This window comes from Thermoplasma volcanium GSS1 (assembly GCF_000011185.1).
GTDB classification, from domain to species: domain Archaea; phylum Thermoplasmatota; class Thermoplasmata; order Thermoplasmatales; family Thermoplasmataceae; genus Thermoplasma; species Thermoplasma volcanium.
In genome coordinates, this window is record NC_002689.2 from 689,761 (window position 1) to 747,048 (window position 57,288).

Here is a 57,288-nt window from a genome sequence, read left to right on the forward strand (position 1 = left end):
AATTAAGTATTGCTATTTGTATGGTAGAAAACAATTTTCCAGAGGATTTCAAATTTGGTTGGTCACAGTCAGGTTTTCAATCGGAGATGGGCTATGATAACGCAATGGACGATAAAAGTGACTGGTATGTCTGGGTTCATGATAAAGAAAACATCCAATCAGGGCTTGTAAGCGGAGACATGCCCGAAAATGGTCCGGGTTACTGGAATAACTATAAATCATTCCATGAAGCTGCACAGAATATGGGATTAAAAATGGCAAGAATCGGAGTTGAATGGTCAAGATTATTCCCGGAACCTTTCCCGGAAAAAATAATGGCAGATGCAAAAAATAATTCCTTAGAAATAAACAATAACATTCTTTCAGAACTTGATAAATATGTCAATAAAGATGCACTCAACCATTACATTGAGATATTTAATGATATCAAAAATAGAAATATAGATTTAATAATTAATATGTACCACTGGCCACTTCCTGTATGGCTAAGCGATCCTGTATCTGTTAGAAAAGGAATAAAAACAGAAAGATCAGGCTGGCTGAATGACAGGATAGTTCAATTGTTTGCTTTATTCTCCTCGTATATAGTATATAAAATGGAAGATCTGGCAGTTGCATTTTCAACCATGAATGAACCTAATGTTGTTTATGGAAATGGTTTTATAAATATCAAATCAGGTTTTCCGCCTTCCTATCTCAGTTCAGAATTTGCATCTAAAGTTAAGAACAATATATTAAAAGCACATTCTCTTGCATACGATTCTATGAAAAAAATTACGGATAAACCTGTGGGAATAATTTATGCAAACACATATTTTACGCCTTTGGATCCGGAAAAAGATAATGATGCTATTGCTAAAGCAGACAGTGATGCGAAATGGTCATTTTTTGATCCATTAATAAAAGGAGATAAATCACTTGGAATTAATGGCAATAAACTAGATTGGATCGGAATTAATTATTATACAAGGACAATGTTAAGGAAAGACGGAGATGGCTATATTTCATTAAAAGGCTATGGTCATTCAGGTTCTCCTAATACTGTAACAAACGATAAAAGACCAACAAGTGATATAGGATGGGAATTCTATCCGGAGGGATTGGAATATGTAATTATGAATTACTGGAACAGGTATAAATTGCCTATGTACGTAACAGAAAATGGCATAGCCGATAATGGGGATTATCAGAGGCCTTATTATTTAGTTTCACACATTGCAAGTGTACTGAGGGCAATAAATAAAGGAGCCAATGTAAAGGGTTATTTGCACTGGTCCTTAGTTGATAATTATGAATGGGCATTGGGATTTAGCCCGAAATTTGGTTTAATAGGATACGATGAAAATAAAAAACTATACTGGAGGCCAAGTGCTCTTGTTTATAAGGAAATAGCAACAAAAAATTGCATATCCCCAGAATTAAAGCACCTCGATTCAATACCGCCTATAAATGGTTTAAGAAAATAAATTGTATAAATTTTGGTTCGTCCCACTTTCATGCGGGTAATTTTATTTAGTGATTAGATATTTTATTTCATGGATGAGTGCCAGCTATACTCTGTTCTGCTTGAACTGAAATTGCCATGGAAAGTGGGGAGAGTTTCTCTTGATTCCATGAAAAAGACTGTGGAGATATACATAACACATGAGAAGAGTTCAAAGCTTCTCTGCCCCATGTGCAGGAAGGAGTGCATGGTCTATGATCACCTCAGGGAGAGGGTGTGGAGGGATCTTGACAGCATTGAATTCATGAGCTTTGTTCATGCCAATCCCCAATCGCCCAAGGATATCCTGCCAGGAACATGGCGCCATAGAAGCCGTATTGCCATGGGCAGAGAAGACATCAAGGCTCACAGCGAGATTTGAAACACGATCCATAAGAATGCTACAGAACATGGACACATTCAACTTCACCGAGATCATGAAACTGTCCTAGAAACAGGCATGGAACATACTTGAACATGCTGTTAAAAGAGGAAGGGAGAGAAATAAGGGACATCCTTCCGTTATAGGCATAGATGAGAAATCTTACAGGAAAGGGCACAAATACATCATACTTGTCTATTACGTGAATAGAAACGATGTTGAGTATATAGCGTATGACAGGAAGAAGGAATCCTTGGATGAATATTACAGGACTCTTACAGGAGAAGACCTTTCAAACATAACAGCGGTATCAATAGACATGTGGGATCCGTTCATGTCATCCACAATGGAATATGTTCCGGATGCACAATCAAAGATAGTGTTTGATCTATTCCATGTAATGAAGCATGTGAATGAATCGGTTGATACAACAAGAAAACAGGTGAATAAGGAACTGCAGAAAAGTGGAATGACCGATCTGTAGGGAACGAGATACATATGGATCTATGCACATGAAAATCTCCCGGATTAATACAGGGAAAAGTACAATGAACTGAAGAGATCCAATCTGCAGACGGAAAGGCATACTCCATGAAGGAGAATATCAGGGGCCTCTGGAATGCCCCTTCCATTGAAAGTGCAAGAAAATACTGGGATAGCTGGTATAACTGGATCATACATTCCTCGGTGTATGCCATGAAGGATGTTGCAGGATGATGAAGGTTCATATCAGAAACATTCTGAACTACTTCAACCATAAGATTACAAATGCAAGGGCCGAGGGTATCAATTCAAATATAGCGCTCATACAGAAAATGGCCTATGGATACAGGAATAGGGGGAATCTCAGAACGGCAATATACTTCAGATGCGGATTTAGAGCTTTACCCGTGAACCCACCTGAAAGTCCGATGAGCCTAAATTTTTAAAAACAAAAATGAATTTAAAATCATACCAGTTTCCAGTATTTAACCATTATGCATGACTATGTCATATTTATTCTATGATTTAATTTATAATCATGTTCAGGCATGTCAATAAAATCCTTAAAAAAACACTGCAATAAAATATCAAGGGAATCAAAGGTTGAAGGAATAGGCCTAGAAAGCTATTCCAGGAAATTTAACCTATCTACACACCTATCCATATTAGCTACAGGAATAATTAACTAGAGTTTTGCGTTAATTTTATTCTCTCACTAACAAATAATTCTTTCAGCCATAAAGGTTATGAATATGTCAAACATTTGTCAGCCATATGGATATACCCATATATTCCAGTCCTGACATTCTCAGTGAACTGACAGATCCCTTCCGATCATGTTTTGGTGAGATAAGGCAGTTCAGGCACTTTGAGGATCTTATCTCATCCTTCCAAACATCTCAAAGGAGGAGTGTGGCACACCTGAACTCCACCATCATTGCTCATGTGAACCAGTCAAGCATGAACAGATTCCTCTCTTCAAATATTGACACTGGCCTGATGTTCATGAAAATGCAGAAAGCATAAATTCAGTTGAAGATGATGGAATACTTGCAATAGACGACACCATTGCCGAGAAATCGGGAAAGAACATTGAGGCTGCACGATTAATATTTGATCATTCCACCGGAAGGACTGTCTGGGGCATACAGTTCGCAACATGCGTCCTTTCGGGCAGATATGGCATATATCCCATATCTGCTGAGGTATACAGGAGAAAGGAGAGTCTTGACGATGGGAACGAATACCGCTCAAAGATTGATATACAGAAAGGAGTCATTGAGAAATGCCTCATTCTAGAGCAAGGGCAACAGGAAGATCAAGATTAAGGGGAGATGGACCACCCTTGATTCCCTGTCCCTGCCATACAGTAAGTCTCAGACCATAAAACTATCATGGAATACATACTCTGTCTGGGAGGTTAAGGGAAAGATAAAGGGCATGGGAGAGGTGAAGGTAATCATATCAGAAGGCATCAATGGTAAACGATACTATGCAACAAACAGATCGGAATGGAACATGAAGCGAATCATGGAAACATAACTCAGGCGTAGCGATATCGAGGTTATGCACAGGGATATTAAGCGGGACGGGTTAGGTCACATCTTCCTGAGGAAGCTATGCAAGACAGAGATGCACCTCAATCTAACGTCAACAGGAATGGTGATCCTCGAAATTGGCGCCATAATGTCAATGCGAAAATATCTCTACGCACATAAAAGGATGGGGAAACGGGAGAGATGGATCTGCTTCGAACTCCTTGAATCACTCATTTACGGGTTCAGTAAGTATGGTGATCGATTCGTTATGGCTGTGAAACAATCCATGCTGAACCCGTATAAATCAGCAAGGAATGTCCTGAAATTCAGAGATAAATTAAATCATGGAGTTGCTATATAATTAACGCAAAACTTTAGTTTAAATAAATAGTTTAAGGTAAATAGGGTGAATAATGGAAACAGCTAAGGATTTTTACAGGAAAGGTTTCAGATTAGGGGTTAATTTTTGGCCCAGGCTTGCGAACATTAAGATGTGGAAAGAATGGAACGAACAAGAAATATTAGATGATCTTAAGGAAGCAAAAAATATTGGCTGCGATTTCCTTAGGGTGTTTATTCTTGACGAGGATTTTGTCAATGCCTATGGTGAGATAAACGTAAAGTCCATGGCATATATGACCAGATTTCTTGATATGTGTTCATCTTTGCATCTAAAGGTATTCATAACCTTCATTGTTGGGCATATGAGCGGGAGGAACTGGGTTATACCATGGGCACCTGACAACAATATCTATGAAAGTAAGGCCATAATGAATTTCAGCAAATTCGTGGAACATTTTGTTAACGAATATAAAACACATCCTGCAATTGAAGGATGGCTCATGAGCAACGAAATAACTCTTGTAAAGAGACCATCATCTCCAGAACAGGCAATGGTTCTAGAATCTGTATTTTATGGGATTGTGAAGAATCTTGATCCGGATCACACAGTTTCCTCAGGAGATGTCCTATCATTTTTGCAACAACCGCCAAATATCAGGAATCACTCAGATTATGCCGGTCTTCATCTGTATTTTTACGATAACGATCTGCTAAGGCAAAGATATTCATATGGAAGCCTTCTTAATATTTTCTCAAATGATGGCTCGGTTCCTGTATTTCTTGAGGAATTTGGGTTCAGTACTAATCAGGGGACAGAAAAATCACAGGGCGAATTTATATATTCCACCCTATGGACGGCACTTGCTAATGAATCAATGGGCGGTCTGGTATGGTGCTTTTCTGACTTTATAGGAGAGGAAGATCCACCTTATGACTGGAGACCTCTGGAGATTAATTTTGGTCTTATACGGGCTGATGGAACAAGAAAATACTCTGCAGAAAAGTTTCTCCAGTTTTCTATAGAGTTGAAAGAGTTAGAAAACATGATGTTCTTCCAAAGTTTCCAGAGAATTTACCATGAAATATCTGTTATAGTACCATTTTATGCCTATGCGGATTATACGTCAGTTTCAGAAGCCTATAGTGATTATCTATTTAACAGAATCCCTAACCCAATTCTGACATCACTCCTTTTGTGCAAGATGGCAAGTCTGCAGCCAACAGTTTTCTACGAAAATGATCTGGAAGACCATATTAATGGAAAGAAATTACTCATAATTCCATCCGTTCCAACTATGAGGGCAACCACATGGAACAGACTATTAAAAGCCTCCGTTGACAGTGATATTCATATTATGGCATCAACGTTCAGGGGATCCGAGGGGTCAGTACCTCTAACATCATTCCATGATTCCTTCACACATATATGGGAAAAATTATTTGGAGTAAAAACCATAACAGAACTAGGTTCTAAAGGCATCCCATACAGTGGTAACATTGAGATTATATTTACCAAAGAGTTTGGCCCATTCAAAAAAGGGCAGCACATTAATATGCAGGCGTTCTCAAATACGTATTACTGTTATAGCATTGAAGCGACTAAAGCTCAGATTATAGCAGTTGATAAGGATAATAGGCCTGTTTTCACTTATAATGAGGAAACTAGAGCGTATCTGTTTTCAATACCGTTTGAACTTGTTCTAACTGTAGATGATACAGGTAAGTACTCAAAACCCTTCATGGATATATACAGAGAAATAGCAAGACGGTCAGGAATAAAATCACTCTCAACTTCGACGCATCCTGCAATTGAAGTTGCAGACTTTTCAAATGGAACAAAAAATATATGCATAACCATAAACCATTCTACAGATACAGTTCAAAGCACAATCAAATGTTATGGGATTAATCCTATGATGAAAATGGGTAACGCAAAGTATGTGAAGAATTGCAGAGAAGGGATCGTTATAATTTACCCCCCTGGCGGAGTAGCTTTGATAGAATCATCCCTATGAGAGCAAAAACCTCATTAAGGATTGAGTTTCACAACCATTGTTTAAATTACATACCAGTTTCCAATATATAAATATTATGCATGACCGTGTTATATTTATTTTATGATTTAATTTTTAACAATGAAAAAGCATTTTAATAAAATCATTAAAAATAAAATTCTTAAAAAACACTGCAATAAAATATCAGAGGAATCTAAAATAGAGGGAATAGGAATGAACACATATTCTAAAAAGTTTAATTTATCAAACCATTTATTGATATTAGTTACAGGAATAATAAATAAAAAAGACCTTACAGATACAGCATATAGGAATAATATAAGCAAATCACAGTTATCAAAGCTTAATAACAACAGATCACACAATATATTTGAGAATATGTTTTACAGTATTTTAAATGCATTCATAAAAGCACACAAATATGATGTATACAAAGATATTATTGATAAATTATTCAATATTATAACAATAGATTCTACATTTATTGAAACTTTAATTAAAGGTTCAGGAATAGACCAGAGAGAGAAAAGAAAAAATGGAATAAAACTCCATATTTCAGCTTTAACAAATATTAAATTGCCATTAAAATCAATAATAACACTTGCTAATATACACGATACAAAAATATTTGACGCTCTTTTAAATAATATAAAAGAATATATTTTGACAATACAATATTAACATTTGATTTAGGATATAATGATTTAAACAGATTTAAAAAATTAAAAGAGAATAATATTAATTTTGTTTCAAGAATGAAGAAAAATGCTTCATATAAAATAATAAAAGAAGAAACATCCAATTCTAAAATTATTGAATTTAACAATGGATTAATTCTAAGGTTAGTTACATTGGATATTGATAACAAGAAAAGGGAATTGGTGCGTACAATTTATTATTTGGACAGTTATCAATTGGAATACATAGAAATAGAGAAATATAAATTAGAATATAATGGGTGATATGATGGAGAAATTTACAGCAGATGAAAAGGCAGCAATAGCAATGGAATCATTTACAGCAATCAATATAGCAGGGCTATGCAGAAGGCATGGAGTATCTGTATCAAACTTCTATAAATGGAGGGATAAGTTTATAGAATCAGGAAAACAGGGATTCTACGGTTCTGGAGTAAACAATGGTTATGAGAAGGAGAATGAAAACTGAAGAGATTAGTAGAAGACCAGGCTTTGGTTATAGATGAATTAAAAAAATTACAGAGGGAGGAAATAATGGAAACAGTAAATAACCTTAGGGATAAACTGCCTGTGTCAAGTTTTCTAAAATAACAGGCAGAGATCATACATCTACTATAACAGGAAAAGTACAGTAAGGCATAGGAAATCAAGGATACTTGAAAATATAATAAATAAGGTACTGGAAACATCAGGAAAAAGGGCATCATACGGGCACAGGAGAATATGGGCTGTATTAAGGAATGAAGGAGCCAAAATAAACATAAAAACAGTACGGAGAATAATAAAATCAAGGAATTTTGCAGCTCCCATATGCAAAGCATAAGAACAGGACAAATAAGAGAAACCTGACAAAACCCTCAGACATAAACCAGCTATGGGAAACTGATATCCATTATGTTAGAACATATAATTGAATATACTACTTAATGGCTGTAAACGATTGCTTCTCTAAAAGATGGCTATCATATAATTTCTCAAGGAAATGCACAGCCAGGGACTGTGTAAAGCCAGTGGAAGATGCAATGCCATAGGGTACACTAATTTTAACTTAAACAATCTGGTACTTAGGACAGACAATAGCCCACAGTATATAGCTAAAGGCTTTAAACATACTGCAAGGCTATTGAATATACCACATGAGTACATAGTGAAACAGACACCTGACGACAATGGGGATATAGAATCATTCCACAATTCATTGAAAACTGATTATATACGGCTAAATGACCTAGAAAGCTATGAAGATGCTAAGGAATTAATAGAATACGCATCCAATGAATACAATCCAGTTTCCAGTACTTAACCTTTCTCTGGCAGTGTTATATTTATTCTTTGATGCAATCAATAGTTCATGATCAATATTCTTGAAAAGATACGGAAGGAGCAGTGTGAAAATGTATCTGACATTACGGATGATCTGTATTCAAAGAAGTTAGATCTTCTAAAACATGCAGCTCTTCTTGTAGAGTCACTCATCTCTCCAAGGATCTGACAGACATATCCATAGATAGCCATGTGAGCACAGCTATCGAAGCTCGATACAGGGAGACTTTACCAGGTCTTCGTTGAGATATTCTACGATCTCGTGTACGCATACATAATGGCACACAATTACCGTATATACAGGAGATTCCTGACATGTATATTCACTGGATATACTCGCAGAGATGGAACATCGATATCTTTTTCCGGACCATGAAAACGTACCTGAAGATCGATCACCTCATATCCCGGAAGATAAATAGTATTATGGTGCAGATCTTCACCGCCATGATTGCGTATATTGTCCTGATGATCCAGGACATGATTTCTTGCAGTATGAGCATCCCGAAAATGATAAGTCTGCCCCTGAGGATCAACGAAGCAGGCAAAGCTTCCGTCAAGGCATAGCCGGAATTGAACTGCTTGATCCTCCCCTGAGGGGAAGACACTTACTCCCTAATTTAAAGAGCATATCATGATCCATTCTCCTGAGAATAAAATTTTCCGTGTTTTCTCAAGGAGGCTTGACCTCCATAAAATGGATCTGATCGATACCGGAAAGAGAATGCCATGCCTACGTCGCAAGTATTGAAGAAATTCCTGCAATATTCTGCATGTTATGGTTTAAATATAGGAAACAGATAAGGCATTAGCGATGTAGATGGGTGCAGAGGAATATTATTACAATAAGTTTTTGGAATGGCAATCTAAGGGCAACGGTGACTATAGAGTGTATCTTAGGAGAGTTCGCCAGCCTGGCCTCGCAGTCGAGTTCCGTCAAGATCCAAATTTTCGGACAGAAATTTGTAGTTACTTGAAGGCTTATGCTCAAGGCCAAGAAAAAGACACAATAATGTCAGTGATCAAAGGAATCACTAATCCAGATGCGGATATCTTGGAAATTATAATTGGAGCAACCTTAGATGCTTGTTATCCCAATTCCAATATTGGGAATGCTTTGGTCGGACTAGCAATAGCGGGTTTAATTGGTGCTGCACTAATAGCTTTACTAAGTAATAGAAAGTGAATTAAATGGTTGATCCTGGCTCATTTCTTAATCTGGTTATTGCAACATTTAAGGCTTTTCCAGAGTATCTAAAGCTAATAGTTAACCCAATAAAAAATAAAAAATGCCACGATATAATCATGAAACATACTAATATGATCTCAGACCTTATCTCAATTATTGGTCAAACCACGAGCGACAAGTACGAAATGTATTATAACCTCGTACTGACGCTGGAACAGACAGTTGCAATACTATCTAAAAATTGTTACTAAATTTGTAATTTTAGTGATGTTATTAAACACTGGATTTTAATAACATATGTGCCCCTAAATTCTATGATTTAAATGACACTTGCTTTCGCTTATCTTCGAGCCAGCACACAGGAGTAGGTCAGACAGGGCTCAAATGTGCGACAAAGGGAAGCAATAAGGCAGTATGTCGAGCCCAGAGGCTATGAACTTGAATTCTTTGAAGACAAGGCCAAATCCGGTAAAAATACGCAGAGGCCAGAATTCGAAAGGATGCTGAAATCCCTTGAAGGTAGGCCAAAAGTAGTCATAGTATCCAAGGTAGACAGGTTTGCCCGCTCCTTATCAGACCTTCTGAGAATCCTTGAATTCTTGGGCCATAATGGCACAGGATTCATCAGCATCAATGACCCAGGCATTGATACCACGACTCCCAACGGAAGGCTCCTGCTGCAAATTCTGGGCGCTTTCGAAGAATTTGAGAGAAACATGATCAATTCCTTCACTAAAGCAGGAAGGGAGAAAGCGATGAATAAAGGAGTCAAATTCGGAAGACCTGCCCTGAAGACTAGGAACGGAAGCTTCATAGACAAGAGAAAGGTCATGGAATTGAAAGGCAAAGGACTGTCAGCCAGAGCCATAGCGAAGTCCATGGAATGCTCAATAACACCGATACTAAAAATCCTGAAAGAAGACCACTAGCTTTTGAGTGAAAGAGAGAGAGCCGCCGAACGCGTCCGTGCTTTTCTTATATACATTATAACTGATATGATGAACATAACATACCAGAAAAATGGAATTTTACTTATTTTTCTGTGACATTGTTCATGCAAAATGCTTCACTCGTTTTCTGACACTCTCTCTGGAATGCAAAATTACCATTTTACAACACTGCAATATTCGGCTCGTTCGGAAGTCTTAAGAATTTTGCGTGTCCAACAAACTGGGAGCAAAGGGTAATGCAATGTCAATGAAAGACCCCGTATCGTTTGTGGAGGCAAAGGTAAAGGAAAGGGCCAAGGGACCAGCAACATAAAGAATGCGTTGCTTTTTGACATGGACTTCAAACCAAATCGTATTCTCATAAGAAAGGAACTTGACAAGGTTACCAACGATCTTGCAGAGTATGTGAACCTGCATCTTCCCAGGCACATAATCATATACGGTTCAAAGGGATCAGGCAAGACACTCAGCGCACTGATCATGGTTGAGGCCCTGAAAGAAAGCCTTCCTTACTAACTAGTACATCTTAAACCCGTATCAATAATTATAATAAACATAGTTATTTAAAGGTTCTCCTTAAAAAATGTGAAAACACCCAAAAAGAGGAAATTTTTGATAATAAACCTCTAAAATACTAATTCCACATTAAATCTTGCGTGAATCGCTTTTCTGCCCTTAGTATTTAAAAGCACCTATTGATCCACATGCACGATTCACATGCGCACCCCATGACTCGCCTACCCCCGTACACTATGCAATACCCCCACACATTATCAGCACACGAGAAAGTGCCTATTGTAGAAAATGCCATGCCCCATGTGCCCTACTACTACCCCCACTACCCCGTATACTCACATGTACCGGCATGACGAACGCGCACCATGTCGTGTTTTCCGATGTCCTTACGATGATCGCGCACACGATCATACGCACGCATGACCGCATGTGCACACTCATAGGCACATTTCAAATGATAGGCATGTTCCAATGATCGCATTAACGATCACACCTACCCCACCGGACCTACATACCTGCCTCGTCCTCGTACAATGAACGTATTAGGCAATGGGCAAGATGACCGTCCAATGCGAGATAGTTCTTAAACCACCTACCGCAATAGGCACATTTTTGCATGGTCGTACATTGCATTTAGGTAAAGTCCCTATTCCGCTCGTACCAATAATCGTCTTTTGTTAGAATTTCATGGTCAAGGTCACGCAAGTTTAAATACCCCAATATGAACCATGTTGAATCACCCCCAAAGAGATTGTCCATTCCGTTTGAATTATTTCTTTCAGGTATAAATGATAACTCACATAGTAGGTTAGTTACCGCAACTTATGCCTATCATGTCGCACATGTTAATTAACTCGCGGGGGGCGAGGCCTGTTTTCGGGAATATCAATAAGCTGCTTGGCAGGGGCTCTATCGACCTCTGGAAAAATGGCAAACAAGCAGGGTCTCAGCCTGGCGATCCATACGAAGACCGCATTTTCACCTACCTTGGCCCGAACACATAACAGAAGGATGAACACATCCAGGCAAGAAAACTTATCTGGATGAGGCACACCCTAGAAAAGATTCCATCCAGTCAAAGGGTCATATCCAGAATGCGCACCACCCAGAATAGGCAATATCCGTAAAAGCGGCCATTCAGCAATGAAATCGTTACGATTTTGCCTTCAGGCGAGGTGTTCAGCGCATCGGGATTCGTGAAGTTTCGTGGGTTCTTCGGATTCTTTTTTCCGTTATCATGGGAATGCCTCTGCTGCCTTCACGAGCCATGCAAATTGATGGCACAAATTAGGTTTTTATAGAAACTGAAAGGACCTACTTCATTCCCCCTTTTTGGTCTCAATCATAACGGCAGTTCTATAAAATTAATTATAAAAACTTACAGAAATAGCCTGTTTCAAACATCCTACGTTTAAATCAGGTTTCATCTAATGAGTAGCATGACATATATAATATAACATGGTTGTTTCCAATACCCGAATTCGCAAGGCCCTTTTGGAAGTAAAGTCTCTATCCACTATATAAATGAAAAGGCATCATATCCGCCCTTCTGCATATGGTCTCATTCTTAGCCTGTTCCCTCCATCAAAAGGATTATTTGGACAATGATTCGGAGATATTAGTATTAATGACCAATTACTGGAAAATACTAACCTCAAGGGTCATCGGTTCCATCACAGGCTGATGGAACCGCCGTATCCCGTCCGCTGTTTTGATCTCCCTCATTTAATCGGTCGTGCAGAGCTGAATGGGCATGGGTGGTGCTGATGGGTGCAATTGATCGACTTAACTCTGTTAGATCGTATTTTGGTTCTTTTTGCTCAATTTTACTGGGGTAATTATCTGTGTTTTTTAGACGGCTTAACCGTTTGATCTTTTGATCATCTTTTAAGTTGCCCTGTCCTCTCTTGCGTACGAATGGCACTATTTCAGCGACCTTACTGAACATCTTAACGGGGAATACCAGAACGATCTCCTCGTCCGTTATGTCGATCTCCTCGCCAAGCAGCTTGCCTAACGGCCTCCAATAATTCTTATGGTCCTTCAGGTAGAGGGCCAGCTCTGTTTCATAATATTTATAAAGATGAGAGGGAATCTTGAAATACGGCAGTTCGGGTTTTGATCCTTTCACTCTTATCATTTCTGTATAGCTCTTATCTTCAGTTTCGGAATAGTCCTCTGTCCTTTCGATCCTAAAATTTCCGAGATCCTTCAGGTTCATGGCATCACGCTCACTGTTACTATTGCACTCTTGGCAATTATCAAGAATCTGCCATTCGCCCCTTCGATTTCGAGGAAGTACTGGCCTGCAACCTTGAGCTTCCCAGCCTCTATGCGTCCGTTCAATAGGGAGATCGTCAGGACCTTCCCTTCCAGGCCTGTGTTTATCTCATCCGGAACAGAGAAGTTCCTGGGTTCCTGTTTCCTCTCTTGTTTATTTGGCTGCATTTCTAACCCTCCTTTCTATTTCGTGCAGAATTTTCCTCAAAAATACTGGAAGTTTCTGCACTATTCTTCCTTTCCGATTCTCTTTTTTCCATTTTTCTCACTCTCCTATTTCTCCAATTATTCTGTTGGAGCTGTAAAATGCGCTATTATAATGCGATAGTTTAGAATTGATTTTAGCTGTGGCAGCAGCTTCGGTATGGATAATTGGCCTTGCGATATCCTCATATTGCTGGTCTGGAGGGACGTCTCCAGGATCTCTTTGGATTGGGTAGGGTTCATGAGGGGGTTCGGGCCCGTTATTCCATGGTTTCATCTATGCGACCACCTTCTTTCCCATAGATGAGTTCTTTCGCAAGCTCTTCGAAGAACATGTCTCTGTTGACTTCGGGCATGTCGGCGGGGAAGTGCCTGGAATCCGCCAGCACTGTATCGCCCTCAGGGGTGAGGATGAGCCATACCAGCGAATCCCATAATTTCGTATCATTGTCCAGTTTCAGCGCCTTCCTGAGTTCTGGCGTCTTCTTCGCAAGAACCAGTGTTCGTGGCGGAATCATTATTAGCTCGAGGCCCTCGTTTTTCGCTGTTCCGGGCATGTAAACAATTTGCTCGAGCTTTATGATTGCGTTGTGATCCCCGGATACGACTATCCACCCGCTGAAAAAATGATCGAGTACCCGGAGGTACGTCTCTTCAGCGTCCTTGATTTCGATCAAGGAGACCACCCCTTTTCGATAGCAGCTTTTTTCTGGTCGTCATCTGCCAGTGTTCGAAATTCACGTTCACTGGCCTCACTGCTGAAATTATACGCTTTTATTTGCCGAGCCTCTGAAATCGTCATGGCGACATAGGTGCCTTCTTTTAGCCTCTCGGGCTCGGGGTTAAGCCGGGGATCGCTAGTAATAATCTTTCTAAAGGTAAATTGCTGATTTTTCGGTTTATCTGTTTTTTCGTCAGGGACACCGGAATTTACGGGGTCAGGTTGTGATTCTGAGTTTTTTGAGTAGCGGTTCAGTAGCGGTTCGCCAGAAGTGCCCGCTACCGTTTTTTGTTCGCTGTTTTCTAAGGTAGATTGCTCATGGGTAACGGACGCTTGCCTATTCCCCTCATGATCTGAAACGTTTTGTTTCCACATGTCCTCCGGATAGAAACCGCTACCGTTCCTCATGGCAGATGCTCGCATCTCTGACTGGTTTTCCTGCGGTATCGTACCGTTTTTCTGATCCGCTACCGGTGTCCACGTAATTATCAGCAGATCGCGCCAGGCTTTCACCGGGGCGCTTTTTACAATTTTTTTGTTCACAGTCAGATTCGGGTATCCCAGCGCATTGAGCTCCTTGCCGAGTGTTCCGGCGTTAATGTTTTTCGCAGGGAACCCTTTCTCGGTTGCCCATTTTACGGCGTCTTGAATGACTTCCTGTTTCGGAGTGGCCAGGTATTCCTCCATGCTGTCCTTCTCTCTCGATATGTAGCGGCGCGAATCCTTGCCCGCCTCCATAATCGTAACCCGCGCGTCCTCGATGTTTGTTAGAATTTCTCCAGCTTCATTTCTGCGGCGAAGATATGCCATGGCTGGGTTACTGCGTTCTTCCCACATCCCCTGTGCTTCCTTTAAGTCAAGTTGGCCGGTAAATTTCATTCGCTGAGCAAGGGGCGCGTAATAGTTGTCAACAACGTACGAGAAAATCGCATCAAGTTCGTCCGGGTTTTTCATTTTTTCTACTATTTGGCTGATCTTCGCTGGTGTGAGGAAATCTTCAAGACGGTTTGGAAAGTCAATAATTGCTATGATTCGGCGGTAAAAGGCTCGGAGTTCGTTTTCACGGTTAGGCAACTCGTTTACGTCCATTATCATTTTAGCGTGTGAACGCATTGTGAACGGCTGGCCGTTCTTGCGATCGACAGTAATTTTCGTGCCATCCGTTAGCCGTTTGAACCACTCGCTGGTGATTATCTCTGTGGTGCTTTCCGATATCAGGTTCGCCCACGATCAGAATAGTTCAGCGCGTTTGAATTTGTCATTTTCAAGCTCACCCAGCGTTATTTCGGATGTGTGGACGAGGAGATCCTCGATAACGCTGTGTATGATCGATTTTCCCTCTCCTCCCTGCCCGTACAGAATTACGGCCCCGTGAATGTCATAGTTACGCATGAATGTCCACGCAATCGTTTCAAAAATCTGCGTCTTCTTGAGTTCTGCGTTTGGATCCCCCTGAAACACTGTGTCCAAAAATTAGATAAATACGTTTGGGGAGGCCCCCGGGACATAGCGCCTTGGCAGATATTCGGTGTAAAAGTAGTCCGGAGTATGCGCAGTTATCGTTTTAGTCTGCAAATTGAGCAATCCAGCCTCGATGGGTATAGTGTGTGCGGGCAGTTGCCGGACCTCGTCCAGCGGCATACCGATCAATTGGGGGTCGACAACTCGGGTCAAGTTGCAGATGCTCTCGATAGCCATTCGAATCTGCGCGGGTTTAATCGCCCCAGTTTGTTCGAGCTCGCTCTTTATAAGGCCTTCAGCGTCCTTGATCCAATGCGTTCCCGCAAACATTGACGGTGTCCCCTGGCCGGCGACATATTCAGTCAATACATGCTGGTGAACCCTAAGGTAATCCGCGGCGCACAGATGGGGAATAAACTCTGGGCCCTTTTTTCCCTCTACAAACCATGAGCCCGGATTCAGCCCGTCGCCGTGCGGTGCTTCTTTGGATTCGTTCGGTTCCTTCCCTGTGTTGCCCTTGCTGGAATCATGGAATTTTGCGAAAGCGCTACTGGCCATTTCTTCGATTTCCTTTTCGGGATGGGCCTCTGGGTCGGGAAAACTATCGACAAGCTCCCGAGCGCCTTTGCTATCTCCTCTTCAGTTTTCCCCTTTCCGGCTAGCGATGCAGATAAATGCAGCATTTCTGCGTGGTGTGTCCCGCCGGTGTGAAAGAGGTCCCGCAAGTCCGGCGCGTCAGGGAGATCCCCAATAGTAGGAAGCGGTTTCTCCCATTCATATTTTGTGCCGCTGGGGTGATCACTGGGCGGTATCAAGGCGTATTTATTCGTGGTGTGAAACTCGAATATTCCAACAGCCGTTTGTTTGTTCGACTCATTCGGCAAATTTTTGGTGTTTCGGAAGTACCAATGAGCGCCTCGCACGCTCCTCACATTGGGCGGCCCGAAGCGTTCCCTTGCCCATTCGGTTGACTGCTCATCGTTGGTGATCAAAATTGCCAACTCACCGCGGGTGCCGATAGCAACGTCGCCGTTTTCCGGTATCTTGTACGGGTCTTTGCGGCCGGTCTAGTTTGCAGGTGGCGGAAATTTCTGGCGAGGCGGTAAAGGTAGGAGAAAATACCCCTTTTGCTGGAGTTCCTGGATTAAGTTTTTATTGCCAGATGTGTCACTTTCTTGGGTAATATCGGACACCTCCTGTATTACTTTCGCCTATTTTTTGTGTTTTCAGCTTTTTCTATTTTTAGCAGGCGGTCCCATGTCCCCAGTTTTGTTATTAATTCCGAGGCGTCCAAGGTGTCCGGTTCGGACAAGATTAAAGATTTGACAGGTTCGGGCATCATCATCGCAGCGGCCTTAATGCGTGCCAACGATATTTCGGTCATTGCTGACCTCCGGCTTCGAGATCTTCAAGCTTCCATCACTTGCTATTTCCACATTCACATCCATGTACTGGCTCAGTCCGTTGGCATCGCTCCATGGCTTCGGAACGGCCACGTATAGACTACTGTTTTGCCGAATTAGTTTCCTTTTATATTTTGCAACTCTCATGATAACTATAACCATAACGTAATAATAAGTTAAGGAGATTTCAAAAACGCTTACCGCTATTACTCAATAAAACCGTGTAAACCTATCTCGGAACGAAAAGCTTAAGCCTAAGCTTATGTTTACTTCATTACGGCAGAGAAGAACAAACACTCAAATTTGGACAAGCCCGGCAAGGTTAAAGGGCGAATCCTGATCGAACTGGCCCAAGCTCTGGACGACAATCCGGAGCCTATGAGCAGAGAGGAACTCAGGGAAAGAACGGGACTGTCAAGAGAGGACCTCAAATATCACTTGAAGGATTCAAGAACAGGACTTATACCGAATGGGATAGTTAAGGAAGCACAGGGAAAATTCTCAATAAGTTTCAAGAATGCGAAAAGTGTAGAGAAAGCCGTCAATTACCTCTGCACACGAAACAAGATAAGAGAATCGATAGAACAGTTTTTCGCAGAATCCTTTATGTCGGTTTTTGGCGAAGTTTATCACTGCGACATGCACGACCTGGAGCAGTTAAGCCCCGATGAATTTGAGGACTACAACCGGTTCATGGAAAAGTCAAGGGCAATAATGGACGAATGGAAAAGGCCGGATATTGACAGCAAGGCCCTTCACCTTGCCAAGAAACTATTAAGAATCAGGAGAGGCGACAAAACGCCGGGGTTCATGTTCATTTACTGGCGACTGGCATTCCACTTTTATGCGTTGGCATACTATGGGAATACGGAGAAAATGAATGCTGAAAGCCTGAGCCTTGCAGGAATGCCTGATTTTATGATGTATGATTTCGCAAACAAGATGCTTAAAGAGGATAAGAGTTTCTTCGACATTGAACTTAGGCAGGCGCTAAGGAGGGTTTTTCTTGCTGACAGTTATTGGATTTCGCCTGGTGTGAAAGTAATTCATTCTTTCGGCGCATTCAGAGACATCTCTTTTACAGAACAAGTCATGTTCCGGTATCTGCAAGTGGATTTGCAATTAAGGTCCTTACCCATAACCGAACTGGACAAAACGCAAACCGATATCTTCAAGGCGCTAAAAGGCAAAGTACCGCTTGGCTATGAAGTGATTCATGAGGACAACCGGGAGATCATAACAAGATGGACCGGGAAAACGAAATGATTTTTATTTAGTTGCAAATTCGATTAATATATTAATAAGGGGTTAGCCTCTTTAAATACTCTTTCAGGGCAGATAAATGTATTCGCTTACGAATGAAGGCGCCCCGGACGGGATTTGAACCCATGTCACAGGCTCGACAGGCCTGTATGATAGGCCACTACACTACCGGGGCAATGAAACTAAGACCTAATACCTAGGTTTTACTTAAAGATTTTTTAATTTCGTTTTCACAGCATTTGATTACGCCATTGTAACGTATACTTTTATTATAGTTGCATCATCAGGTTTTATACCTTTGTTTAACGCCAACCTCACTATAGTTTGCGCATCGAGTTCTCTTAAAATCGAATATAGGTCATACTCGTCTGACAGATTATCGCTCACACCATCCGTACATATTATGAATAAATCGCCTTTCTCCAATTTTCCCTCGAAGCTGTGAACAATAACATGATTCCATCCAAAAGCTTGTTCCAAAGCGAACCTATTACCTGTAGATGATCTCTCTGAATCGTCTATATACAATTTGTATAATTTCCCCGATCTTAGAAGTACTATCGGACTATCGCCAACATTAGCTGTTATATATTTTTCTGTGCTTATCTTGAGGACAGAAATAGTTGTACTCATCAATGGCCGACCGCTAATGATGCCTATCGATTTTATCTCTTCGCTCAACTTTATTATTTCCTCCACAAGCTGTTCTTTTGATTGTATTTCTTTGGCCATTTTTGAAAGATAATTTACAGCATACCTGCTTGCATCCTTTGAACCTTCGTAACTGCCCACGCCATCAGCCACAATAAATAGATCATCCGTTACTGAATACGAATCTTCATTCTCTAGGTGTAGATGTGGTACGGCACTGGAATCTGAAAAATATTCAACTTTTATCATCTCCATCAAATGTAAGTATATCACCAGAATATTTGAGGTATTTACCATCGAAGCTGAACCTTTTAAAAGAAAATTTCACACCATTCTTTAGAGCCTTGTAAAATTCATCTGAAAAACGTGGATCAGTTTCCGAGTTCGGCCTAAATGAAGTAGCATCACTGAATATTAGAAAAAGTACGTATGCTCCCTTCCCTTCCTGCGCCAATCTCTCTAAAAGACGAAGGTGTTCGTATCCTCGTAGAGTTGGAGCATCTGGGAAGATTGCGACTCCGTCAATGGAAAGTGTGCAGCCTTTTACCTCTATGAATATATCATTACAAGCAAAATCCAACCTCCTATCGTCTATTTTTACTTCTGGTTTACACTCCTGACTTACGAAGTGACTAGCTATTTGTGAATGAAGCCCAGAATCAATGAGTATATATTGATCTTCTCTTAGGCCAAATGTAATCCTATAACCTGTCTTTTTACCGCTTTTTCTCCGAACTAATACTTTATTTCCTGTATATATTATTTCTTTAAGCCTCCCAGGATCGTGAAGATGCGCCTCTACGATCTTATCGTTTAATTTGACATTTACGAGAAACCTGTTTACGCGTTCTACAACAGTACAAGGCAACAGATCAGTAAATTCCATAACTTTATAACCGATCGATCTTGTAAGAAAAGGCTCCACATTTTGTCATATGAAGCTAAGAAATAATCTTTGCCATCAGAAAATTTATTCAATAAATGCAATTCAATCTATATGAAGCAGAGGGCATTGCGTGAGGCTGTTGCAGCTATAGCAATAATTTTGGTCATTTCTATAGCACTTTTTATCATAAAGCCGGCTGTTGACTATTTTGTGTTTAAATATCTAAACTTTCTGCATCCATACATAGAGTATATAAACGGCGGGATCGCAGCGATATTCGTCGGCGGTGGCGGCATACTAATTCTCCGTATTATAAGAAGGAGCATAAGCCAATACTTCCTTGGAAAGTCTAATAGATCTTTGCAGAATCTAATTGAACTATTGATCTCGTTCTTCATGTATACGCTTATCATAGCAGTTATCTTAACATCACTCGGTATAAATCTGACCGGTGCCCTTGTGGGCGGTTCTGTTGGAGCTCTGATCATTGGAATTGCCCTGCAGAATATATTTTCCAATATATTCTCTGGTTTTGCAGTTACATCAGCCGGAGCGATTAAACCAGGTGAGATCGTTTCAATGGGGTCTTGGCTTTTCGGCTCACCTATAACGGGTGAAATAGTTAAAGTATCTTATCTATTTACAGACGTAAAAAATTCAAACGGAAGGATCATAAAGGTGCCAAACTCGGCCTTTCTTGGAAATACTATATTTGAAAGGCTTAGCGGAGAAAGCGATTTTTCGTACAATGTCCAAGTAACTCTACCGTCTGATGTACCGCAATCTGCCATAGAAAAACACATCAGAGAAATAAATGCTTCACAGGATATCAGCTGGTTTCTATCAGGACTAAATGGAACGACTATGACATTTAATGTAACGATAAACGTCGAAGACATTAAGGATCTCAATGGCAAAATAAATGATGTTAACAAAATGTTTAATGAAGCATACTGGAGAGCAAAGAAGGAAGCCTAATTTTCATTTTCCATTAACAAAGCCTTGATCTCGTTTGGGACAGGTGAAGGCTTACCATTGGATAAAATCACATTGATCGTTTTGCCAGTTGCATATTCTTTCCCGTCTTCATCTTCTAAACGGTATGAAAAGTCAAAACTGGTATTGCCAACCCTGGATATCCAAGTTCGAACGTAAACTACATCATAAAGCAGTATCGATTTTATGAAATCAGCCTCAGCCCTCGCAATAACGAAGTTTATTTCATCAGATTTAAATTTCCATAGAAATTTGTTTATAAAGTCTATGCGTCCAATCTCAAAATAGGTGAAGTAAATAGCGTTGTTTACATGACCGACAGTATCTAGGTCGTTATACCTTACTTGAATTTTCGTCTTGCTGTATGCAGATTCAACCATGCGGTCGTATCGTTTCGATAATTAATTTATTTTGTTGTTTTTCCCTTGCCCGTCTTCTTCTCCGCCTGTAAAGTTTGATCCTGGTTCTTAGATTCCATTTTCTCAACAGCTTTCCCTAACTCGTTTGCGATATTATCCAGCTTCTCACTTAGGCCGGCTACAACTTCTTCCGAAAGGGAATTCATCTTCTTCTCCATTTCACTATAGTACTCCTTTATAACAGAATTGTCGGACAGTAGGTCGAGTTTTTTCTCCATATTGTCTATTTTGCTTGATATCTCGTTGTGTTTATCTAAAACGTCTTTTTTAAATGACACAGAAATATATAGAATGGATCAGGATATAAATTTTTGCTTTTAATGAAAAAATATATAATATGACATATTATAATTATTCTATATTAGGTATAGGAGCATTATCTACGTTGTAAGGAGAATCTAAACCAGAGATTATGCCCCACGGGAAGAAAATTGCTGCCGATATTGCCGCGACTATTAGAGTAGAATATGTGAACGGAATAAGATTGAGGGCGCCATCGCTGCCTATGTATGACATGAGTAGTATAAATGCCATATAAAGAATGTACCAGATTGAATTTAGAAAGTGCTCCTTTATTTTGTACACAATCCCGAAAACAAGCATGGCAAGTGCAAGTATAAACATAGCATATGGTACAGAGGGCCACCCGCTCCAGAATGCTATTAGGGACGAGCTAATGAATGCTATGACAGCTATTGTGGTACCTGCAGGAAGCTTGTCCTCTTTCTTTGTAGCACCCTGCCTTCTACTTACTATCATTGCTACTGGAGTGACTGAAAACCCTAAATACCCAGCAACTACAGCATCAGTTAACAGCGCGTATATGTCTGGAACTGGAGCGGAGATGAAGGCAACAATAGCTCCGACTATAACAAAAGCAATAACAGACCAATAAGGAACTGCGTAGGTTTCACTTAGTTTTTTCATAGAGGAGGCCATAATTTTCGATCTGGCTGTTGCTAAGAGCACCCGTGCGCCGCTACCTACATATACATATCCCGTAACGAATGGCCCCAAAATTGATACTACTAGTACTATTATTAGCACCACATAATTATGGTATGAACTTGCGAGGAATACGAAGGGATTTTCAGTTATATTCGACTTGACATCTGCCCATGCTCCAGGCGCTATACTAATTGCGCTCCATTTTAGTCCGGCGATGAATGCTATGGAGAAGAGAATATAAATAAGTGATTGGCCTATTACAGTATATATTATAGTTCTGCCTAGAAATCTGTTCTCTTTCGTTTCAGTTGTTTCTTCTGCATAATCGGGTACTACACGTATACCACCAAAGGCAAACATTGCAAATGGTATAGCGAATAGGATACCGCTAAAGCCAAATGGAAGAAATCCCCCTCTGTAAATATAGAAGTTATCAAATTTGAAAAATACAAACATCATGCCGAAGGCAGCAAGTAGATATACGGCTAATTTTACGAAACCTATATAAAGCGAGTATTTTCCGAAGGCCTTGACACCAAAATAGTTTAGCGGAAGAAATAAAGCTAGTACTAGAACACCTAGGCCTGCGCCAAGCAAGGTAGGTGCACCAGATGAAGCAATGAAATGCGGATAAAGGTATTGTAAACCTTCAACGGTAGCTAGTGCTTCAATAGGTGGAATAAATATATACCATATGAGGTCAGCAAAGGCATTTAATGCATTTGTAAACCTTCCATGCGTATAGAGCGAGTACCTTGAAGGCCCGCCAGCCTCTGGATATGTTTTTGATAACTCAACGAACGTAAATGAAACAAATGTGTACATGATGGCGCCTATTATCCAACCCATGATAGCCGATGGGCCGGCAACGCCTACCATAGCAACCGGGGCGAACAGAGCGCCTGTACCGACTGCCGCTATTAAACCTATAACCAACATTTGTGGAAAAGTCAGAGCTTTTTTAAGTTTTACTTCATGTTGCTGTTCTGCCATAATATCATAGAGAGATGAGCTAAAAACTATATAAAATTTAGCAAAAACAAACATAGGTTAGAATTTGTAAATATATGAGATGTAAAAATATAACGATAGACGAATTAATACTTATGAAAAACTGATTTTTTCCCCAGGGAGTTTCACCCTAGGGGTGGAAACAGGTCCATTTCTACCTATTTTGTAGAAATGTTGTAAGTTATTGTATTGCAAACTTATATTTAAATCCTCGCATGAATCCCTCACAATTTTTTCAGAACTTCGATGTATATGGGGAAAATAATTAAACTATTTCCCATAGAAATTCGATACTAATAAATATTGGACCATTTTATTGGATCAGTAAATGGGCTTATCGGAAATGCAATTAAGGTAATCTCGAAGAAATATATAAGATAACAAGAAATACTTGGAGAATAGGTTTTTGTTCACAAATATATGACACGTATAGAAATACGTGAATAACGGACAATTACATCCCGTTAGTAGTGGATAGGTGGATCGATCAAAAATAGCTGCTGGTAGCTAAACTTAATGGTGAAGTTGCTGGAATAATGCATATGGAGAAGCTTGAAAAGGGGGTAGTAATGCCTGGAGGTCTGAGGATGAATCCCAAATTTCGTTCAAGCTGAGTAGGAATGGCCTTTATGAAAAAATTAGTAGCTATATCCCTGATGGTACCAATTTTTTAATGGCGCAGTGTATTCATAGAATAAACCGTCAATTAATCTCGTGAATAGACTTGGTTTCGTTAAAATAGATTCTTATAACTTATTCACCTTAGAATTTAACATCCATAAGGAAAAATCGAATTATGAATTGTCTGAGAAATGAGACATGTATACTGGTTCCAGAAAGTTCGCGTTGATCGATTGGAATTATATACCGACGAAGATAATCAACGAAATAAAATTGGGTTGGGCTTTAACAGTTAAGATAAAACATTAATATAATATTGTGATATGTTATGAAGCGATAAAGTTGGATTCAAGGGAGACCTCATCTGAGTGTCCTGTATGTGGTGGTAATGTAAAGCACCCAAATTGGAATATATGTATGTGTGAAAAACTGTGATCTGGACTACGATGTGGAAAGATTAGCTTCACTTTCTATTTCCCTTCGTAGTCTTGATCTGTGCGGATATCCGTTACTCGTAAGTGCTGTAACCTCTTTATCATCCATGATGGATGGATACCTGTACAGCATGAATCGACCTGAGATTCCTGGAGCAGGTTCTACTGAGATGGCATACGTTCCGAACAAATGTGGTGCGTAACATTGCAAAACTTTTTGATAACGGTAAAATTATTATACTCGAAACCGGAGCTGATCTTCATTGATCAGGAAGATGATGATGAAGCGAACGTCTTCGTAGAGGATGTAAATAATATGGCGAATATCGTTGAAAATTTAAAAGAGAAGTTGCCCAGCAGATACTTTTAGGGAGGTAGGTAAAGAGCTATGTCATAACATTGGATATATTTGAAAAGGATCTGATGAGCTAATCTCTCAGTTAAATTATATCGTTATGCTCTTCATAAGGTATAAATGATGCAATTATACAAGCTACATTAAGAATCAGATCTCCTAATTCGGAGAGAGAATAATACTTCCTTTTCCCGACAATGTTCGTATCTAATAAACCGGTATTTTCCATACAATTTATTATGTTTTCGCCTCGCCTGAAGTTCAGCATGCTCCTATTTATTATTTCTGTTTTTGTCATCGGCTTGTCAATGTTTTTCATCGTTACAATAACTTGGTACCATTCCGCAAATTTATCACGTTTTAATGAACGTGAGCGAAAGTTGTAACTTCGCCCATGTTTCATGAGAATAGTGAGGTCAACAAACGGTATAACGTCGGTATTATCGTTTCCATTTGGCTTAGATACCTTATATTTTTCTTGAACCAATTCATGATTTTCCTGAAGTACCATCCTTAACAATTAACGTAACTGTGTTTTGATATAATAATGATATGAAAAATAAATACTTACCAAATGCAAGTTATAAACTTAGATGAATGATGTAGTGCAAATTCTGGCCTTTTGCGAAGCGATAAAATACTTGCGTTATACAAGTTATATTTATTCATAAAGCGCATAAAGGAGGATTTCATGATATATTTTAGGTGATGTATGAAAAATAACATCATTAGAATTGCCTTATTAATGGCGGTAGTCGCAGCAGCACTAATAGCCTTCTCCATCGCTGGAAGCGGAGTTAGTCCACAGTCTTCTAATTTAGCAAATGTACAGGCAGAACCCTTGGCAGCCGTATCTGGTTCGTCAATAAGCAACCCTCTTAACCTTAATCAGGCCCAGTATTCAATCGTTAATGATACTTCTGCATACAGCCCGTCTGCTCAAATTAGCGTTTTCGTTTCTCTGAAGCCACAGGGCAATTTGCAGGGCTACGTTAATTCGCTGTACGAACCCGGAAGCCCCTATTATCATCAGTTCCTTACATCATCGCAGATAGGCAACAGATTTGGTCTTGACGCACAAACTTACGGTGCGTTCGTAAGTTATTTTGAAGGGTATGGCATAAGCGTCGGAACCACTTCCACAAGGCTCAGCTTATCTCTAACAGGATCAGTATATCAATTCGATCAGGCTTTTCATACTAGGATTCAAGCATTCCAATACAAGTATGTGTCGAATGGCATTTGGAACCCTCTATTCGGAAATAACAGCGCAGTTCCAGGATCTGTTAGCTATTCCACACCATTCTTTGCCAGCACCAGCGATTTGAAGATTCCGGAATCACTTGAACGTTACGTATCAGGTATCTCTGGGCTTAACGGAATGTTTGCACAGCCGGATCTGATGCTGCCATACGGTATGTCCCCATCCATGGCGTATGCAAGTGCACCATCGCAGGCTCCTATGTCTGCAACGACTTATTATCCATCTTTGAACGATATACAAAATATAACTTACGCTAACTATACCTGGACGTATCCTCAAAATGTTTACTTCGCCGTAGGCTATCAAACGGACCTTGGAAATTACCAGTTTATTTTCCCTAGCACTATGCATGTTCTTACTGGTGCTGAAAACCTTTGGAATGGATTATATGCCCTAAGAGAGAGCCCAGATCTCGGTCAGGGCATTACCGTGGCTGTCATAGAGGTTGGTTTTCCGATTCCATCGGACATGGCCCAGTTCTCTGAACAGGTGTTCGGCAACCAGTACCAGCTGCCTGACAGACTCACATACATTGGCATCGGGATACCTTCTCTTTATGCCGGCATTGTCGATGGCTTTGAATGGGGATGGACACTAGAAACTGAACTTGATATCGAATACATAGCTGCTATGGCACCGATGGCACACATAGACGTCGTCGCTGTTCCAAACCCAGAATTCTCTAGTTTTGATAACGCTTATCAGTTTATTGCGCAGTATCTTGTTAACAATGATCCAATATCTGCAATACCTTCTGGCAACACTATATTCGGGCCAACGTCAGGCGCAACCAACGTAACCATAACAAGCAACTCCTACGGTGCTCCTGAATGGGAAGCAGTTTTTTCTGGATCGCCTATGTACGTTACGGTTGAAGATGAACTTCTTGAACAATTGAACATAGTTGGAGTTACGAACTTCTTTGCCTCAGGCGACGAAGGTTCCAATGGAATGGCAGCCTCGCCATCAATGCCTTCTCAATCACCATACGCTACTTCTGTGGGTGGCGGACAGGCGACTGCTGAGGAAGATGGAATCGAATTTCCGGTTACGAATGTGATCGCTAATGGAAGCCTCTACGGCATACAGATACCGATGTATGTCGCCAGTGCGACTGGATTAGGCAGTTTCACATACTGGAGTTACGGCTACGGCTTTCAGGGTACGTTTAAAGGAATAGTAGGCGGTGGCTTCGGTGAATCCGTTATGGAACAACAGCCATGGTATGAAGCTGGGCTAGATGTGTTCGAGAGCGGTGCACTTATTGATCCAATCGTTTCAGGCCCTGCTGCTTTTAACATGACTGTATATGCGTTCGGTGCATGGAACCTATTCTATGGAGGTACGTCTTTCGCTACACCTATTACCGCTGGCGAGTGGGCGTTAATAGAGGAACAGGCTGCAATGCTTCCTTCAGCGACACCTAAGATGGGCAACATAAATTACCTTTTGTTTGAAGCGCACAACTCGTACAATGCCAATGTGCCTGGAATAAACAACCCGTTCTTTGACATGACGAACATAGGAAAAGGCTTCAACTACGGGCCAATAAACGATTATTCTTGGTATCTGTTTAATTTGAGCATAAATGAACCCAGCGACCCGATACTGCCAGGCTGGTATGCGACAATATTTAATCCAGCCGGAGATGGATGGAACTTCCTGCAAGGCCTTGGATTCATAAACGCTGGTATAATGTCTAAGGATCTAATAGGAACAGTCTCAGAACAGGGATATTCAATACTTAACCCGCAGTTCAGCGTAACGATGGTCACCGATTCGGGTTTATCACCGTTTACAACTCTGATAGCTGGTCATACTTATACCTTTAAGATAGTGTTATCTGACGGCGGAATTGCAGGAAGTGATTATAGGATAGATGCATTCAGCGGCGGGGCTATGACGCAAATAACCCCTAATGGAACCGGCTACTTTAGCTACACCCCTTCATACTCTGCGCTTAGCTTCATAGGTAACGCAACAGAATACGGATACTTCTATGTCACCGTTATGAATAGCCCATCGATCTCTCCGGCCTGGGACTTCCAACAGTTCGGAGTATCACAGCCTATTGCTTCTGGACACTTGCAGTTGATCGTAACGAATCCGGAGGGCGTTGCAGAGAATAATACAGTTGAAGTCCCAATGTTTACTACGGGTTTGACCGGATACTACAACACCTATGGGATAGGCCCTGCAGAGGTGATGCTTAATGGGCATCCGGTAGCAAGCGCCGTAGTATCTGAGATATCAGTAAACGTCAGCCAGTTCCATGAGCTGGATCCAACGATGCCCGTATCATCGTACGCACCAGGCGTAACAATAGGGCATTTCCTCACTGACGGAAGGGGAAACTTCGTGTTCTGGACTGATGCTTTACTTGCGGAGACCAACGGCACGCTCCTCACCCAGGTAGTGCAGTTGAGGGCAACGTACGACGGTCTTACCTCTAATACCGTTACCGTATACGTTGAACCACAGGCAGGTGACTTCATACCATCCTTCAGTTATTCGCCAGGATCGTACCTTTCCGGAACAGTGCAGTTCGCTGACATGAAATACGTGAACTACGTTAACGTTTCAATTGGAAATATGCCTGGCCAATACGTAAACGTAAGCTATCCTCCAATAATGTTCGATAGCTATTCTAACATGCCTGTGAGCGGCGTAGTCAACGGCTATGTCCCGTTCAATTTCACAGTGCTGCCTCCACCGGGCCAGACTATTATGCTTAACATGACTGGCGAAGGTATAAATGACCTCACGGTATCTTTTTCAATCTTTGGATTCGCATTCATATCTTATGATATACAAGTCCCAATAATATGGCACTACCAAATACCAATATCCAACGCGGGTCCGGACCCGTCATCGCACATTTCAGCATCGTCTTCGGGCCTCGTATCTGGCAATCTCACAATTTATTACTCTAGTAGCTGGTTAAGCAGCGGCTTAAGTGGTGTCATCACACTTTATGGTCCTAAAAACGCCGTGATAGCAAGTAAAGAAGGAACAGCTGGTACTCTTACAGTTAACACAGAGAAACTTGCAGACGGATACTATTATGCAATTTTCAATGTCGCTACGAGGACAGGATTAAGCTCTACGGCTTCCTATGGATTCTTTGTCTATAATGATGTAACGAATTTGCAGAACAGCATAAGTTCGGTCCAAAAGGCTATATCTTATTCTACAGGATATCCGAACACAGAATACAATGGAAACCTAAGTGCATTAAGGTCCAAAGTATATAAACTCTCGGAAGAATATAACCAGAGTGTGTCAGATCTAAATATGATAAAGGCGGAAGCAGGCTCGCTCTACGAATCTGGATCTATAAATTCGACCCTCTATAACCTCGTGGAGAAGCAGGCCTATTCATACAATAACGAACTTGACAACCTACACGGTGAAATTGCTTCAATGGCATCTCAGATCAACGCAATTGCTGGGAATCAGAAAGCTCTAAATAATGCTAAGCCATTTGTTCTGTCTATACCAATAACTGTTGCCGTGATCTTAGCTATAGTGTTCGGAGTTATAGCGGCTGTGTTTATACCTAAAAGAATGAAAAAATAATTCGTAATATTTTAAAATGAATTTATTACCAAGATTTAAATTTTTTATAAAATAATAGCGAAGAAAAGTTAATATCATACCTTCAGGCTATGTTATTTATGACCTCCAGTGTGATTGTCTCTGCAGCATCGGCAGGAATAGGAAAAGGAATAGTGGCCGTCCTATTGGGATACGGATACAATATAACTGCATTTTCCAGGGATGAAAGCAAATTAAGAGCACTGAAGGAAGAGATGAAGCTTAAGTTTGGCAGAGAAATAAATACGGTTGTAGCCGATCTATCAGTTAGGAGCGATCTTGAAAATGTCGTTTCAAATCACAGAGAAAAGTACGGGTCTATCGATAACCTGGTTGTAAACTATGGAGATCCGAAAGTATCATCCTTCATTGAGATATCCGACGAGGATTGGGATTATGCGATTTCTATGATGCTTAAATCTACAATATATCTCACCAGAGAGGCACTGCGTGACATGATAAGGACGAAACACGGCTCAATAGTGTACGTAACGTCTATGACTGTTAGGGAGCCTATTGAAGGTTTCTCCATATCCGCATCCTTACGTTCAGCTGTAATATCACTTGCGAAGACACTTACCCACGAAGTCTCACAAAACGGTATAAGAGTAAATACTATAGCACAGGGATACTTCAATACAGATAGGTTTAGAGACATTATGAAGAGGGAAATAGATTCATTATCTGGGATGAAGAGGCTTGCAGGAGAGATACCCCTCAGGAGAGTTGGCGAACCAGAGGAGATTGGGGAGCTCGTTGAGTTTCTGCTATCTTCTAGGTCATCGTATATAAATGGAGCAAATATTCCGATCGATGGGGGAATAACTAAATTCCCCCTCTAATTCTAGCGGCATCCATTTTTATTAGAATAATGGTCCTTTAAGTATTTCAACTAATTTCAAGACAATTAACTGTATACTATATTCCTGTATCATTATTTCCATAGCATAGTCAATTTTAATTCATTTGAATGAAAAAAGATTCTCTTTGTATTTTTCAAGCGGGCGGAGTTGCTCCAACAAGATAATATTAATTCGGAGAATGCATTCCCATTAATATTTTGGATAGCCTTGCAGCGAGCTGCAGCTGTTTTAATCAGAAAATTACTGTTGATCGTTTATAAAGAGCTTTTTACGTTGCTAATCAATTGATGAATTTTTTCATACACAATGTTTTATCTTAACAAATGAATATAGCAAGAAGGCCCCAGCCTTGAGGGAGGGGATGAATTTGTTGATATCTCCATAAAAGAGAGTTCGCATGATCATAACATCTTAATATAAATTGTGATTAGTGCTCTTATAATGGGGATAGATCCCCGTAATGATCAAGCGGTCTTAATCGCAAAGCACTTCGGAAGCACTAATTTCGTATGGAATTATTTTCTTGAACAAAGGGTAAGGGAATACAAGGAAAATGATAAATTCCTGACTGCGTTCGATATGATGAAATGTTTAACGGCGTTAAAAAATAAATATGCATGGCTTAGTGAAGTGAATGCACAAAGCTTACAGCAAACACTAATGAAACTATATTCGACTTTTAGATCATTTTTTAAGCACAACACGGCTTTTCCTAAGTTTAAGAGTAAAAAGGATAAACAGTATTTCATAGTACCGCAACACTTTAAATTCAAAGGGAATAGGCTCATTCTTCCGAATTTAATAAAGGCATAAAGTTCAAAGCTAAGCATAAAATACCCGAAAACATAAGACAAATAATAATAACAAAAGATGTGGAAAGATACTGCGCTTCATTGATATATGAATTAGACGAAATATTAGAAAAAGGCAATGAAATAATAGGCATTGATCTCGGCACAGAGGGTTTCGCAGCGCTGTCAAATGGCATACGCATCGAAGAGCCTATAAGCATAAAGAGAGAGGAGAAGAGAATTAAAAGGACACAAAAGAAACTCGCTAAAAAGAAAAAAGACGGTAAAAAATAGCAAGAAGCATATTGCCAAGATAGAAGAGCTATACCAAAAGCTAAGGGATACTAGGAACGACTTTACGCACAAGGTATCTACAGCGATAACCAAGTTTGCATATACCGTTGTGGTTGAAGACTTAAACATTGAGGGAATGATGCGAAACGAGCACGTAGCAAAGGGCATAACTGGCGTTTCTTGGTACGATTTTAAACAAAAGTTGAAATACAAAGCAGAGTGTGGAAATATGGAATTCATCGAGATTGGAAGGTTCGATCCCTCCTTTGAAATATGGAGTAGGTGCGGCTGGATCGATTACAACTTAAAGCTTTCGGATAGGATATTCAGATGTGAAAATTGTGGTCTTGTAATAGATAGAGATTTAAATACGGCAATAAACATTTCCAATATGGAGTTAAAGAAAGTAGGGAAGGGCATTCCCGAATTCACGCCTGTGGATATCGCAACTGCGGCCGATCCGACCATTCGGACTGGAACAGCCAGTAGCCGATCCATGAATCGGGAACCTCCTAAGCCTAAGCGATGAGAGGATGTTAGGTTCTTTAGAGGCAGCAGGATATGGAAATACTTACCTATCTAATTGGTGTTCTTCTTGGACTGTCGCTCACAGCTCCACCTGGCCCAGTAAATTCTATAATATCTGTTGAAAGTGTTAGATCAAAAATTCACGGCTCAAGCGTTGGGGCAGGCGCCATGACTGCCGACATTATTTTCTTTATCATAGTTTATAGTTTTGGAAATATAGTGCCAAAATCAGCGTTATATGCACTATATATCGTAGGATCAATTGTCATGTTCTACTTTGCTTATTCTACACTTAAGAAAAGTTCGCGCTACAAAACGAGAAGGGGCAATTACTTTGTAGGGCTGTTAGTTGGTATATCTAACCCTTTCCAGATAATTTGGTGGGTTACGGCCGGTCTCTTCGTCGTGAACCATATGTCATTGATAGGAGTTTTTGGCCTCTTCAGCGGTGTGGTTTTATGGATAACCATTTTTCCGTTCTTTGTAAACAAATATGCAAAGCGTTACGAAAAATACGTTCGTATTGCATCAAGTGTTGTTCTCATATCTTTCGGTGTATACATACTTATCGTGGGAATCAAGGTTATTTTGTAATTCATAACACTAACAAGATAAAGATTTATTCGTTCTTCATGCCATTTTATTTTACTAGACCTACTTGTGAATTTATTTATTTCGTTTCAAACTCCTAATCGTTTATAATATTACCAATATACCAATCGGTTTTATCAAACGTCTATTGACGTTTGACTTTATGCCATATTTTACGTCTCTTTTGACTACTTCACTTTATAAGACTTTAATAGTTCCCTTCGAACATGCACGAACGCTCTTTGGCTATGATAAATATATAGCTTCTTCCATATACGAATCTACTTACAGTATTTCATGATTTTTTTCCATCATTTTACTTGAGGTATCAATCTATTAAACAATCAGCAAAAAAATTAACAATATCAAACTAAGAAAAATTAAAGCCATCCATATTCATATCAACCCATGAGAGTCATAGTAGCATATGACGGCTCTCCTGGAGCCGACAAGGCTGTCGGATTCGCATTGGGCCTCAAAGATAGCATTGATAAATACTTTATTTTATACGTTTCTAGGGATATTACGGATTTAAGCGGGCAGCTTGTATATATATCGGATGAAACAGTAGAACAGCAGGAAAGGTTGGCAGATGAGATCGTCAATAAGGCAAAGTCACTGATGACCAGATCAGGTGTGGATTATGAAGTTATGAAGGTGGACTCCAATGGAGAAGACATCTCTAAGGTTATTGTAAAGATTGCGCAAGAAAAAGGAATTGATGTTATATTTACCGGTACTAGAAAATTGAGGGGCCTAGATAAATTTTTTCTTGGATCAATCAGTTCCGGCATTTTAGCTCTTTCCTCTTGCCCTGTAATAGTTGTACCACCGTGATTAAATAAAAGTATATTTATGAGATTATGAAAAATTGAAGATACCGGAGATCTATGAGATTTGATTGTTTCCTGCTACGCTTGAACAATTGGTAGAAATAAATACTTGAAGGAAACATAGTTATATTAAAGCAATGAGAAGACCCATCTAAAATGGGTATTATTTGAATTGGCCTTTCTCTTTTTCTATTCTTCCCTTCTCGGAAACGACGTATATATTACAGCCGTCATCGTTACCTTCAAATATCTTATCCGCTATGTTATTGAAGAGGCCAACATCTACAACTCCTGGGATACTTTTGATCTTTTTTTCAAGCTCATTAGTTTCCCTTATCCTTCCGAATTTCATATCAGCTATATAGTTCCCATTGTCTGTTATGAAGAGCGTCCCATCGCTGTTTTTTCTTAGATCGGTGGATGGGCATATCTTCCTGAGATTCTCTAGCGTCATCCTGTGAAGGAAAGGGACAACTTCCACTGGTAGAGGAAAGCTGCCGAAGTTTTCGTCATCTATTTTTCTACTATCAACTATAACGTACATCTCTTTGCTGTTGTATGCGACTATCTTTTCCCTCAGAAGAGCACCTCCACCGCCTTTTATGAGTGTTCCATGGAGATTAACCTGATCCGCACCATCGATTGTTAAATCTATAATCTGTTCTGGGTTTTCAGATATTTCTATACCGGCAGCTCTTGCGAGTTCTTCAGATTTCTTAGATGTACAAACACCCTTTATTTTTAAATTCTCTTCAGAAACTCTTCTACCTAGTTCCTCAATTAAATAGCGGGCCGTTGTCCCTGTGCCGATACCTATAACCATCCCTGTTTTCACATAGGATGCGGCTTCAACAGCAGCGTTTCTTTTCTGCTTCTCATAATCTGGCATATCGTAACATTGTTACTTTAAAATTAATTTATCTTTTCATCCAATAGATGGAGTCAATGTAAACAAATGTATTTCACAATTTCTACCATTTTTCCTGTCTTTGAGTCGAGTTAAGAATAAAATTTATAAGATTCGTGAGCGCTTCGGCAACACTTTGAAAAAGCTAGATTGAAAACGGTATAACTTAATATTACATTATAAGTAAGGATTTAAATGAATCTATACGTAATGCTTTAATTTTAATGTTCTAAATATGAACTAACTAGGATCAGATGTATGTTAAAAATAGAGCACTTGTAAATTACGCATGATCCTTTAATAAAAGTAAATAATAATGAAAGCTGCTGAATTTTTATTTCGAAATATATGTTAAAGAATATTTTTCAGAAGCTTAAAAATCTGACTCGTAGCTGGTTGGCATTTTCCTCTGGCCATTTCTAAGATATACATTGATACCTATGGCAACAGCTACCATGAATATTACAGCGGTTATTATTGCTATGTTAGTGGGATATGTGGGCGGAAAGAAGCTGTAGTATATACCTATGAGCAGCAGTACGAGTGATATTGCAGGCAGTACTGCATGTTTTAGGACTGAGAATTCCCTGAACTTCTTGAATGCCACTGGAAGCGATATATCAGTCATTATGTGGCCAATGAATAAGGCAACTGCCGATGCGGTGACAAGATACAGGAAACCGTTGAACGGCCCCATGGCCAATCCGGCAATTAGTGATACCAATATCCCAGTGAATGCTATGAATACAAGGGCTACGTGCGGTGTTTTGTATTTCCCATGAGTCTTTGCAAAGACTTTTGGTGCTATGCCATCCCTAGACATAGCGAAAAACATCCTGGCTGCGCTGTTTAATGGTGCGAGAGAACCGGTGTAAAGGCTGTTGACTGCAAAAATCATCATTGCTATGGCCATAGGCATTCCCATATATTTTAGAGCTTCTATTATACCGGGCACTCCCTGCCCAACTGTAAGACCTGCGGCAGGATTACTTTGAGCAAATGTGTTCATGTTACTTATTCCCCATCCTATTGTAAGTGCGTATGATGTGAGTACAAACACAACGCCAGTTACAAGGAAGCTTATCAAAAGTGCATTCCTTATGTTCCTCTTTGGCTGTTTCGCTTCCTCTCCAAGCGACACTACTGCAGATGATCCAGACATTGAAAATATCGCAAGTATCATGCCAACAAAAACAGGTCCGAAGCCCCCGGCAGGTTTAGGAGTAAAAGGCTCTAGGGTATTGGCAGGCCCCTTTATAACGATTATTGTAAGCGATAAAATAACGAGCAAGGCTATCTGTATGATAGATGAGGCTAGACTGTACTTTGTAGAACCTTCTATACCAAGATAGGCAGGTAAAAGTACCAACAGCCCAATGGCGATAAGGACAGGTATCCATATCCATGCCGTTAACGTTATGCCAAAGAATATTTCGAATAGGCCAGGTATGAAAACTGCGGTTATAAACAGGATTGCGTTCGTATACGTCATATAATAGGAGAAGAATAGAACGTATCCAGAAATAGATCCGTAGTATTGACCAGCTCCATTCCTGTTGTATGTGTAGAATCCACCTGCGGAAGCAATTTTCTTTGAATATTGATACGGTGTATTGATCCAGAACAGTACGGCAAATATTGCTATAAGATAAGCAAGCGGAAGGGAACCTAGTGCGATGCTTGCTGATCCAGTCATTGTGGCCGCAACTGCCCCTAATGGAGATATCATTGCTATTGCTTGACCAAGCAACGGCCAAAATCCGACAGCATTTGATTTTAGATGACCTGCAGATGTATCATTCATATATTCACTATGCTTGCGGAAAATATAAAGATTTCACGCTGAATGCGTATATTAGCCTTCCGCATGAAATTATATAATTTGACAGATGCTAATTAAGCTCTTGTTAGCAAGTCGTGGAGGATTTTTTCATTTTTACATTTGTCCGCAAATTTCATGCAAGATCGGGCCTTCACCTTTTCGCTCTAAAGTCATTAAACATGGCAAATGCTGGCAGTAAGATGTTAAAAAGTATGGTGGTGATATTATAAACTTCAATACAAAGTAAATTCATTTTGGCTATAGTTTCTGCGCCTTCTAGTTATATTTAAGGATTATAAGCCATTAAAAAATCCGAGGCCAGAGAAACAAAGGTTTGGTATCTAGCCTGGCCGTAAAGCACGAATTTTATGATGTATCCTTCTTTGTTAGAAAGAAAATCTGTTACTGCCTTCAGTGCTATCACAGAAGCTTCTTCAAATGGATACCCATAGATACCGGTGCTTATGGCAGGGAACGCTATACACTTAATCCCGTGAATTTTTGCAATCTCCAATGAACGATAATAGCTACTATAAAGGGTTTCAGCGTCTTCTTCCTGGCCCCTATATATCGGACCAACTGTATGTATAACATACTTCGCCTTTAGTTTCCCACCGGAAGTTATGTCAGCTTCACCTGGCGGCAACCCCTTAGGCCATTTCGTTCTTCTGAGTTCGGCACACTCCAGATCTATAGTTTTTCCACCTTTGAGGTGAATTGCTCCATCGACGCCTCCCCCTCCCATGAGACTAGGATTCGCTGCGTTCACTATCGCCTCACAGTTAACATCCGTTATATCACCTTCAATTATTTCTATTAAGTTTCCCTTATAACTGAAGCTTACCATGTTTGTTGCACCTTATACACATTAATTATTTTATGATGTATAAATGGATTTGAGTGTTTGCTTATTAATACCTATTCTATTGACAGATCGCTATGGTTCAAAGTGTCTATACAGATCAGAAATTATCGCGGATTATTATTCCCTCCACTTGTCTCAACATCGCCAGGAAGATCATCTGCAAACGGTCTATTTCTGAATTTTCCAGGTATGGTTGATAAAGCTAGCCTCCTATATTTTTTATGATTCGAGCGTAGATAGATTCCTCAGACTTATTAGCTTAGTTTGCGGCAAAGATACTGAGTAAAAAGTACTTATTATTAGCGAATATAGCCCCTATAGAATAAAGCTGGCGTCTTCCATAGTGAATTTTGAAATCCACATAGTATTACTAGAGCGGTATAAGATTTTCTAATTTGACCTTTTGAAAAAGGTTTGTCCGGTCTTAGCGAATTTCATTTACACGCATTCTATTGCAGATCTAAAGTAAATATCAAGTACGTTGGTAAGGTAGCGCTTTCAATATCTATAAGATACCATATGAGCATCTATCTCTTTTGTTCATATACCGTTAAATGCTCCATCAAACCGTACAAGGGAACGATCGTGAAGTGTTAGAAAATACAATATAGCAGCTGTTGAAAGAGGCAATCTTGCTATTTTTAATTCACATGGTTTTTGATAACTTTATTTCAGTCAAACGGCTTTACAGTACGATGTGTAATCTTCGTTTTTTTTACAGATTGTTTTTCCGCTTTTCTGCGAGGGCAAGTCTTGCATTTTTATATGTAAAGTATTTAGTCAATCATTACGGTGTCTTCAATCAGATAGATCCGCTTAAGTTTCTATTTAGAATATTGCTTTCCGTATTTCTTCCTGAGATTAATCTAAATCTTAACTAGATTATATAAGATACGGGAATTAGTTTATCAGATGTTTAGCATGGCGAGGTCTCCAATAAATGCACAACATTCGAGACACTATGAAGTAAAATCATAGAAATTTCGTGGTTAGATCTGTTCTGGAATTTTAGTTTTTTATATCTATTACCTCGAGCAGCTGCTTTGCCTGCGACAGCCCAAGGTATTTTCTTGTATATTTCGCGTTATTGCTATATTTATAAGTTGTCATAAATTCACTATCAGTTATGGCCCGAAGTTCATTAAGTTTTTGATTGAATGATAATTGCAACTGTTTCAATTGTTTGAGAGACAAATATGGTTCAATAAAAACTTGTATCGGATTGGTTCTATAAGTGTTTCCCTCAACAAATATCCCATCAGTACCAAAAACGTCTTTTATATAATATAATCCAGCCCTTCCATTTTCGTTTCCTGTGTCAACAGTTCTTATAAATAATGGATTCCTTATTATTTTTTCGTAAAGCTTATCATTTACAAAAAACGATTCTTTTATGTATTCACCATTCTTATATTCTTTTGAATTTAACAGTAGCACTTTATTATTTCCGGGGTTATTATCGATCTCCTTCTTAGTCAAATAATAAGATATTTTAAGCGTATTCTTTTCTTGTGACTTGATATAATCATCAAATTCAGTGCCTGCCCTGTAATCATTTTTATGAGATAATATGTATTCCCTTTCTTTTATTTCTCCATTTATTTTTGTAGCTTTAAATTTTATAGTGCTGTTTTTAGCAGTTGTTCTTTCAAAAAAGCATATTGCTACGTTTACACCTGTATTTTCAAAAATCTTCTTCTCGAATATTATGGCATCATTTATTTTATACCAAGGTAAAAACTTTCTCCTAATTAAATTAGAAACTGAATGTCCAAATAAAAAATTTGAAGGAATTATGTAAACCATCTGATTTATTTCATTTTGCAAATCATTCATTAACGCAATTTGGTATAGGTCCTGCAAACCCTTAAGTGAAGCGGTAAAATAATCAAGTTGTCCAAAATTCTCCTTATGTTTGGCGATATATCCTATGTACAAATATGGTGGATTCGTTATATGGTAAATTGGTTTTTTTACGTTTAGAAGAGGATATTCTTTAAGTGTATCCTTTACCTGAATGTTTTTTTCTGCTATCATTCTTGGTATCCTATATGATTCTGCATTTTTTATGGCCCTTTCGACCATTTCTTTTTGTATATCAAATAGAAATATGTTATCGCGAAAGAATTCGATTCTCTTCTCTTCTGGCACTAGATCAAGGATAGGTAGAATTAAATTGCCTTCACCGGCAAACAGATCAACCCATGTATAACAGTTTATTTTGTCCTTGATTTTAGGCAGTATGTATTCCTTAAATATATTTACAGACGTGAGGTGTTCACCTAGTGTACGCCTTTTCATAAGAATCGATTTTTCAGTATGATGCAATGTATCACCTTTTGTTGTATTTGTTATCGTTATATAGTATGAGGCGTTATATAAGCATATATTATCATGTTGACGTCTCCTTTCGTAATGTGATGAATTTTATGTATTTATGAAGGACACCTTTTCTGGAACTTGTCGATCTATTGTATATACATTTATAATATCCTTTTAATGTTCTCCAATGGTCTTTTATTTATTTCGATCGTATAAAAATAGATTATTTTCATAGCACTCTCTACAGTGTGCATGAATTGCTGTAAAATTGAGATGATCTTGTAATATTCAGAACTAACTGGAAAGAGTGAAAGAAGTAATAAGCACTTTCTTGAGAGACGAAAAAAGAGCTTATAGAATGGTATTTAAACAATAAAAAGCAATAGGCTAGGATGCAGGTATCATCATGTTCGAAAGAAAAGCAAATAAAAAAATAAAGGAAAAGAAAATTCCATAAAGCTGAATAAAAATCCAACTCAAAAGACAGCAGACATGTTCGTTAGAAACAAATGCATTCGGAATATATCGGATAATAGAAAATGCCTTTGATTCTGTGATCCTAGAATCGTATATTGAAGATGTATCTATACGAAATAATGAATCATCGAATTATTTGGGTTGGTGAATATTTCTCCTCTCGTATGCCGCAACTTGTATGGGGATGGGATGAAAAAGTAACATCGCCAGTTGAAATACCCATGGGATCAAAGATAAAATTTCTTTACAAAGATTCTCCGTACATTAAGGCATGTGAAGGCATCAAGTACAGGTATAAGGCTTCATAATTATCCATAGGGGCTAACAGCTGTCGAAATTGAAATTCTTTCAGATAAGGTACGTACATCATCATTGAACTGGTCTTTAATAAGTGATCGCACAATAATGATCAATATCAATAAAAATGTATAACTGGAAAAAATATCTAAATATGGATGTAGATTAAAGTTTGACAGGATATTTTCAAAATTACAGTAATTTATGTACACTATCTCTATGAAGGTCAAGATATATTTTACATTTTGAAATGATCTTATTGGATTACCAGGTAATTTGCTACAAAAATTATATAAAATCGGATCTATAACACTTGATATCATGTATCCAACGTCTATTGATAAACGGGGAAAACTTGATTATTTCTTTTACAGATTCCTACTGTCTAAAGGGTTAACGAGCATAACCACAATGGCATTCATCATATACTTTATGTGGATCATCGTTGTTAGATCTCATTCCGTCTTCCTTTATGGATTGATAATAACAATTTATCTCGCCGTTCAGATTGTATTCTCCATACCTATCGGTCACATGATCGACCGGATAAATAATACAGCCCTGAACTTCCTTTCAAGCTTTATTATCGTGATTAGCTATTCACTGCTGCTGTTAAATGATAGTATTACGGCAATATATCGTAACTGCGGTATCAATTTTTGGGCAAACTCTTAAAACAGACTCCTTTTCTGCAATTATCAAGAAATTTCTCAAAGAAGAATCATACAAAAAGGCAGTATCTTTGAATTTCTTAACAGGAAGCGTAACGTCTTTAACGGGTGCAATCATAGGAGGCGTCTTCCTGATCTACTTTTCAGACTATTTCGTAGATGTCATGATTTCCGCAGTACTTATCTCACTGCTCTCTGCAATTCCAGTCATACAAAAGACCCAAAGGGTAAATGAAAATAGAAATACTTTCTCAGGAGAAATGAAGTCTGTGGGATTATTCCTGAGGCGGATTAGTGGATTTCTATTATTAGCTTTTTTCTTGAATGGTCTTTTTATATCGATCGACACATACTCGTCGGGGCTGTTCAACCTTGTACTAAAGGCCAATCCTGCTTATTACACTGCCTTTAACATGGCTGTACCTATCGGTATGATGGTTGGTACTCCGTTGGTTAACGTAAGGTATTTTAAAATGGAGGAGCCAGCTTTTATCTCAGGAATGATATTTATTTTTGCTCCACTATTAATAATACTTTCATTAAGCAAATTCCCTACCCTTGACATAATTGACGCTTTCACAATTGGTTTACTACTACCTTTGATCAATATACCACTAAATAGCAGACTAATAAAAATAATACCGGGAAAGATCTATGGAAAGATAAGTGCTGTCATGAGGATATTCGTTCAAGGCGCACAACCTGCAATGGGGGCATTATTTAATGTACTCGCAATTGGAATTAGCGTAAAGACGGTGTTTCTATACGTAGGATTATTAGTTATACCCCTGGCGCTCTATGGAATGAGTATAGTTCCTCGATTTTTTGTATCTTATTTTTCTGGTATATAATGAAAGATTCGGCAAAATGCCCTTCAAAAGCCAGGACTGGAATGAATGCTATAGGCCTTCCCGCATATATAAGGCTCGTATGATTTCAAACGCAATAGCTTCTTTGTATTACCTTTGCGTTGAGTCAATTACTTAATTTTGCCTGTTCTAAATGATATGGAAAGGAAGACCTACCATCTGTCATAAGCGTTAATGATCGATATAAAATAAATTTGAACCTGCGATGAAGTCGGTTTCTGTTTACCATCATTATGTCTTGTACTAACTTTATCAGCATGGTTCTGAACTTAGTTCTATGTCTTGTGGCGTTAGATATATAATCGATAAAATGAATAGTAAAAAAATCGCATATTAATACAGAACAAATAATGACGTACAACAGGCGCTTAATAGGTTCACATTTGAACAGCAGGAGGATATAGTTTATATCAACGAAAAAACCGTTTCTCAATAAAATCAATTGGAATATATACATAGCAGAGTACGCCTTTTTATGACGGTAAGTATGAAATCGTTGTATAGGGATATATCGATAAATGGCGCCCTGTTATCGTTCATATCCTTCACAATAGTTAATTCAATTAGCTAGGCTCCGACCATAGAATTCAATTCAAGTGTAATACCGTACAATGAGCCCCTTCCTATATATACAATAATTCAAATCTCACCTATGCTGTTGGATACGTGAACTTCAGTCGCTATGTTAACAGCGTTTCCTATGTCTATGGTGCTTTGCCAGTTATGGTATATAAGGCAGAAAATTTTGGCTATTTTGTTCCGTTTGCACTCTTCTTGATTTTCAAGGTTAGACAGAAAACAGATTTCCCCTTCTTTAGTACATTGTTATATGGCAGTATTCAGGTCGGCCCTGTCAACTATATAAATTCGCATGAGATCGTCTTTGCTTTTCATACTTATGGTTCGCTGTTGAACCTTACAGTACAAGTTTCATTATTTATAGCGGTTTGGGCATCAATAATTTTTCAATTTGGATAAAATCTACGCTAATTCCTTCCTGTAATATTGACCCACGTCATATCCCATCCATGAAAAAGGTTCTTTTAACTTTCTCTTTAACTTTTTTTCCTTATTAATTTTATTGCATCGTCCAGCTTCGCTTTTCTCACATGTCTCTTTGATCTTTCAGACATTGCTTTCATCTTTATTTCAGTGGTTGCCAATACTGTCAATGAATTTCATGTTCCTTGATAGCATTGTTTATATTGCCTACAGCAGTATGCGGGTAATAGATCCCTTGAGAGTTTTTCGTAGTACTCCAAATGTTATTTATTTATAGAGCGTCGAATAGACCTAATCCAATCAAGATCATTTATTGCTTAAGCTAATTATAAATTTATTTCAGAAAGATGATCTCTTTGAATAAGTTGATCTTCAGTTGTTCAGGCCATGCTTTGACCTAAACATGTTGATATTTCATTATCACCATATAACCTTTATCGCAACTTTGCCCTGTGCCATTCAAGAAACTTTTTTGATTCCTTTAAATCCCTATCTATCGTTGTGCTTTCCATTTCCTGGACTTCCCTCTGCAGTTTTTCGCTTCGAGAATTTTTAAGGATACTGCCAACTATTATACGATTGTTATCGCCTATTGAAATGAGCTTTCTGTCAAACATGCCATCGTGCAGCCTGCAAAGCAGCAAGGTATTATAAAGATTTCCGGCATCTTCCGGAAAAAGAAATACATCCTTTATGTGGGAAACAACTAACAGGTCATCGACGTCTATTCCGCATAATAGGCATCTGTGGCCATAGTATTCAAGGGCTTTCTTTCTTAATTTGCCCTGGAATAGCCTTGAATTTAAAAACGCCTTCCTGAACTTGGGATCAATGGCATCTAAATTAAGGGTTTGTTCCTTGCCGGAAGTTGATATTACTCCAGCCGCGCTGAGTATTGTATCCAGCATCTTTTCATCCTGTATGTATTTGAAGACCTGCATTCCCTCTGAATCTATAAGGGAAAGCGGAACCAGTTTCTCGAAGATCACGAAGTCCTCCAGAATAAGGCACAGCACAGGTTCCTTTTCCCCTTTATTGTATTTGCTGAACCGTTCTTCTAGTTCCGACTTGCTGCCCATGCCGTTCATAGTACCGTATTTATCCCACATCTCGTCAACAGTCAGGAACTATTTCCTTACCAGTTCGCCCATGCCGACTATCTTCCCATCCCCGGTTTTAAAGAATAGCGGTATGTGGTCTCCGACATTCAACTGAGTTGTCCTTGTCGTCCAGAAGTTGAATTCTCCACCCCTATAATTCAATTTGAGATAATCCAGCCACCCCTTGTCCGTATGATATATGATCCCATAAACCATAAAATCAATTCTCAATCCATTATAGCTTTTTATTTTTTGTGTTTTTGGATTGTTGGCATTCGTTATTGTTTTTTAACTTGTTGAGTATTTTGTTCAAATGTTATTCATGCATTGCATCTATTATCTGTGGTTTTAATGTCACTTTGATATATATCATAATGATTCTATTTAGATGTTAAATCTTTTCGCCCATAAATCATATCTGTATGGTACTAATGAGATTGTTCACATAGGATAGAAGAAAAATATAACTAAGCAAGCCTTAAAGCCTATTTCTTAAGTGTTTCACTTTTTATGGATTATTTGTTTTTCTTTAGTAAATAGATCTGTATATACTTGCAGTTTCACGATTTTCCTATGATTTCTAACCTTATAACATGCAATATAATCTTTTCATTTTTCAAATGCATGATTTAGAATTTAACAATTTTAGCTATATACATGGAATTATATCAATGTAAAATATATTAATATAACGTTAATATACCCTCGGTTTTATAAGATAGACTATTGGGCATGTCATAAAAGATAATGTATAGTTTTGTTATAAAAATTATATTATGCAACAAAAGGTGTAGTTTTGTTGCATTGTTTTATATACTATTTTTTTAAAGCAATCAAAAAACAATAAGAGAAAAACATTTATATTTAAAATAATGATGCTTTTATAAGAATTGTTGCATTGTGAACGAATTAAGTTATAAAACTCAATGGTGAAAATAAAAGATGAAACGGATCTTCCTGACCATATAACATATGATGAATACCAGAGTCTAATTAATGAGATAATTAATAATCTTTATAATCACTATTTAAACAGTAAAATAATACCATATTTAAAAGCCAGGGATGTATTGTTAGTAAACTGCATGTGGGAATTAGGCGGAAGAATATCAGATATTTTGAATATAGAAGTTAAAGATATAGATTTTATGAATAAGTTGGTAATTTTAAAAGTTAAGAAAGGAGGAGGATTTATAAACAAAATACCAGTATCAGATAATTTATTATTAGCATTCTCTAATTTCATGAGGGAACTTAATGTAAGTAATAGAAGATTATTTAAAATGGATAGGCAAACCGCATGGAAAAAAATAAAAGGTTATGGGAATAAAATAGGGTTAAATCTGCATCCGCATATGTTCAGGCACGGACTGGCTATATATTTATTATTGAAAGGAGTTCCTATACAGGTTATTGCAAGAAGGCTAGGCCATAAGAATGCAATGACGATATTGCAGTATCATGTTGTGATTACACCATATATGGAACGGGAAGCATTGCGTGGCGTACTATTATAGGCTTTTATGAAAGATATTGATTCAAAGGCATTTAAATCTCAAAAAACGAGCATGAGGACACCTTATGATTCTTCAGGAATTGCATCAATAATCTCTCCGCAATTGTTTATTACAATCTTGTCAACAATAAATAGCTCTCCATCCTGCACTTCTATGGGCTTTAGTTTCAGCTTCTTATTAATACTTTTCCAGTACGAAAGGTCTATCTTGGCGTGGTGGAATACTATATAAGGATTTTCTTGTTCTTGTTTATATTCTAGTTCTAACTTGAATATATGTGCATTCTCGACGTCTTGAGTGTTAAGCTGAATAAATATATAAAAACAAATAATATAAAAAATGCCAAAAATTATTAGTGTTCCTATAATTATTTCTGGCGACCTAAATAAAGAATATGAATAATATATGTAAGCTTGCAAAATAATTATCGATAGTATAATACCTACGGAGCGGACCTGAAGCCATTTGCCACCTTTTATTTCGTTTTCATTCCTCTGGTCAGTTTTACTTAGAATGATAAAATCACGATCATAGTTTTTCTCCAGTCTTTTACGTTTACTAATTGTTGAAAGTCTAGTAAACCATGTTTTCTTGGGCTCTTTGGCATATTTAATTAAAATCTGATTATATTTCAATGTGTGATCTGGGTGTGAGACTATGTGAAGATTTGAATAGAATTCAGAAAAAGATGTAAAATCACAGATCCTACATTTATATAATCTCAGATAAACACCTTTTCTGTTGTAATAAGACGTTCTGATAGCACGAGTGAGTCCAATATAAAGCATTATCAGAGCAATAATAAAGTAAAAGCTCAATTGAAATTCAAGTAACTGAATGTATATCAGATAACTGAAAGCACTAAAAATATTTACCATAACAATGATGGGTTGAAAGGTAAAGGTCACTACAGCAAAAAATGCTGTATACTTGAAAATGTTAAATTCTGGATTATTGTTTAAGAAGAAATTACGGTCTTTATACAGCAATTCCTCTATTATTTCTTTTTTTGTTATATATTGGTTTTCACTCACAAAATAATAAGATAGCCATAATTATTAATTTTTACTATCAACAATTTTAGGCTCAATAGCTCTATAAATACTCATTATTTAAATAAGGAGAGGATTCCATTTCTGAAAGCTAGGGGTATGTTTGATGGTGAACTGCATGTGGGAATTAGGCGGAAGAAATCAGATATAATAAATATAAAAAAGATGATAACAGTAATTGTAAAGAAAAGGCATAATTTTGTTAATAAAGTCCCTATATATGATGATTTGTTACTGAATGCATCCTTATTTACAAGCAAATACAATATTAATGGAAAACTATTCAATATAAGCAGACAAAGGGCGTAGAAGATAATACATGAATATGGCCTTAAAATAGGACTGGAATTGTATCCTCATATGTTCGGGCACGTATTGGCCATATACTTATTATTGAAGGAAGTTCCGATTCAGGTAATAGCAAGAAGATTAAGCCATAAGAATACAATGACCACACTACAGTATTACTTTGTAATTACGCTGTAAATTGAAAGAGAAGCACTAAGAGTGGTGATATTTTAATTTATATGTGTAATACATGCTTCAAAAATGGGTATTATCAAAGTTTTTGATTTTCCAGCAATTTGTTTAACTCCATTTTTGACTTTCTATAGTTCATTAAATCGTGTTGTTTTATGCTGTTCCTCATATTATCATACTCACTTGAAGTCATAACCGATTCATGAATCCTTGATATATATGCAGGCCTATTGTTCTTAATGTCCATATCTACATTTTGGTTTTGGAGAGTACGCCAGAAGAGACTTTTTAAATTTTCGTCATTCCCAAATATAGAATCTTCATTTTTATGTATTTCCGCATTATTAGATTTATTAGAAATTTTAGGTAAAGCCAGATTGGTTTTTTCGAATATTCGGGTATTCGGCACTTTTTTGAAATTACCGTGCCCACCATTGTATATTTCTGCAGTGATATCTGAAATTATAAAACTCGAATAATGTGGGGCAGAAACATGGCCATAAGGAGATGCAAGGTTACTGAATATTCTTGGTATATCAGTACTTATTATTCCCTTATCAGATTCGTGAATTTTATCTAAATATTTTATAATATACTGATATGAAATATTTGCATTTAAATATGATGAATATGTGAAACTAATAAATGGAACCAAAGTACTTTCCTGTGTAATCCAGTTAGGCAGAGAATTTTGAATTGTTTTATGGTCCTTTATATAAAATAGAGGGCTAAATACAATATTATTATTTAGAAATTTTATTGAATTATCATTCAATAATTCCGATTGAAAAATATAAAAATCAGTATTTAATTCACTTGACAGATCAAAGATAAATTTCTTAATTTTAGCGGATGTTTCAGAATCCCTATTTTTAAAAACATAGTCTTTTACATTGCCTGTTAATTTAATATAAACTGCTTTAAGGCAGTTCTTATTCTCTATCCTTATAAAATAGTCTTCTATTTTATTTTTTAATGTCGCTAAATAATCATTTGTATTTAAAATACTATTAAGTTCTTTATTACTAATGGGTTCTTCATAAATAAATAAATTTCTTATTCTCGTTAAGGGAATGTGTGCACCTAAATGGCTTTTAGCGTTAATATCATACCTATTAACAAATCTATTTGGTGTTTCTACATTTCCTTTATCATACTTTATATTCAATCTTGTTAAATTGTTTTCGCTTCTTTCTTCCGGTCTTATGTTTATTCCCATTTTAATTCAGGCACCTTAGTCTTTGTTGCATATTCAGGATAATTCCTGTATACATACCTTAATATGCCCTTTGTATCCCATTCATCCCAATCATATTTGTTTTTTCTAAGTTTTTCAAGGTCCTCATTGTTTATATTTTTACTTTTAATAACTTTATTTATGTATTCTTTCCCGCTTTCTGTGATGGCATAAGTAGCGTGGCCCTCACCCCTGTTAAATTTTATTATTTTGCCATCATTAATTAACTTCACTACTATATCGGAAACTAGCTGGCTATAAGGCCCATACTTATCTGGATGATATAAAGCGGAAATATTAGTAAATACTTCCTTCACAGTAAGGAAAACCTGCTTTTGCATCATTGTTTTCCCTGAAATTTTACCGTAATTTAACAGTAAAAGTATAATATCCTCTACATTAAGTTCTTTACTATTTTCATAGTCGCTCAATAATTTATCCCAGTCTGTTTCTATTTTTACATTTATCATATAGATTTGCCACCATCGTATATTATCCTTAACAACATACCATCTTTCATTTCCATTAATATATTTATAGAGATATCCCGGTTATCTATTTTTAATTTGTGATGAAACCCAATCATGTTATTTTTATATTTGTTGTTTCCGTTTGTAATAAAATCATTTATATTTTTCTTTATGCCTCTTTGATTTACTAAATTAGAAATTAAATTTTTTAATTTAATTTCATCAACATGAAAGTTTTTTAATAATTCCTGAAATGCATCGGGTATAATAATTTTGTATTCATAATCACCTGATATACTAATTTCTAAAGGTTCTATATTACATAGGCAATCTATTTTTTTACATTTTTTACAATGATAGGTATCTATATATAATGTATTTTCAATTTTTCCTTCTGATGAATTATCCACACCGGCTTTAATAATATGGGATAAACCTATATGTTTTGAAGTTTTAGTTGAGTTAGTATACTTTGCTTCATACTTTACTTTTTCTAAATCGCTAGAACCGCAATATTTGCAATAATCACCCATTTTTATCACCGGTGTTCTTTATAATTGTTTAATCATTTTATACTTAATATTTTTATTGCTCATTAGCAAATATATTACTGAATTTTTTCGATCCAACTTTTTTTCACCTCTTGTTATTAACTGCTTTCTTCTATTACCTTCCTTTCCTCGGCAGTTAGTCCATATAATCTATAAATAGCTATGTCAATTTGCGTGTCCACTCTCTTAATTTCGTCTAATATTTCATAATTTTCATCAGTCTTTTTACCATTGAACTGGTTTAGTTTTTTGTTTAATGTTATAACTTTTTCAACGAGTCCCACAATCTCATCTTGTTCAGAAATAGGTATTACTTTTATTGGAAATTTTTTAGCGTTAACAATTAGTATTTTTTGAAGAAGTGTTTTTGTTGGGTCAGGATATTTTTCTTTATGATAATAATTTATTAACTTTGTATTAAGTAAAGCGAGTATGTACGTTATTCTGAATTCATTCTAATTTTTTGATATTAAATTAAAAGCTATTTGCGTATTATATAATTCTTCTTCAGTATAACTGGCATATATCCTAAGTGATTTACCACTAATTATCTGCCTCACAACTATATGCGGACTTGTAAAAATCTCTTTTCCCTAAGAACAGCTAGCCAATTTCCACAGCTTATGTATTTTTTCTTGTACCAAAATATACCCTACCGTATAATGTTCTTGCCCGATAAGAGAGGCTTAAACGTTTCATTCTTTTTAGTATCTGAATGAAAAATCCGATCGCTTATTTTCTGTTGAGACTGTCCTTTGTATTTGTCATATGGAGTTAATACTAATGAGAAATCACATACATCAAAAAGATTTTATGTACTACTTTTCTAAATTTTTTCCAATATGGTTTTTGACATTTTGTTTATGGAAATATTAATGGCATAATCATTAAGTTCCCATTTATTCTGATTATACTGAATAATGTTCGAACAATTATTTTCATTAATTGAATTGATTTTTGCATTTCTTGAATACAAATAAACTTCACATTCTTTTAATTTTGATCTTTCTTTACTCTTCCTATAGATCAATATAACTATTTCAATCTTAACACCGTCAAAAACATCGTCAGGAAGTCTAACAATTTTGGTTATGGTGGTCTGTTTCAATAGAAGAGTCCGTGTTTTTTGTATGATTCATTGTACAAAATAGAATTGGGAATAATAAATCCGAAATATCCATAATTTTTTAACAAATTCGCTGCTCTTTCAACAAATGCCGAGTAGGGATTCATTCTATTCTCAACCGTGGTGTAATTACTAAAAAGATATTTTACAATTGTAGGGTCTAACCCTTTAATATCCACATATGGCGGATTCCCGATAACGATATAAAAACCTCCATTTTTCATTATTTCCGGAAATTCTGCTTTCCATTTGAAAGACTCATCGGAAATTGATGGGCCATCAATCAAGCTTGAAGGTAATAAATATGCATTAAAATGAAAAAATTAAAGGAGCTATAACTGAAACGGATCTCAAACTTAGTAAAATCAAACATAAGTTAGCGGTAGAAAAGAATATTGATATTTCATTTGAGCGTCTGTTAGCTATGCTTGCTGACAAGTATGAGGAGGTCAAGGCTTGATGACTAAATTAGAGGATTTTGAAACTTATCTCATAGGTGAACTTCGCATGTCTCCAAGCACAATGAAACTTACAATGAAAAAATGGAATACACGGAAAGAAGATGTGATATCAATGACAGAACATCTATACAGACATTTATTAGACAAGGATGGCAAAAAAAGGAAATAAAACAGCCGATGGCTATATAAAAATATTGAACAGATGGAGCAAATACAAGAGATTCCAGCCATTCAAATATTTCAGGCAATACGGAAGTTTTGGAATAAAGTATTGCACTGAAGAACAAACGAGAAATTGATGGAAACAGTTGCAAATAAGGGCTTAAGGGAAAAAGCAATGCTTTCTGTTTGTTTAACTGCGTATTAAGATTAAAGGAAGCATGCGACTTAAAAATATCAAATATTTACGATGATACAATAAAAGTTTTAGGCAAGGGACAAAAAGAAAGATTAGTATATTTGCCTCCAGAGACAAAGGAAGCTTTGATGGATTATTTAAAGGTAAGGACTCCGGAGAAAAATTTGGAGGACCGTGATTACGTTTTTACTACTGCATCCTGGAAGAAATTGAGCTATAATTATTTCACGAAAATATGCCATGAAATAAGCATAATGGCCGGAGTAAAATGGCATCCGCATATGGTAAGGCATACGTATGCTACTGAACTTTTCAAATCCGGAGTGAATATTTATTACGTTGCGAGATTGTTAGGCCACTAGGATTTGAGTTCAACGGAATTTTATCTGCATCCTTCTTGGGATGATGAAATAAATGCAATGAGAAAATTAAAGAAGGTCCATAATTCATTGGATTCGGATTGTACGGGCCTGCCGGGATTTGAACCCGGGTTGTCGGCTCCGAGGGCCGATGGGATATCCTGACTACCTCACAGGCCCGCTTTCCCTATCGTGTATTAATATTAAAACAAAGCGCAACATACAAAAGGCTTATTTTAGAATGTTTGATGTAAACCCTATGCCTATAGATCCACAAGTAAGAAAATATTTAGATGCGATGTCGAAGGTAAGCGTTCCAGAACTCAACAAGACTCCAATAGAAGATCTTAGAAAGATATTCGACACTCCGGCCTCTGGTGCTCCTAAAGTGAAGATATCCGTAGTTGAGGATATGATCTTGGATACCGATGCAGCTAAGCTTCCTGCTAGACTATACGACGATTCTAATTCAGATTCACTTGTACTCTACTTCCATGGCGGCGGTTTCGTTTTTGGGAGTATAGAGACGCACGATTCGCTGTGCAGGCGGATAGCGAAGTATTCTGGATCGAAGGTAATATCAGTAGGCTATAGGCTAGGCCCGGAAAACAAGTTCCCTGTAGCCCAAATAGACGCGTTTAATTCTTATCTGTACGTTTTGAAAAGAAGCGAGGAATTAGGTGTGGACAGCGATAAGATAGCATTAATGGGAGACAGCGCTGGAGGGAATCTTGCAGCCGTAGCAAGCCTGATGGCGAGGGATAAAGGTATAAAGCTTCCTAGGCTGCAGGTCTTAGTATACCCATCAACGGGTCCAGATATGACTTCTAAATCGTACCTGGAGTATAGTTCGATCTATTTGACCAAAGAGCTCTTGAACTGGTTTTCTTCCCAATACCTAAATAGCATTGAGGACGCTTTAAATCCTTACTTTTCGCCTATACTAGCCGATTTATCTGGTCTTCCAGAAGCTATTGTAGTAACAGATGAATACGATCCTTTACTGGAACAGGGCGAAACTTACTCTGCAACGCTTAGGGATAGTGGAGTGCCAGTTACATCAATTAGGGTAAACGGCATGATACACGGATTCCTATCAAATTTCCATCTTTTCAGGGCGGCAGATGTTTCATTGATGATGATTTCAGGTGCAATTCACACCATTTTGGAGAGTTGAAGATTTAGAATAATTTTGATTGTGATCCTGAGCTGATCTCAGCTATTTCTGGTTCGAGGTCAAATATGTCGTAGATTAGCTTTTTCTTTTTGCCAATTTGATAAAAAGATTTATAGTTGAGGCATAATGTGCATTTTGTTACATAGGATGAAAGTTCGCAATTTCCTGAATTGTAGTAAATGCACTTTTCTATGTTAGCCTTATCTTTCTCCATATCATTCGCTCTCTTTATACAGTGGCACAGATATTGCAGCAAGATCAGATCCATTCTCTAATCCGGGCACTATTTTGAATGGTCTGTACATGCTTTTAAATTCTTCTCTAATTGCATCATTCAGCGGATCGAAGAGATCCTTGCCTGCCTTTGATATGCCGCCTCCAATTATAACCAATTCAGGGTCAAGTATGTTTATGATGTTCACTATGCCAACAGCTAAATAGTATATTGTTTCTTCGAGAATCAACTGTGAAAACATATCACCTTTCTTCTTTCCTTCAAATACCTTTTCAGCCGTTATCTCTGTCGGCCTTATTCTTGAGAAGAAATTCGAATCCCTCACAGCGTTAAGGTTCTCTATGACCCTCCTTGCTATAGCTTTGCCTCCTGCAAGGGCTTCTAGGCAGCCTCTTCTTCCGCATCCGCAAGTAGGGCCGTTTACCATTATAACACTATGGCCCAATTCTCCTGCCATTCCGTGGGCACCTTTATATAATTTTCCGTTTATGAATATGCCGCCTCCAATGCCCGTACTGAGCGTCATATACACAAAATTATCGACGTTCTTTCCAGATCCAAAAAGCCTTTCAGCTATAGCAGCGGCTGTAGCATCGTTTTCCAAGTAAGTTTTAGCTCCATAATACTTTTGTATTGGTTCTACGATATTGAAGTTGCTTAGCCCGAATATGTTGGGGGAAGCTATAACTACTCCCTTTTTGTTGTCTACCGGCCCGGCAAAAATTATCCCTATCATGTCTGGTTTGTCAACACCGGCTTTTTTGAGTGCAGCATCACCCATCGTTATCATTTCTTCAATAAGCCTTTTCTTCCCAAGATGTTTGACAGTCGGCATACGCACATTTGAAAGTATATTTCCGTTATCGTTTCCGACCACAGTTGAAATTTTCGTACCTCCAACGTCATAGCCTAGAATCTTTAATGCCACGTGACTTACATTTTATCTTTGCTTATAAAAGTGATCTTCCTCTTACGTTTCCGTATCGATCTATAAAGCCCCCCATCATCATGAGATCCATTAACACGAATGCAGTTAAACACTCGACGACCGGTACCGCCCTTATCGCAACGCAAGGATCATGCCTGCCCTTTACTGTTATTTCGGATTTTTCCTTGCTGATCAGGTTTATTGTATCCTGCTTCTTGTGAATCGACGGCGTTGGTTTTACTGCTATAGAAAACTTTACTGGCATGCCTGTTGTCATGCCTCCAAGTATGCCGCCATTGTGGTTTGTTTTAGTTAGAATATGGCCGTCGAGCACTGTAAACGGATCGTTTGCCTCTGAACCTTTCATTTTAGACAAAGTGAAACCATCGCCGAACTCTATAGCCTTTACGGCTGGTATCGAAAACATAGCCCTTGATATCTCACTTTCCACAGAATTAAAAAATGGTTCTCCCACTCCAGGGGGCAAACCCTCAACTATTGTGTCGATCCTTCCTCCAATACTGTCTCCTGACTTCATTATGTCTACTAAGAGTGATGTTGCTAGAGAATTTTTTTCTGGATCTGGAATTCTCGTCTCAAAATTATATGGGTCACCTCTAATTTCATCGCAAGTAACTTCTCCAATCGACTTCATATAGCTTGTTATCTTTATTCCTAGAGAATCTAGGTAAGATTTTGCCAATGCACCTGCAGCGACCAGCGGAGCTGTCATCCGCCCGGAGAGGAAACCTCCCCCCTCGTAATTGCGGAAATCCCCATATTTTACGTATAATGTGTAATCACTGTGTCCGGGCCGCGGATTTTCTTTCAGTTCTTCATAGTAAGAGGATATGACGTTCTTGTTCTCTATGATCATAGTTATAGGGCTACCGTCCGTGAAGCCGTTGTGCATCCCAGATATTATCTTTACAACATCCTCTTCCTTCCTTTGGGAAGTTATAATAGTATTGCCTGGCCTTCTGTATTCCATATATTTTTGTATGTAGTCGAGAGGAATTTTATATCCAACAGGAAATCCGTCTACTAAGGATCCGACGCTTTCACCGTGGGATGAGCCAAATAGGCTTAACTTTAGTACATTGCCAAGATAAAACATGACCACATATTGCTAATATGGATTTAACTGTGATCGCCAATAGCCACAGAATATATGAGAATATGAATGTTTACGCTATATTGTCTTTGCTCTTCTATCATATTCGCACTATGGTTTCCATTTTGCATTCTTATCGAACAATATAGTTACCGTAAAAATTGATCATATCATCCAACGATGCATTCATCATTCAATAAGCACCTCGTGGATTTAGTGTTACGAACGATATGCTTAGCTTTATGGTATTTCAATTTGCATTTAAACTAAGGATAAAAATGAGCTAACAGTTTCGGAGAATCGTCATGAAAAGAATCTTTTGACTCTATCGCTTATCAAGAACGTGCCTATGCTAAGGACCCTTCCATTCGTAACATCAATTGCACTCATTGAAGCATTCTTTATCTCTACGCTGTAGCAGTCATCTTCTCCCATGCCAAGCATATCGCATATTAGAGCCTTTATTGGATATGCATGGCTAACGATTATATAACTACCATCATATTCGTTGATTACCTCTCTCATGCGTTTTACATGCGATTCCCAAGGTTCCATCTTCATATCCTCTCTGCTCTTCCACGGGATCTCAGAAATGTGCATATTATTATATGGGCCAAACCCTGATTCTCTGACTCTGTCATCAGTTAATATTTCAAGGCCACATTTATTAGCAATGATCCTAGCGGTCTGTACTGCACGGAGGATTGGGCTAGTAATGATGCCATCAAACTTGAGTTCGGCAAGTTTAGGTGCAATAAAGGTAACCTGCTCTCTACCGTATTGAGTTAATGGATACCTATCATAATCGGATGATATTATGCCGTAGAGGTTGGTTTCGCTTTCTCCGTGCCTTACCAGTATGGCCCTATTCATATGTTTTTTGAATTTTGATTTGTTATAATAAGGTTAGGGAATGCATACCATTCATTAAACAATATTTTTTAAGGTATTTGTTGGTGAGAACCATTTAATTTTCCGACTTTGCTTCGTTATTGGTCCTTACTATCAAAGCATTCTAAAGTATTAGAAAATAAAGTGCTTCTATGAATATCTGGCGCGAGCTCAAATTGGGTATCAAGCCGTTTCTTCGTATCGTTGCCTATTCTCTCTTAAAATGAAATAGATCTTCCGATTTCTAAATCTAAATAATCAGGCAGTAACCTAATCAAAGAAATTGAATAAAAATAATACGAAGCTGTTATCAATAAGGTAATAATAATTCTCCATGGCGAATGAACTTGTGCACGAAAAAAGCCCTTACCTGCTGATGCATTCCAACGACCCAATAGACTGGATGCCGTGGTCTGAAAGAGCCTTCTCAAAGGCTGCTGCGGAAAATAGGCTTATATTTTTGAGCATTGGATACTCAACCTGCCATTGGTGCCATGTTATTCATGACGAGAGTTTCTCTGATAAGGACGTAGCTGATATATTAAATAAAAACTATGTATGCATAAAGGTTGATAGGGAGGAAAGGCCTGATCTTGACTCTTATTTTATGAACGTTTCTGCAGTTATTAACGGCAGCGGGGGCTGGCCTCTGAACGTTATTTTGCTGCCTGACCGGCGCCCTGTCTTTGCTTTTACTTATGTGCCGAAAGAGGATAGAAGAGGGATGACAGGACTCAAGACGCTGGCTCAGCAGATCGCGTTAATATGGAAAAATGATCCTCAACAGTTCGAAAGTCAAGCTGTCGCTGTTATGGATGCAGTTAAAAATAGAATGCCAGGAAGAGCTAAAATCAATGTCGATGTTTTCTCAAAGCTTGAGTTGTCATTACGCACATCCTTTGACCTGCAGGATGGTGGTTTTTCTGGCTCTCCTAAGTTTTTCAATACACCGGCGCTTAACTATCTATTAGAAAGATTTTACGAAACGGGAAATGAGGAAATTCTCAACTTCATAGGCTTAACTCTGAAGACGATATCAATAAGGGGCATACATGATCTGGTAAACGGTGGTTTCTTTAGATATTCAACGGATACAATGTGGATAGTTCCGCATTTTGAGAAGATGCTTTATACTCAGACGCAACTTATGAAACTCTTTTCGAAGATGTTTATGCTTACCCGTGACAATGTGTATAGGGATATGATATATGACATCAAAAGGTTCATGGATGAAAATCTTTACTGGCCAGGCCATGGATATTATTCTGGCATGGATGCTGACGTTGATGGAAATGAAGGGGGGTACTATAAATGGAGTTTCCAAGACTTAAAAGTGGCTCTCGGCCAAGATTTTGAAGCATTTAGGGCCATATTTGATATTAGTGAAGGCGGCAACTATATGGATGAACTTTATGGCCAAACAGGTGACAATCTTATATATTTTACGGGCAGTTTCGATGAGTATAGAAGATCCATAGAGGAAAATGGAAGTACGGACATGTTAAGTAGGTCTATTGAAAAGCTAAGGGAAGCTGAGAAGAAGAGAAAGAAGCCATCGGTAGACAAAAAGATACTTACAGATTTGAATGGCCTGGCTATTTCTTCGCTTTCTTGGGCTTACAGAGCAACAGGTGATAAAGAATTCCTTGACTCGGCAGTATCGGTAT

67 protein-coding genes, 2 tRNA genes and 5 pseudogenes (1 of these 74 only partly in view) are annotated in these 57,288 nt (G+C 38.1%); 39 read left to right on the forward strand and 35 right to left on the reverse strand.

Translation table 11 applies throughout. From position 1 onward, the window contains the following. Positions 1-20: 20 nt before the first annotated feature. From bgaS to TVG_RS08495, 19 genes and pseudogenes are all read left to right on the forward strand, one after another. The gene (gene bgaS, locus TVG_RS03610) at positions 21-1,466 is read left to right on the forward strand and encodes a beta-galactosidase BgaS (RefSeq protein WP_010916943.1); all 1,446 of its coding nucleotides are present in this window, start codon (positions 21-23) and stop codon (positions 1,464-1,466) included. 69 nt (positions 1,467-1,535) lie between these two features. After that, complete coding sequence (locus TVG_RS03615; protein ID WP_010916944.1) at positions 1,536-1,865, forward strand: hypothetical protein; 330 nt, start codon at positions 1,536-1,538, stop codon at positions 1,863-1,865. Between the two features lie 148 nt (positions 1,866-2,013). Beyond that, complete coding sequence (locus tag TVG_RS08890; RefSeq protein WP_277770634.1) at positions 2,014-2,349, forward strand: transposase; 336 nt, start codon at positions 2,014-2,016, stop codon at positions 2,347-2,349. 107 nt (positions 2,350-2,456) lie between these two features. After that, positions 2,457-2,794: pseudogene (locus TVG_RS08895) on the forward strand (transposase). A 92-nt stretch (positions 2,795-2,886) separates the two neighbouring features. Continuing rightward, positions 2,887-3,031: pseudogene (locus TVG_RS08485) on the forward strand (IS4 family transposase); the annotation flags it as partial. Positions 3,032-3,122: 91 nt separating this feature from the next. After that, entirely contained in the window at positions 3,123-3,374 is a 252-nt protein-coding gene (locus TVG_RS03630; protein ID WP_048053955.1) for a hypothetical protein, read from the forward strand. A 540-nt stretch (positions 3,375-3,914) separates the two neighbouring features. Continuing rightward, entirely contained in the window at positions 3,915-4,247 is a 333-nt protein-coding gene (locus TVG_RS03635) for a hypothetical protein (RefSeq protein ID WP_010916947.1), read from the forward strand. A gap of 52 nt (positions 4,248-4,299) precedes the next feature. Further along, a complete protein-coding gene (locus tag TVG_RS03640; protein ID WP_010916948.1) occupies positions 4,300-6,243 on the forward strand; it encodes a glycoside hydrolase 5 family protein in 1,944 nt (647 codons plus the stop codon). A 120-nt stretch (positions 6,244-6,363) separates the two neighbouring features. After that, positions 6,364-7,128: pseudogene (locus TVG_RS03645) on the forward strand (transposase); the annotation flags it as partial. Positions 7,129-7,209: 81 nt separating this feature from the next. After that, complete coding sequence (locus TVG_RS03655) at positions 7,210-7,410, forward strand: transposase (protein ID WP_162009535.1); 201 nt, start codon at positions 7,210-7,212, stop codon at positions 7,408-7,410. Positions 7,411-7,620: 210 nt separating this feature from the next. Next, a complete protein-coding gene (locus tag TVG_RS08775) occupies positions 7,621-7,764 on the forward strand; it encodes an IS3 family transposase (RefSeq protein WP_241760326.1) in 144 nt (47 codons plus the stop codon). Between the two features lie 159 nt (positions 7,765-7,923). Next, a complete protein-coding gene (locus TVG_RS08780; protein ID WP_010916950.1) occupies positions 7,924-8,244 on the forward strand; it encodes an integrase core domain-containing protein in 321 nt (106 codons plus the stop codon). Between the two features lie 48 nt (positions 8,245-8,292). Next, positions 8,293-8,433: a hypothetical protein gene (locus TVG_RS08490; RefSeq protein WP_156769069.1), complete on the forward strand. Its 141-nt coding sequence runs from the start codon at positions 8,293-8,295 to the stop codon at positions 8,431-8,433. A gap of 146 nt (positions 8,434-8,579) precedes the next feature. Next, positions 8,580-8,831: a transposase gene (locus TVG_RS08960; protein ID WP_010916951.1), complete on the forward strand. Its 252-nt coding sequence runs from the start codon at positions 8,580-8,582 to the stop codon at positions 8,829-8,831. 253 nt (positions 8,832-9,084) lie between these two features. After that, positions 9,085-9,450, forward strand: coding sequence for a hypothetical protein (locus TVG_RS03670; protein ID WP_010916952.1), 366 nt, complete (start codon positions 9,085-9,087; stop codon positions 9,448-9,450). A 5-nt stretch (positions 9,451-9,455) separates the two neighbouring features. Beyond that, a complete protein-coding gene (locus TVG_RS03675; RefSeq protein ID WP_048053959.1) occupies positions 9,456-9,704 on the forward strand; it encodes a hypothetical protein in 249 nt (82 codons plus the stop codon). 135 nt (positions 9,705-9,839) lie between these two features. Then, positions 9,840-10,382 (forward strand): recombinase family protein, encoded by a 543-nt coding sequence (locus tag TVG_RS03680; protein WP_010916953.1) that lies wholly within the window; start codon positions 9,840-9,842, stop codon positions 10,380-10,382. Positions 10,383-10,736: 354 nt separating this feature from the next. Beyond that, the gene (locus TVG_RS03685) at positions 10,737-10,919 is read left to right on the forward strand and encodes an ATPase AAA (RefSeq protein ID WP_010916954.1); all 183 of its coding nucleotides are present in this window, start codon (positions 10,737-10,739) and stop codon (positions 10,917-10,919) included. 897 nt (positions 10,920-11,816) lie between these two features. Continuing rightward, a complete protein-coding gene (locus TVG_RS08495) occupies positions 11,817-11,966 on the forward strand; it encodes a hypothetical protein (protein WP_156769070.1) in 150 nt (49 codons plus the stop codon). A gap of 607 nt (positions 11,967-12,573) precedes the next feature. On the opposite strand, the gene TVG_RS03695 is transcribed toward TVG_RS08495, so the two are convergent. The 10 genes and pseudogenes from TVG_RS03695 to TVG_RS08635 form a co-directional block, all read right to left on the reverse strand. Beyond that, entirely contained in the window at positions 12,574-13,140 is a 567-nt protein-coding gene (locus TVG_RS03695) for a hypothetical protein (protein WP_010916955.1), read from the reverse strand. Beyond that, on the reverse strand, positions 13,137-13,367 hold the full coding sequence (locus TVG_RS03700) for a hypothetical protein (protein ID WP_048053961.1): 231 nt from the start codon (positions 13,365-13,367) through the stop codon (positions 13,137-13,139). Before TVG_RS03700 ends, TVG_RS03695 begins: the two co-directional genes overlap by 4 nt. A gap of 97 nt (positions 13,368-13,464) precedes the next feature. After that, positions 13,465-13,680 (reverse strand): hypothetical protein, encoded by a 216-nt coding sequence (locus TVG_RS03705; protein ID WP_048053962.1) that lies wholly within the window; start codon positions 13,678-13,680, stop codon positions 13,465-13,467. Beyond that, a complete protein-coding gene (locus TVG_RS03710) occupies positions 13,664-14,080 on the reverse strand; it encodes a hypothetical protein (RefSeq protein ID WP_010916956.1) in 417 nt (138 codons plus the stop codon). Before TVG_RS03710 ends, TVG_RS03705 begins: the two co-directional genes overlap by 17 nt. Further along, positions 14,077-15,342, reverse strand: coding sequence for a hypothetical protein (locus TVG_RS03715; protein WP_338384162.1), 1,266 nt, complete (start codon positions 15,340-15,342; stop codon positions 14,077-14,079). The genes TVG_RS03710 and TVG_RS03715 overlap by 4 nt, the downstream gene beginning before the upstream one ends. Positions 15,343-15,354: 12 nt before the next feature. Continuing rightward, the gene (locus tag TVG_RS03720) at positions 15,355-15,585 is read right to left on the reverse strand and encodes a hypothetical protein (RefSeq protein WP_156769071.1); all 231 of its coding nucleotides are present in this window, start codon (positions 15,583-15,585) and stop codon (positions 15,355-15,357) included. 458 nt (positions 15,586-16,043) lie between these two features. After that, complete coding sequence (locus TVG_RS08785) at positions 16,044-16,310, reverse strand: hypothetical protein (protein ID WP_241760317.1); 267 nt, start codon at positions 16,308-16,310, stop codon at positions 16,044-16,046. Positions 16,311-16,328: 18 nt separating this feature from the next. Beyond that, positions 16,329-16,517: pseudogene (locus tag TVG_RS08965) on the reverse strand (bifunctional DNA primase/polymerase); the annotation flags it as partial. Between the two features lie 269 nt (positions 16,518-16,786). Next, positions 16,787-16,969, reverse strand: coding sequence for a hypothetical protein (locus tag TVG_RS08500; protein WP_156769072.1), 183 nt, complete (start codon positions 16,967-16,969; stop codon positions 16,787-16,789). Next, on the reverse strand, positions 16,941-17,081 hold the full coding sequence (locus tag TVG_RS08635) for a hypothetical protein (RefSeq protein ID WP_162009537.1): 141 nt from the start codon (positions 17,079-17,081) through the stop codon (positions 16,941-16,943). The genes TVG_RS08500 and TVG_RS08635 overlap by 29 nt, the downstream gene beginning before the upstream one ends. Before the next feature lie 285 nt (positions 17,082-17,366). On the opposite strand from TVG_RS08635, the gene TVG_RS03740 reads away from it, so the two are divergent. Beyond that, complete coding sequence (locus TVG_RS03740; RefSeq protein ID WP_156769073.1) at positions 17,367-18,254, forward strand: hypothetical protein; 888 nt, start codon at positions 17,367-17,369, stop codon at positions 18,252-18,254. A gap of 99 nt (positions 18,255-18,353) precedes the next feature. Here the strand turns inward: TVG_RS03740 and TVG_RS03745 are convergent. The 3 genes from TVG_RS03745 to sfsA all read right to left on the reverse strand — a co-directional run bounded on the left by TVG_RS03745 (position 18,354) and on the right by sfsA (position 19,827). Next, positions 18,354-18,426 (reverse strand) — tRNA-Asp (locus TVG_RS03745). Between the two features lie 68 nt (positions 18,427-18,494). Further along, complete coding sequence (locus tag TVG_RS03750) at positions 18,495-19,157, reverse strand: PP2C family protein-serine/threonine phosphatase (RefSeq protein WP_048053968.1); 663 nt, start codon at positions 19,155-19,157, stop codon at positions 18,495-18,497. Continuing rightward, entirely contained in the window at positions 19,138-19,827 is a 690-nt protein-coding gene (sfsA, locus tag TVG_RS03755) for a DNA/RNA nuclease SfsA (RefSeq protein WP_048053969.1), read from the reverse strand. Before sfsA ends, TVG_RS03750 begins: the two co-directional genes overlap by 20 nt. Positions 19,828-19,899: 72 nt before the next feature. Here sfsA and TVG_RS03760 point away from each other — a divergent pair, with 72 nt between their 5' ends. Beyond that, the gene (locus TVG_RS03760; protein ID WP_010916963.1) at positions 19,900-20,766 is read left to right on the forward strand and encodes a mechanosensitive ion channel family protein; all 867 of its coding nucleotides are present in this window, start codon (positions 19,900-19,902) and stop codon (positions 20,764-20,766) included. Here the strand turns inward: TVG_RS03760 and TVG_RS03765 are convergent. The 3 genes from TVG_RS03765 to TVG_RS03775 all read right to left on the reverse strand — a co-directional run bounded on the left by TVG_RS03765 (position 20,763) and on the right by TVG_RS03775 (position 23,144). Next, entirely contained in the window at positions 20,763-21,164 is a 402-nt protein-coding gene (locus tag TVG_RS03765) for an acyl-CoA thioesterase (protein ID WP_010916964.1), read from the reverse strand. The genes TVG_RS03760 and TVG_RS03765 overlap by 4 nt on opposite strands. A gap of 26 nt (positions 21,165-21,190) precedes the next feature. Continuing rightward, positions 21,191-21,481: a hypothetical protein gene (locus TVG_RS03770; RefSeq protein ID WP_010916965.1), complete on the reverse strand. Its 291-nt coding sequence runs from the start codon at positions 21,479-21,481 to the stop codon at positions 21,191-21,193. A 73-nt stretch (positions 21,482-21,554) separates the two neighbouring features. Further along, on the reverse strand, positions 21,555-23,144 hold the full coding sequence (locus tag TVG_RS03775; RefSeq protein WP_048054099.1) for an APC family permease: 1,590 nt from the start codon (positions 23,142-23,144) through the stop codon (positions 21,555-21,557). Between the two features lie 1,060 nt (positions 23,145-24,204). On the opposite strand from TVG_RS03775, the gene TVG_RS08505 reads away from it, so the two are divergent. Further along, the gene (locus TVG_RS08505) at positions 24,205-24,420 is read left to right on the forward strand and encodes a hypothetical protein (protein ID WP_156769074.1); all 216 of its coding nucleotides are present in this window, start codon (positions 24,205-24,207) and stop codon (positions 24,418-24,420) included. Between the two features lie 2 nt (positions 24,421-24,422). Then, positions 24,423-24,587 carry a hypothetical protein gene (locus TVG_RS03785; protein ID WP_156769075.1) on the forward strand — a complete coding sequence of 55 codons (165 nt, stop codon included), beginning with the start codon at positions 24,423-24,425 and terminating at the stop codon, positions 24,585-24,587. 70 nt (positions 24,588-24,657) lie between these two features. On the opposite strand, the gene TVG_RS03790 is transcribed toward TVG_RS03785, so the two are convergent. Next, positions 24,658-25,083, reverse strand: a complete 426-nt coding sequence (locus TVG_RS03790) for a hypothetical protein (protein ID WP_010916967.1) — start codon at positions 25,081-25,083, stop codon at positions 24,658-24,660. Between the two features lie 201 nt (positions 25,084-25,284). Between TVG_RS03790 and TVG_RS03795 the strand changes: the two genes are divergently transcribed. The 7 genes and pseudogenes from TVG_RS03795 (at position 25,285) to TVG_RS03820 (ending at position 33,337) form a co-directional block, all read left to right on the forward strand. Further along, positions 25,285-29,415, forward strand: a complete 4,131-nt coding sequence (locus TVG_RS03795; protein ID WP_010916968.1) for a S53 family peptidase — start codon at positions 25,285-25,287, stop codon at positions 29,413-29,415. 98 nt (positions 29,416-29,513) lie between these two features. Next, positions 29,514-30,275 (forward strand): SDR family oxidoreductase, encoded by a 762-nt coding sequence (locus TVG_RS03800; RefSeq protein ID WP_241760318.1) that lies wholly within the window; start codon positions 29,514-29,516, stop codon positions 30,273-30,275. A 462-nt stretch (positions 30,276-30,737) separates the two neighbouring features. Next, a complete protein-coding gene (locus TVG_RS08970; RefSeq protein WP_048053972.1) occupies positions 30,738-31,109 on the forward strand; it encodes an RNA-guided endonuclease InsQ/TnpB family protein in 372 nt (123 codons plus the stop codon). A gap of 59 nt (positions 31,110-31,168) precedes the next feature. Next, a complete protein-coding gene (locus tag TVG_RS08900; protein WP_010916971.1) occupies positions 31,169-31,381 on the forward strand; it encodes a transposase in 213 nt (70 codons plus the stop codon). A 1-nt stretch (position 31,382) separates the two neighbouring features. Next, positions 31,383-31,910 (forward strand): annotated as a pseudogene (locus tag TVG_RS08105) (RNA-guided endonuclease InsQ/TnpB family protein); the annotation flags it as partial. 32 nt (positions 31,911-31,942) lie between these two features. Continuing rightward, the gene (locus tag TVG_RS03815; protein WP_010916973.1) at positions 31,943-32,503 is read left to right on the forward strand and encodes a LysE family translocator; all 561 of its coding nucleotides are present in this window, start codon (positions 31,943-31,945) and stop codon (positions 32,501-32,503) included. Between the two features lie 405 nt (positions 32,504-32,908). Next, positions 32,909-33,337 carry a universal stress protein gene (locus TVG_RS03820; RefSeq protein WP_010916974.1) on the forward strand — a complete coding sequence of 143 codons (429 nt, stop codon included), beginning with the start codon at positions 32,909-32,911 and terminating at the stop codon, positions 33,335-33,337. Between the two features lie 159 nt (positions 33,338-33,496). Here TVG_RS03820 and rpiA read toward each other — a convergent pair whose 3' ends face one another. The 4 genes from rpiA to TVG_RS03840 form a co-directional block, all read right to left on the reverse strand. Continuing rightward, positions 33,497-34,222 (reverse strand): ribose 5-phosphate isomerase A, encoded by a 726-nt coding sequence (rpiA, locus tag TVG_RS03825; RefSeq protein ID WP_010916975.1) that lies wholly within the window; start codon positions 34,220-34,222, stop codon positions 33,497-33,499. 391 nt (positions 34,223-34,613) lie between these two features. Beyond that, a complete protein-coding gene (locus tag TVG_RS03830; RefSeq protein WP_010916976.1) occupies positions 34,614-36,044 on the reverse strand; it encodes an APC family permease in 1,431 nt (476 codons plus the stop codon). 304 nt (positions 36,045-36,348) lie between these two features. Next, positions 36,349-36,909, reverse strand: coding sequence for an O-acetyl-ADP-ribose deacetylase (locus TVG_RS03835; RefSeq protein ID WP_010916977.1), 561 nt, complete (start codon positions 36,907-36,909; stop codon positions 36,349-36,351). A gap of 1,026 nt (positions 36,910-37,935) precedes the next feature. Then, positions 37,936-39,255 carry an N-6 DNA methylase gene (locus tag TVG_RS03840; protein ID WP_241760319.1) on the reverse strand — a complete coding sequence of 440 codons (1,320 nt, stop codon included), beginning with the start codon at positions 39,253-39,255 and terminating at the stop codon, positions 37,936-37,938. A 635-nt stretch (positions 39,256-39,890) separates the two neighbouring features. Between TVG_RS03840 and TVG_RS08510 the strand changes: the two genes are divergently transcribed. The 3 genes from TVG_RS08510 to TVG_RS03850 all read left to right on the forward strand — a co-directional run bounded on the left by TVG_RS08510 (position 39,891) and on the right by TVG_RS03850 (position 42,541). Continuing rightward, on the forward strand, positions 39,891-40,034 hold the full coding sequence (locus tag TVG_RS08510) for a hypothetical protein (RefSeq protein ID WP_156769076.1): 144 nt from the start codon (positions 39,891-39,893) through the stop codon (positions 40,032-40,034). 605 nt (positions 40,035-40,639) lie between these two features. Next, positions 40,640-41,545: an MFS transporter gene (locus TVG_RS03845; RefSeq protein WP_010916979.1), complete on the forward strand. Its 906-nt coding sequence runs from the start codon at positions 40,640-40,642 to the stop codon at positions 41,543-41,545. Positions 41,546-42,229: 684 nt separating this feature from the next. Beyond that, on the forward strand, positions 42,230-42,541 hold the full coding sequence (locus tag TVG_RS03850) for a hypothetical protein (RefSeq protein ID WP_048053973.1): 312 nt from the start codon (positions 42,230-42,232) through the stop codon (positions 42,539-42,541). A gap of 458 nt (positions 42,542-42,999) precedes the next feature. Here the strand turns inward: TVG_RS03850 and TVG_RS03855 are convergent, their stop codons facing one another. Together TVG_RS03855 and TVG_RS03860 are read right to left on the reverse strand one after the other, a co-directional pair. Further along, on the reverse strand, positions 43,000-43,674 hold the full coding sequence (locus TVG_RS03855; RefSeq protein WP_010916980.1) for an HNH endonuclease: 675 nt from the start codon (positions 43,672-43,674) through the stop codon (positions 43,000-43,002). Positions 43,675-43,692: 18 nt separating this feature from the next. After that, positions 43,693-43,881, reverse strand: coding sequence for a hypothetical protein (locus tag TVG_RS03860; RefSeq protein WP_048053975.1), 189 nt, complete (start codon positions 43,879-43,881; stop codon positions 43,693-43,695). A 710-nt stretch (positions 43,882-44,591) separates the two neighbouring features. Here TVG_RS03860 and TVG_RS03865 point away from each other — a divergent pair. Continuing rightward, positions 44,592-45,182, forward strand: a complete 591-nt coding sequence (locus TVG_RS03865; protein WP_010916981.1) for a tyrosine-type recombinase/integrase — start codon at positions 44,592-44,594, stop codon at positions 45,180-45,182. 62 nt (positions 45,183-45,244) lie between these two features. On the opposite strand, the gene TVG_RS03870 is transcribed toward TVG_RS03865, so the two are convergent. After that, complete coding sequence (locus TVG_RS03870) at positions 45,245-46,216, reverse strand: hypothetical protein (protein WP_048053976.1); 972 nt, start codon at positions 46,214-46,216, stop codon at positions 45,245-45,247. 333 nt (positions 46,217-46,549) lie between these two features. On the opposite strand from TVG_RS03870, the gene TVG_RS08975 reads away from it, so the two are divergent. Next, on the forward strand, positions 46,550-46,720 hold the full coding sequence (locus TVG_RS08975) for a tyrosine-type recombinase/integrase (protein WP_394295256.1): 171 nt from the start codon (positions 46,550-46,552) through the stop codon (positions 46,718-46,720). 73 nt (positions 46,721-46,793) lie between these two features. Here the strand turns inward: TVG_RS08975 and TVG_RS03880 are convergent, their stop codons facing one another. From TVG_RS03880 to TVG_RS03905, 6 genes are all read right to left on the reverse strand, one after another. Then, entirely contained in the window at positions 46,794-47,933 is a 1,140-nt protein-coding gene (locus TVG_RS03880; protein WP_048053977.1) for a hypothetical protein, read from the reverse strand. Beyond that, entirely contained in the window at positions 47,924-48,421 is a 498-nt protein-coding gene (locus tag TVG_RS08115; protein ID WP_010916982.1) for a YwgA family protein, read from the reverse strand. Before TVG_RS08115 ends, TVG_RS03880 begins: the two co-directional genes overlap by 10 nt. Then, a complete protein-coding gene (locus tag TVG_RS03890; protein ID WP_048053978.1) occupies positions 48,418-48,954 on the reverse strand; it encodes a hypothetical protein in 537 nt (178 codons plus the stop codon). The genes TVG_RS08115 and TVG_RS03890 overlap by 4 nt, the downstream gene beginning before the upstream one ends. Positions 48,955-49,070: 116 nt before the next feature. Next, the gene (locus TVG_RS03895; protein ID WP_048053979.1) at positions 49,071-49,256 is read right to left on the reverse strand and encodes a hypothetical protein; all 186 of its coding nucleotides are present in this window, start codon (positions 49,254-49,256) and stop codon (positions 49,071-49,073) included. 542 nt (positions 49,257-49,798) lie between these two features. Then, positions 49,799-50,080 (reverse strand): N-6 DNA methylase, encoded by a 282-nt coding sequence (locus TVG_RS03900; protein ID WP_048053980.1) that lies wholly within the window; start codon positions 50,078-50,080, stop codon positions 49,799-49,801. Continuing rightward, positions 50,077-50,385, reverse strand: coding sequence for an Eco57I restriction-modification methylase domain-containing protein (locus TVG_RS03905; protein ID WP_010916983.1), 309 nt, complete (start codon positions 50,383-50,385; stop codon positions 50,077-50,079). Before TVG_RS03905 ends, TVG_RS03900 begins: the two co-directional genes overlap by 4 nt. A 172-nt stretch (positions 50,386-50,557) precedes the next feature. On the opposite strand from TVG_RS03905, the gene TVG_RS08515 reads away from it, so the two are divergent. Together TVG_RS08515 and TVG_RS03910 are read left to right on the forward strand one after the other, a co-directional pair. Beyond that, positions 50,558-50,728 carry a hypothetical protein gene (locus TVG_RS08515; RefSeq protein WP_162009538.1) on the forward strand — a complete coding sequence of 57 codons (171 nt, stop codon included), beginning with the start codon at positions 50,558-50,560 and terminating at the stop codon, positions 50,726-50,728. Between the two features lie 179 nt (positions 50,729-50,907). Further along, positions 50,908-51,279 carry a tyrosine-type recombinase/integrase gene (locus TVG_RS03910; RefSeq protein WP_010916984.1) on the forward strand — a complete coding sequence of 124 codons (372 nt, stop codon included), beginning with the start codon at positions 50,908-50,910 and terminating at the stop codon, positions 51,277-51,279. Between the two features lie 103 nt (positions 51,280-51,382). On the opposite strand, the gene TVG_RS03915 is transcribed toward TVG_RS03910, so the two are convergent. Next, positions 51,383-51,456: transfer RNA gene (locus TVG_RS03915), tRNA-Arg, on the reverse strand. A 79-nt stretch (positions 51,457-51,535) separates the two neighbouring features. Between TVG_RS03915 and TVG_RS03920 the strand changes: the two genes are divergently transcribed. Next, complete coding sequence (locus TVG_RS03920) at positions 51,536-52,453, forward strand: alpha/beta hydrolase (protein WP_010916985.1); 918 nt, start codon at positions 51,536-51,538, stop codon at positions 52,451-52,453. A gap of 4 nt (positions 52,454-52,457) precedes the next feature. Here the strand turns inward: TVG_RS03920 and TVG_RS03925 are convergent, their stop codons facing one another. From TVG_RS03925 to TVG_RS03940, 4 genes are all read right to left on the reverse strand, one after another. After that, positions 52,458-52,667: a hypothetical protein gene (locus TVG_RS03925; protein ID WP_048053981.1), complete on the reverse strand. Its 210-nt coding sequence runs from the start codon at positions 52,665-52,667 to the stop codon at positions 52,458-52,460. Between the two features lies 1 nt (position 52,668). Further along, the gene (locus TVG_RS03930; protein ID WP_010916986.1) at positions 52,669-53,616 is read right to left on the reverse strand and encodes an ROK family protein; all 948 of its coding nucleotides are present in this window, start codon (positions 53,614-53,616) and stop codon (positions 52,669-52,671) included. A gap of 22 nt (positions 53,617-53,638) precedes the next feature. After that, on the reverse strand, positions 53,639-54,733 hold the full coding sequence (aroC, locus tag TVG_RS03935) for a chorismate synthase (protein ID WP_010916987.1): 1,095 nt from the start codon (positions 54,731-54,733) through the stop codon (positions 53,639-53,641). A gap of 300 nt (positions 54,734-55,033) precedes the next feature. Further along, the gene (locus TVG_RS03940) at positions 55,034-55,603 is read right to left on the reverse strand and encodes a 2,3-diphosphoglycerate-dependent phosphoglycerate mutase (RefSeq protein WP_010916988.1); all 570 of its coding nucleotides are present in this window, start codon (positions 55,601-55,603) and stop codon (positions 55,034-55,036) included. A gap of 352 nt (positions 55,604-55,955) precedes the next feature. On the opposite strand from TVG_RS03940, the gene TVG_RS03945 reads away from it, so the two are divergent. Then, positions 55,956-57,288, forward strand: partial view of a thioredoxin domain-containing protein gene (locus tag TVG_RS03945; RefSeq protein ID WP_010916989.1) — the 5' portion only. Its footprint extends 611 nt past the window's final position; only the first 1,333 of its 1,944 coding nucleotides appear in the window; its start codon is at positions 55,956-55,958; its stop codon lies off the right edge, out of view.

What these genes read in the sequence shown, in the direction of transcription:
- bgaS (WP_010916943.1), top strand. Translation starts at nt 21, where the DNA reads ATGGTAGAAAACAATTTTCCAGAGGATTTCAAATTTGGTTGGTCACAG.
- TVG_RS03615 (WP_010916944.1), top strand. Translation starts at nt 1,536, where the DNA reads ATGGATGAGTGCCAGCTATACTCTGTTCTGCTTGAACTGAAATTGCCA.
- TVG_RS03630 (WP_048053955.1), top strand. Translation starts at nt 3,123, where the DNA reads ATGGATATACCCATATATTCCAGTCCTGACATTCTCAGTGAACTGACA.
- TVG_RS03635 (WP_010916947.1), top strand. Translation starts at nt 3,915, where the DNA reads ATGCACAGGGATATTAAGCGGGACGGGTTAGGTCACATCTTCCTGAGG.
- TVG_RS03640 (WP_010916948.1), top strand. Translation starts at nt 4,300, where the DNA reads ATGGAAACAGCTAAGGATTTTTACAGGAAAGGTTTCAGATTAGGGGTT.
- TVG_RS03655 (WP_162009535.1), top strand. Translation starts at nt 7,210, where the DNA reads ATGGAGAAATTTACAGCAGATGAAAAGGCAGCAATAGCAATGGAATCA.
- TVG_RS08780 (WP_010916950.1), top strand. Translation starts at nt 7,924, where the DNA reads ATGCACAGCCAGGGACTGTGTAAAGCCAGTGGAAGATGCAATGCCATA.
- TVG_RS08490 (WP_156769069.1), top strand. Translation starts at nt 8,293, where the DNA reads ATGATCAATATTCTTGAAAAGATACGGAAGGAGCAGTGTGAAAATGTA.
- TVG_RS08960 (WP_010916951.1), top strand. Translation starts at nt 8,580, where the DNA reads ATGTATATTCACTGGATATACTCGCAGAGATGGAACATCGATATCTTT.
- TVG_RS03670 (WP_010916952.1), top strand. Translation starts at nt 9,085, where the DNA reads ATGGGTGCAGAGGAATATTATTACAATAAGTTTTTGGAATGGCAATCT.
- TVG_RS03675 (WP_048053959.1), top strand. Translation starts at nt 9,456, where the DNA reads ATGGTTGATCCTGGCTCATTTCTTAATCTGGTTATTGCAACATTTAAG.
- TVG_RS03685 (WP_010916954.1), top strand. Translation starts at nt 10,737, where the DNA reads ATGGACTTCAAACCAAATCGTATTCTCATAAGAAAGGAACTTGACAAG.
- TVG_RS03695 (WP_010916955.1), bottom strand. Translation starts at nt 13,140, where the DNA reads ATGAACCTGAAGGATCTCGGAAATTTTAGGATCGAAAGGACAGAGGAC.
- TVG_RS03700 (WP_048053961.1), bottom strand. Translation starts at nt 13,367, where the DNA reads ATGCAGCCAAATAAACAAGAGAGGAAACAGGAACCCAGGAACTTCTCT.
- TVG_RS03705 (WP_048053962.1), bottom strand. Translation starts at nt 13,680, where the DNA reads ATGAAACCATGGAATAACGGGCCCGAACCCCCTCATGAACCCTACCCA.
- TVG_RS08500 (WP_156769072.1), bottom strand. Translation starts at nt 16,969, where the DNA reads ATGACCGAAATATCGTTGGCACGCATTAAGGCCGCTGCGATGATGATG.
- TVG_RS03740 (WP_156769073.1), top strand. Translation starts at nt 17,367, where the DNA reads ATGAGCAGAGAGGAACTCAGGGAAAGAACGGGACTGTCAAGAGAGGAC.
- TVG_RS03750 (WP_048053968.1), bottom strand. Translation starts at nt 19,157, where the DNA reads ATGGAGATGATAAAAGTTGAATATTTTTCAGATTCCAGTGCCGTACCA.
- TVG_RS03760 (WP_010916963.1), top strand. Translation starts at nt 19,900, where the DNA reads ATGAAGCAGAGGGCATTGCGTGAGGCTGTTGCAGCTATAGCAATAATT.
- TVG_RS03765 (WP_010916964.1), bottom strand. Translation starts at nt 21,164, where the DNA reads ATGGTTGAATCTGCATACAGCAAGACGAAAATTCAAGTAAGGTATAAC.
- TVG_RS03775 (WP_048054099.1), bottom strand. Translation starts at nt 23,144, where the DNA reads ATGGCAGAACAGCAACATGAAGTAAAACTTAAAAAAGCTCTGACTTTT.
- TVG_RS03790 (WP_010916967.1), bottom strand. Translation starts at nt 25,083, where the DNA reads ATGGTACTTCAGGAAAATCATGAATTGGTTCAAGAAAAATATAAGGTA.
- TVG_RS03795 (WP_010916968.1), top strand. Translation starts at nt 25,285, where the DNA reads ATGAAAAATAACATCATTAGAATTGCCTTATTAATGGCGGTAGTCGCA.
- TVG_RS03800 (WP_241760318.1), top strand. Translation starts at nt 29,514, where the DNA reads ATGACCTCCAGTGTGATTGTCTCTGCAGCATCGGCAGGAATAGGAAAA.
- TVG_RS08970 (WP_048053972.1), top strand. Translation starts at nt 30,738, where the DNA reads ATGGGGATAGATCCCCGTAATGATCAAGCGGTCTTAATCGCAAAGCAC.
- TVG_RS03815 (WP_010916973.1), top strand. Translation starts at nt 31,943, where the DNA reads ATGGAAATACTTACCTATCTAATTGGTGTTCTTCTTGGACTGTCGCTC.
- TVG_RS03820 (WP_010916974.1), top strand. Translation starts at nt 32,909, where the DNA reads ATGAGAGTCATAGTAGCATATGACGGCTCTCCTGGAGCCGACAAGGCT.
- rpiA (WP_010916975.1), bottom strand. Translation starts at nt 34,222, where the DNA reads ATGCCAGATTATGAGAAGCAGAAAAGAAACGCTGCTGTTGAAGCCGCA.
- TVG_RS03830 (WP_010916976.1), bottom strand. Translation starts at nt 36,044, where the DNA reads ATGAATGATACATCTGCAGGTCATCTAAAATCAAATGCTGTCGGATTT.
- TVG_RS03835 (WP_010916977.1), bottom strand. Translation starts at nt 36,909, where the DNA reads ATGGTAAGCTTCAGTTATAAGGGAAACTTAATAGAAATAATTGAAGGT.
- TVG_RS08510 (WP_156769076.1), top strand. Translation starts at nt 39,891, where the DNA reads ATGCCGCAACTTGTATGGGGATGGGATGAAAAAGTAACATCGCCAGTT.
- TVG_RS03845 (WP_010916979.1), top strand. Translation starts at nt 40,640, where the DNA reads ATGATAGTATTACGGCAATATATCGTAACTGCGGTATCAATTTTTGGG.
- TVG_RS03855 (WP_010916980.1), bottom strand. Translation starts at nt 43,674, where the DNA reads ATGTGGGATAAATACGGTACTATGAACGGCATGGGCAGCAAGTCGGAA.
- TVG_RS03860 (WP_048053975.1), bottom strand. Translation starts at nt 43,881, where the DNA reads ATGGTTTATGGGATCATATATCATACGGACAAGGGGTGGCTGGATTAT.
- TVG_RS03865 (WP_010916981.1), top strand. Translation starts at nt 44,592, where the DNA reads ATGGTGAAAATAAAAGATGAAACGGATCTTCCTGACCATATAACATAT.
- TVG_RS03880 (WP_048053977.1), bottom strand. Translation starts at nt 47,933, where the DNA reads ATGGGAATAAACATAAGACCGGAAGAAAGAAGCGAAAACAATTTAACA.
- TVG_RS08115 (WP_010916982.1), bottom strand. Translation starts at nt 48,421, where the DNA reads ATGATAAATGTAAAAATAGAAACAGACTGGGATAAATTATTGAGCGAC.
- TVG_RS03890 (WP_048053978.1), bottom strand. Translation starts at nt 48,954, where the DNA reads ATGGGTGATTATTGCAAATATTGCGGTTCTAGCGATTTAGAAAAAGTA.
- TVG_RS08515 (WP_162009538.1), top strand. Translation starts at nt 50,558, where the DNA reads ATGACTAAATTAGAGGATTTTGAAACTTATCTCATAGGTGAACTTCGC.
- TVG_RS03920 (WP_010916985.1), top strand. Translation starts at nt 51,536, where the DNA reads ATGCCTATAGATCCACAAGTAAGAAAATATTTAGATGCGATGTCGAAG.
- TVG_RS03925 (WP_048053981.1), bottom strand. Translation starts at nt 52,667, where the DNA reads ATGGAGAAAGATAAGGCTAACATAGAAAAGTGCATTTACTACAATTCA.
- aroC (WP_010916987.1), bottom strand. Translation starts at nt 54,733, where the DNA reads ATGTTTTATCTTGGCAATGTACTAAAGTTAAGCCTATTTGGCTCATCC.
- TVG_RS03940 (WP_010916988.1), bottom strand. Translation starts at nt 55,603, where the DNA reads ATGAATAGGGCCATACTGGTAAGGCACGGAGAAAGCGAAACCAACCTC.